54 protein-coding genes and 1 rRNA gene (1 of these 55 cut by a window edge) are annotated in these 57,031 nt (G+C 61.2%); 22 read left to right on the forward strand and 33 right to left on the reverse strand.

The annotated features are described in order from the left end of the window. Positions 1-718, reverse strand: a 16S ribosomal RNA gene (locus QZ571_RS00005); the annotation flags it as partial. 1,016 nt (positions 719-1,734) lie between these two features. Between QZ571_RS00005 and QZ571_RS00010 the strand changes: the two genes are divergently transcribed. The 3 genes from QZ571_RS00010 to QZ571_RS00020 are packed head-to-tail and all read left to right on the forward strand — an operon-like array spanning position 1,735 to position 3,923. Next, positions 1,735-2,028, forward strand: a complete 294-nt coding sequence (locus QZ571_RS00010) for a flagellar biosynthetic protein FliQ (protein WP_295529742.1) — start codon at positions 1,735-1,737, stop codon at positions 2,026-2,028. A gap of 28 nt (positions 2,029-2,056) precedes the next feature. Next, positions 2,057-2,806 (forward strand): flagellar biosynthetic protein FliR, encoded by a 750-nt coding sequence (locus QZ571_RS00015; protein ID WP_295529745.1) that lies wholly within the window; start codon positions 2,057-2,059, stop codon positions 2,804-2,806. 1 nt (position 2,807) lies between these two features. Then, the gene (locus QZ571_RS00020; RefSeq protein WP_295529748.1) at positions 2,808-3,923 is read left to right on the forward strand and encodes a flagellar biosynthesis protein FlhB; all 1,116 of its coding nucleotides are present in this window, start codon (positions 2,808-2,810) and stop codon (positions 3,921-3,923) included. A gap of 4 nt (positions 3,924-3,927) precedes the next feature. On the opposite strand, the gene QZ571_RS00025 is transcribed toward QZ571_RS00020, so the two are convergent. Genes QZ571_RS00025 through QZ571_RS00095 form a run of 15 tightly spaced genes read right to left on the reverse strand, consistent with a single transcriptional unit; the run spans position 3,928 to position 16,892 of the window. Continuing rightward, positions 3,928-4,329, reverse strand: a complete 402-nt coding sequence (locus tag QZ571_RS00025; RefSeq protein WP_295529751.1) for a hypothetical protein — start codon at positions 4,327-4,329, stop codon at positions 3,928-3,930. Continuing rightward, positions 4,326-5,660, reverse strand: a complete 1,335-nt coding sequence (locus QZ571_RS00030; RefSeq protein WP_295529754.1) for a FliI/YscN family ATPase — start codon at positions 5,658-5,660, stop codon at positions 4,326-4,328. The genes QZ571_RS00025 and QZ571_RS00030 overlap by 4 nt, the downstream gene beginning before the upstream one ends. Further along, complete coding sequence (locus QZ571_RS00035; RefSeq protein ID WP_295529757.1) at positions 5,653-6,291, reverse strand: hypothetical protein; 639 nt, start codon at positions 6,289-6,291, stop codon at positions 5,653-5,655. Before QZ571_RS00035 ends, QZ571_RS00030 begins: the two co-directional genes overlap by 8 nt. Then, a complete protein-coding gene (locus tag QZ571_RS00040) occupies positions 6,288-6,566 on the reverse strand; it encodes a hypothetical protein (RefSeq protein WP_295529760.1) in 279 nt (92 codons plus the stop codon). The genes QZ571_RS00035 and QZ571_RS00040 overlap by 4 nt, the downstream gene beginning before the upstream one ends. Next, positions 6,559-7,677, reverse strand: coding sequence for a flagellar motor protein MotB (locus QZ571_RS00045; RefSeq protein ID WP_295529763.1), 1,119 nt, complete (start codon positions 7,675-7,677; stop codon positions 6,559-6,561). The genes QZ571_RS00040 and QZ571_RS00045 overlap by 8 nt, the downstream gene beginning before the upstream one ends. Continuing rightward, positions 7,677-8,486 (reverse strand): flagellar motor protein, encoded by an 810-nt coding sequence (locus QZ571_RS00050; RefSeq protein ID WP_295529766.1) that lies wholly within the window; start codon positions 8,484-8,486, stop codon positions 7,677-7,679. The genes QZ571_RS00045 and QZ571_RS00050 overlap by 1 nt, the downstream gene beginning before the upstream one ends. Continuing rightward, positions 8,483-9,070 carry a sigma-70 family RNA polymerase sigma factor gene (locus QZ571_RS00055; RefSeq protein ID WP_295529771.1) on the reverse strand — a complete coding sequence of 196 codons (588 nt, stop codon included), beginning with the start codon at positions 9,068-9,070 and terminating at the stop codon, positions 8,483-8,485. Before QZ571_RS00055 ends, QZ571_RS00050 begins: the two co-directional genes overlap by 4 nt. Further along, on the reverse strand, positions 9,067-11,211 hold the full coding sequence (locus QZ571_RS00060; protein ID WP_366929928.1) for a flagellar biosynthesis protein FlhA: 2,145 nt from the start codon (positions 11,209-11,211) through the stop codon (positions 9,067-9,069). The genes QZ571_RS00055 and QZ571_RS00060 overlap by 4 nt, the downstream gene beginning before the upstream one ends. Next, positions 11,162-11,440, reverse strand: coding sequence for a flagellar biosynthetic protein FliQ (locus QZ571_RS00065; protein ID WP_295529779.1), 279 nt, complete (start codon positions 11,438-11,440; stop codon positions 11,162-11,164). Before QZ571_RS00065 ends, QZ571_RS00060 begins: the two co-directional genes overlap by 50 nt. After that, positions 11,437-11,787, reverse strand: coding sequence for a FliM/FliN family flagellar motor switch protein (locus QZ571_RS00070; protein WP_295529782.1), 351 nt, complete (start codon positions 11,785-11,787; stop codon positions 11,437-11,439). The genes QZ571_RS00065 and QZ571_RS00070 overlap by 4 nt, the downstream gene beginning before the upstream one ends. Then, positions 11,768-12,658, reverse strand: coding sequence for a FliM/FliN family flagellar motor switch protein (locus QZ571_RS00075; protein WP_295529785.1), 891 nt, complete (start codon positions 12,656-12,658; stop codon positions 11,768-11,770). The genes QZ571_RS00070 and QZ571_RS00075 overlap by 20 nt, the downstream gene beginning before the upstream one ends. After that, positions 12,651-14,030, reverse strand: a complete 1,380-nt coding sequence (locus QZ571_RS00080) for a flagellar hook-length control protein FliK (protein WP_295529788.1) — start codon at positions 14,028-14,030, stop codon at positions 12,651-12,653. Before QZ571_RS00080 ends, QZ571_RS00075 begins: the two co-directional genes overlap by 8 nt. Beyond that, entirely contained in the window at positions 14,027-15,028 is a 1,002-nt protein-coding gene (locus QZ571_RS00085) for a FliG C-terminal domain-containing protein (protein ID WP_295529791.1), read from the reverse strand. The genes QZ571_RS00080 and QZ571_RS00085 overlap by 4 nt, the downstream gene beginning before the upstream one ends. Beyond that, positions 15,025-16,581 carry a flagellar basal-body MS-ring/collar protein FliF gene (gene fliF, locus QZ571_RS00090; protein WP_295529794.1) on the reverse strand — a complete coding sequence of 519 codons (1,557 nt, stop codon included), beginning with the start codon at positions 16,579-16,581 and terminating at the stop codon, positions 15,025-15,027. Before fliF ends, QZ571_RS00085 begins: the two co-directional genes overlap by 4 nt. An 8-nt stretch (positions 16,582-16,589) precedes the next feature. After that, positions 16,590-16,892: a flagellar hook-basal body complex protein FliE gene (locus QZ571_RS00095; protein WP_295529797.1), complete on the reverse strand. Its 303-nt coding sequence runs from the start codon at positions 16,890-16,892 to the stop codon at positions 16,590-16,592. A gap of 275 nt (positions 16,893-17,167) precedes the next feature. Here QZ571_RS00095 and QZ571_RS00100 point away from each other — a divergent pair, with 275 nt between their 5' ends. The 15 genes from QZ571_RS00100 (at position 17,168) to fliP (ending at position 32,569) form a co-directional block, all read left to right on the forward strand. Further along, complete coding sequence (locus QZ571_RS00100; protein WP_295529799.1) at positions 17,168-17,527, forward strand: flagellar basal body protein; 360 nt, start codon at positions 17,168-17,170, stop codon at positions 17,525-17,527. Positions 17,528-17,531: 4 nt separating this feature from the next. Further along, positions 17,532-17,948, forward strand: a complete 417-nt coding sequence (gene flgC, locus QZ571_RS00105) for a flagellar basal body rod protein FlgC (protein WP_295529804.1) — start codon at positions 17,532-17,534, stop codon at positions 17,946-17,948. 19 nt (positions 17,949-17,967) lie between these two features. Next, positions 17,968-18,642, forward strand: coding sequence for a flagellar hook capping FlgD N-terminal domain-containing protein (locus QZ571_RS00110; RefSeq protein WP_295529807.1), 675 nt, complete (start codon positions 17,968-17,970; stop codon positions 18,640-18,642). Between the two features lie 5 nt (positions 18,643-18,647). After that, positions 18,648-19,874 (forward strand): flagellar hook protein FlgE, encoded by a 1,227-nt coding sequence (locus tag QZ571_RS00115; RefSeq protein ID WP_295529810.1) that lies wholly within the window; start codon positions 18,648-18,650, stop codon positions 19,872-19,874. A gap of 2 nt (positions 19,875-19,876) precedes the next feature. Then, positions 19,877-20,620 (forward strand): flagellar hook-basal body complex protein, encoded by a 744-nt coding sequence (locus QZ571_RS00120; protein WP_295529813.1) that lies wholly within the window; start codon positions 19,877-19,879, stop codon positions 20,618-20,620. Between the two features lie 10 nt (positions 20,621-20,630). Continuing rightward, positions 20,631-21,425, forward strand: coding sequence for a flagellar basal-body rod protein FlgG (gene flgG / locus QZ571_RS00125; protein ID WP_295529815.1), 795 nt, complete (start codon positions 20,631-20,633; stop codon positions 21,423-21,425). Then, positions 21,422-22,093, forward strand: coding sequence for a flagellar basal body L-ring protein FlgH (locus tag QZ571_RS00130; protein WP_295529817.1), 672 nt, complete (start codon positions 21,422-21,424; stop codon positions 22,091-22,093). The genes flgG and QZ571_RS00130 overlap by 4 nt, the downstream gene beginning before the upstream one ends. Next, positions 22,054-23,166: a flagellar basal body P-ring protein FlgI gene (locus QZ571_RS00135; RefSeq protein WP_295529819.1), complete on the forward strand. Its 1,113-nt coding sequence runs from the start codon at positions 22,054-22,056 to the stop codon at positions 23,164-23,166. The genes QZ571_RS00130 and QZ571_RS00135 overlap by 40 nt, the downstream gene beginning before the upstream one ends. Beyond that, entirely contained in the window at positions 23,166-23,975 is an 810-nt protein-coding gene (locus QZ571_RS00140) for a glucosaminidase domain-containing protein (protein WP_295529822.1), read from the forward strand. Before QZ571_RS00135 ends, QZ571_RS00140 begins: the two co-directional genes overlap by 1 nt. Further along, entirely contained in the window at positions 23,972-25,912 is a 1,941-nt protein-coding gene (locus QZ571_RS00145; protein WP_295529824.1) for a flagellar basal body rod C-terminal domain-containing protein, read from the forward strand. Before QZ571_RS00140 ends, QZ571_RS00145 begins: the two co-directional genes overlap by 4 nt. Before the next feature lie 13 nt (positions 25,913-25,925). Continuing rightward, positions 25,926-27,146 carry a flagellar hook-associated protein FlgL gene (gene flgL, locus QZ571_RS00150; RefSeq protein WP_295529826.1) on the forward strand — a complete coding sequence of 407 codons (1,221 nt, stop codon included), beginning with the start codon at positions 25,926-25,928 and terminating at the stop codon, positions 27,144-27,146. Between the two features lie 13 nt (positions 27,147-27,159). Then, positions 27,160-30,630 carry a hypothetical protein gene (locus tag QZ571_RS00155; RefSeq protein ID WP_295529828.1) on the forward strand — a complete coding sequence of 1,157 codons (3,471 nt, stop codon included), beginning with the start codon at positions 27,160-27,162 and terminating at the stop codon, positions 30,628-30,630. 166 nt (positions 30,631-30,796) lie between these two features. After that, positions 30,797-31,300 carry a flagellar basal body P-ring formation chaperone FlgA gene (gene flgA, locus QZ571_RS00160; RefSeq protein ID WP_295529830.1) on the forward strand — a complete coding sequence of 168 codons (504 nt, stop codon included), beginning with the start codon at positions 30,797-30,799 and terminating at the stop codon, positions 31,298-31,300. Between the two features lie 63 nt (positions 31,301-31,363). Continuing rightward, on the forward strand, positions 31,364-31,879 hold the full coding sequence (locus QZ571_RS00165) for a flagellar basal body-associated protein FliL (RefSeq protein ID WP_295529832.1): 516 nt from the start codon (positions 31,364-31,366) through the stop codon (positions 31,877-31,879). A 3-nt stretch (positions 31,880-31,882) separates the two neighbouring features. Continuing rightward, positions 31,883-32,569, forward strand: a complete 687-nt coding sequence (gene fliP, locus QZ571_RS00170) for a flagellar type III secretion system pore protein FliP (protein WP_295529834.1) — start codon at positions 31,883-31,885, stop codon at positions 32,567-32,569. A gap of 15 nt (positions 32,570-32,584) precedes the next feature. Here the strand turns inward: fliP and QZ571_RS00175 are convergent, their stop codons facing one another. From QZ571_RS00175 to QZ571_RS00195, 5 genes are all read right to left on the reverse strand, one after another. Next, a complete protein-coding gene (locus tag QZ571_RS00175; protein WP_295529837.1) occupies positions 32,585-33,019 on the reverse strand; it encodes a hypothetical protein in 435 nt (144 codons plus the stop codon). Beyond that, positions 33,012-33,344 carry a flagellar biosynthesis anti-sigma factor FlgM gene (locus QZ571_RS00180; RefSeq protein WP_295529840.1) on the reverse strand — a complete coding sequence of 111 codons (333 nt, stop codon included), beginning with the start codon at positions 33,342-33,344 and terminating at the stop codon, positions 33,012-33,014. The genes QZ571_RS00175 and QZ571_RS00180 overlap by 8 nt, the downstream gene beginning before the upstream one ends. Positions 33,345-33,346: 2 nt before the next feature. Beyond that, positions 33,347-33,718 carry a flagellar protein FliS gene (locus tag QZ571_RS00185; RefSeq protein WP_295529843.1) on the reverse strand — a complete coding sequence of 124 codons (372 nt, stop codon included), beginning with the start codon at positions 33,716-33,718 and terminating at the stop codon, positions 33,347-33,349. Positions 33,719-33,720: 2 nt separating this feature from the next. Beyond that, entirely contained in the window at positions 33,721-35,124 is a 1,404-nt protein-coding gene (gene fliD, locus QZ571_RS00190; RefSeq protein WP_295529848.1) for a flagellar filament capping protein FliD, read from the reverse strand. 111 nt (positions 35,125-35,235) lie between these two features. Beyond that, complete coding sequence (locus tag QZ571_RS00195) at positions 35,236-36,675, reverse strand: flagellin (protein WP_295529852.1); 1,440 nt, start codon at positions 36,673-36,675, stop codon at positions 35,236-35,238. Between the two features lie 1,105 nt (positions 36,676-37,780). Between QZ571_RS00195 and QZ571_RS00200 the strand changes: the two genes are divergently transcribed. The 3 genes from QZ571_RS00200 to QZ571_RS00210 are packed head-to-tail and all read left to right on the forward strand — an operon-like array spanning position 37,781 to position 41,997. After that, complete coding sequence (locus QZ571_RS00200) at positions 37,781-38,944, forward strand: Gfo/Idh/MocA family oxidoreductase (RefSeq protein WP_295529855.1); 1,164 nt, start codon at positions 37,781-37,783, stop codon at positions 38,942-38,944. Positions 38,945-38,983: 39 nt separating this feature from the next. Next, on the forward strand, positions 38,984-41,065 hold the full coding sequence (locus QZ571_RS00205) for an FAD-binding protein (RefSeq protein WP_295529858.1): 2,082 nt from the start codon (positions 38,984-38,986) through the stop codon (positions 41,063-41,065). After that, positions 41,062-41,997, forward strand: a complete 936-nt coding sequence (locus QZ571_RS00210) for a sugar kinase (RefSeq protein ID WP_295529861.1) — start codon at positions 41,062-41,064, stop codon at positions 41,995-41,997. Before QZ571_RS00205 ends, QZ571_RS00210 begins: the two co-directional genes overlap by 4 nt. A 152-nt stretch (positions 41,998-42,149) precedes the next feature. Here the strand turns inward: QZ571_RS00210 and QZ571_RS00215 are convergent, their stop codons facing one another. The 12 genes from QZ571_RS00215 to QZ571_RS00270 form a co-directional block, all read right to left on the reverse strand. Continuing rightward, on the reverse strand, positions 42,150-43,193 hold the full coding sequence (locus tag QZ571_RS00215; protein WP_295529864.1) for a LacI family DNA-binding transcriptional regulator: 1,044 nt from the start codon (positions 43,191-43,193) through the stop codon (positions 42,150-42,152). A gap of 55 nt (positions 43,194-43,248) precedes the next feature. Further along, entirely contained in the window at positions 43,249-43,572 is a 324-nt protein-coding gene (locus QZ571_RS00220; protein WP_295529867.1) for a Dabb family protein, read from the reverse strand. Positions 43,573-43,575: 3 nt separating this feature from the next. Beyond that, complete coding sequence (locus QZ571_RS00225; protein WP_295529871.1) at positions 43,576-45,165, reverse strand: GMC family oxidoreductase N-terminal domain-containing protein; 1,590 nt, start codon at positions 45,163-45,165, stop codon at positions 43,576-43,578. 44 nt (positions 45,166-45,209) lie between these two features. After that, the gene (locus QZ571_RS00230) at positions 45,210-46,700 is read right to left on the reverse strand and encodes a GMC family oxidoreductase (RefSeq protein WP_295529874.1); all 1,491 of its coding nucleotides are present in this window, start codon (positions 46,698-46,700) and stop codon (positions 45,210-45,212) included. Beyond that, entirely contained in the window at positions 46,697-47,809 is a 1,113-nt protein-coding gene (ugpC, locus tag QZ571_RS00235) for a sn-glycerol-3-phosphate ABC transporter ATP-binding protein UgpC (RefSeq protein ID WP_295529877.1), read from the reverse strand. Before ugpC ends, QZ571_RS00230 begins: the two co-directional genes overlap by 4 nt. 4 nt (positions 47,810-47,813) lie before the next feature. Then, on the reverse strand, positions 47,814-48,692 hold the full coding sequence (locus tag QZ571_RS00240; protein ID WP_038131548.1) for a carbohydrate ABC transporter permease: 879 nt from the start codon (positions 48,690-48,692) through the stop codon (positions 47,814-47,816). Next, positions 48,692-49,585 (reverse strand): carbohydrate ABC transporter permease, encoded by an 894-nt coding sequence (locus QZ571_RS00245; RefSeq protein WP_295529885.1) that lies wholly within the window; start codon positions 49,583-49,585, stop codon positions 48,692-48,694. Before QZ571_RS00245 ends, QZ571_RS00240 begins: the two co-directional genes overlap by 1 nt. Positions 49,586-49,664: 79 nt before the next feature. Then, positions 49,665-50,918 carry an ABC transporter substrate-binding protein gene (locus tag QZ571_RS00250; RefSeq protein ID WP_295529888.1) on the reverse strand — a complete coding sequence of 418 codons (1,254 nt, stop codon included), beginning with the start codon at positions 50,916-50,918 and terminating at the stop codon, positions 49,665-49,667. Positions 50,919-50,972: 54 nt separating this feature from the next. Continuing rightward, positions 50,973-52,499, reverse strand: coding sequence for an aldehyde dehydrogenase family protein (locus QZ571_RS00255; RefSeq protein WP_295529891.1), 1,527 nt, complete (start codon positions 52,497-52,499; stop codon positions 50,973-50,975). 3 nt (positions 52,500-52,502) lie between these two features. Then, a complete protein-coding gene (locus tag QZ571_RS00260) occupies positions 52,503-53,270 on the reverse strand; it encodes an enoyl-CoA hydratase/isomerase family protein (RefSeq protein ID WP_295529894.1) in 768 nt (255 codons plus the stop codon). Further along, a complete protein-coding gene (locus tag QZ571_RS00265) occupies positions 53,267-54,838 on the reverse strand; it encodes an acyl CoA:acetate/3-ketoacid CoA transferase (protein ID WP_295529897.1) in 1,572 nt (523 codons plus the stop codon). The genes QZ571_RS00260 and QZ571_RS00265 overlap by 4 nt, the downstream gene beginning before the upstream one ends. Beyond that, positions 54,835-55,839: a Gfo/Idh/MocA family oxidoreductase gene (locus QZ571_RS00270; RefSeq protein WP_295529900.1), complete on the reverse strand. Its 1,005-nt coding sequence runs from the start codon at positions 55,837-55,839 to the stop codon at positions 54,835-54,837. Before QZ571_RS00270 ends, QZ571_RS00265 begins: the two co-directional genes overlap by 4 nt. A gap of 1,017 nt (positions 55,840-56,856) precedes the next feature. On the opposite strand from QZ571_RS00270, the gene QZ571_RS00275 reads away from it, so the two are divergent. Further along, positions 56,857-57,031, forward strand: partial view of a response regulator gene (locus QZ571_RS00275; protein ID WP_295529903.1) — the 5' end (the start) only. 221 nt of this gene lie beyond the right edge of the window; the window shows 175 of its 396 coding nt (coding positions 1-175); it begins with the start codon at positions 56,857-56,859; its stop codon lies off the right edge, out of view.

Below are 57,031 nucleotides of genomic sequence, written 5' to 3' on the forward strand. Positions count from 1 at the left end.
CCCACGCTTTCGCACCTCAGCGTCAGTATCGAGCCAGTGAGCCGCCTTCGCCACTGGTGTTCCTCCGAATATCTACGAATTTCACCTCTACACTCGGAATTCCACTCACCTCTCTCGAACTCAAGACTACCAGTATGAGAGGCAGTTCCAGGGTTGAGCCCTGGGATTTCACCCCTCACTTAATAATCCGCCTACGTGCGCTTTACGCCCAGTAATTCCGAACAACGCTAGCCCCCTCCGTATTACCGCGGCTGCTGGCACGGAGTTAGCCGGGGCTTCTTCTGCTGGTACCGTCATTATCTTCCCAGCTGAAAGGACTTTACAACCCTAAGGCCTTCATCGTCCACGCGGCATGGCTAGATCAGGCTTGCGCCCATTGTCTAAGATTCCCCACTGCTGCCTCCCGTAGGAGTCTGGGCCGTGTCTCAGTCCCAGTGTTGCTGATCATCCTCTCAAACCAGCTATGGATCGTCGACTTGGTAGGCCATTACCCCACCAACTATCTAATCCAACGCGGGCTAATCCTTTGGCGATAAATCTTTCCCCCGAAGGGCACATACGGTATTACTCCCAGTTTCCCAGGGCTATTCCGTACCAAAGGGTATATTCCCACGCGTTACTAACCCGTCCGCCGCTAGATCCGAAGATCTCGCTCGACTTGCATGTGTTAGGCCTGCCGCCAGCGTTCGTTCTGAGCCAGGATCAAACTCTCAAGTTGAAATCTGCATTCGCAGATCCTTGACGTCGAACCTTCGCACATCTGTGTCTAACCTAAGTTAAACATCATCTTCTGCTTATCGTTCCACTCGCGTGAAGCCGACAAACAGTGAAGCTGACACTCATATCATCGGACCGAAATCCTAATGAGCCGATATGCTACGGTTAAACGTCGAAATCGACCAAACCGCCCACATATCTCTTCAGATAAATAGCAATGTCAAAGAGCACAGAGACAAAATAAACCGGCGACACCTCAATCTCTTGGGGCGCGACCTGCAAACCTTACTCCAAATTTTGTTTCGCTTTTCAGCACCTTGCAGCACTTCCGGCTACCGTCGCTGCGTCGTTTGCTGCTTCGGTGAGGGGGGTTCTACGGATACTCCCCGACCTCCGCAACCACTTTTTTAAAAAAACTTTCTGACGCCAGCGCCAATGGGTCCAAATAGGGTAATTTGAGAGGAGAAAGCTTCTGGCGCATCGTAACCACTGAAGGTGATGATGAGAAAGGCAGCCAAAAGATTCGGCGAGAAGATTGTCTAAGATATCAAGCGCGCCACCGCGGCCCGACAGTTGATACGCAGTATCGATGAGAGGGGCGCAAGCTGCATTCCTCCGAAGATAGAATCAAGCTCGTTTTGGACGGGCTGCGCGGTGAGGATACTCATCGATGCGCAGGACGGGGCCCATTCCCCGGGGTTTTGCGGACAAGGCCCCTCGTGCATTCGACTTGGGAGCAAAGGGGGGGGCAAGCGCTGGCGTTCCGATTCGCCCCGGATACGCGCAGGGGAGAGCCCAGCCCATATCCGGGACGAATCGGCGTAAGTTTTTCCCACTCGCCCCCCGACACGGCCTTGAGCCCTCTCACGCGCTGTTCTAGACCCGATCATCTGTGTGAGTGCCTGTCTTGTGAACCACTGTTGTCCCAGGCGTGCCGCCGGCGCGCCCGAAATCACTGGGGGAGGCCTTGAACCTGATCATTGCGTATAGCTGGCACATCCCAGAGAGTTTTCCAGAATGAGCGGCGCGTCCAAGAACGTGGTCCCGCTCGAGCTGCTCCATCACGCGCTCATCACGCTGGCCTACGCGCTGACTCCGCTGATCGCGGGGATCGTTCTGGTCGGCATTCTCATCGCAGTGGTCCAAGGCGCGCTCCAGATTGAGGACGGGGCACTTGCGATGGGGGCAAAGCTGACAATCGTGCTGGTCTTCGCGAGCTCATCGGGCATGCTGATCTACGAGACGCTGACCCATCTCGCCCATGCTTGGATCGCGGCGATCCCCTCACTCGTTGCGCAGGACTGGCACTGAGATGGTGGAGGTTCCCCAAGACCTGATCATGGCATGGCTCGCCGCCGCGTTCTGGCCGTTCTTGCGCATGACGGGTGTCTTCCTCACCGCGCCGGTGCTGGGCTCGCGCAACATCCCCGTGCTGCACCGGGTGCTGATGTCGGCCCTCTTCGCCGCCTGCCTCGGGGCCTGGGGCGGGCCATGGCCGCCACTGCCAGACAACGTGATCGCTATTATCTATGCCGGGCTCGTGCAGATCTCGTTCGGCGCCGGACTCGGGCTGGTGGGCCGAATCATCGTCTCGACCATCGGCGCGGCGGGCGAGATCGCGGGCGCGGCGATCGGGTCGAACTTCGCGCGCACCTCAGGGCTCGACCTCTCTTCAGAGCCGCCGGTTCTCTACAACATCCTGAACATGACCGGCCTGCTGGTCTATCTCGGCGCGGGTGGCATGTTCTGGACGATCCTCGCGGTCGCCCATTCCTTCCGTAGCTTCCCCTCGGGCCTGCCAAGCCAGATCGCGCTGCACGAACTGGCCTCCTATGCCGGGGTGATCCTCAGCTCGGGCACGATCCTCGCCCTGCCCGCACTGGCCGCGGCGCTCGCGCTCAACCTCTCAATCGGGTTGGCCAACGCGTTGTCGCCCAATCTCAATATCTTCTCGGTCGGCTTCCCGATTCTCTTTCTCGGCGGCATCTGGGTGATCGGCTCCACCATCTTCTTCATCGAGCCGATGGTGGGCCAGTTGATGGTCGCGGGGGCGCACGCGCTATCGCAGCTGATCGGCAAGGGGCTCTGAGATGGCCGAAGACAGCGACGCCGAGAAAAAACACGACCCGACACCGGAGCGATTACGAAAGGCGCGGGAAAAGGGCCAGATCAAGCGTTCGAATGACCTGCCCAAGGCCGCCATCACGCTCGGCACGATCCTGATCGTCTTCATCAGCGGCGGCGCGCTCTCCGGGCTCGCGTCACGCTGGCTGGCGGCCAGTCTGCGCGCGGTGGGCACCGCCGATCCCGGATCGGTCGCGGCGCTCGATCTCGAATTCGCCATGATGCTGGGCGTATTCTTGGCGGCAACCGGGGCGCTGGCCTTCCTCGCGGGCCTCGGCTCGGGCGGCTGGATGATGTCCTTCATGCTGCTGATGCCCAAGCTCGAGCGGGTCGATCCTGGGAAATCTTGGGGCCAGATCTTCTCGCTTTCGAACCTGATCGAGATCGGTAAGTCGGCGGTCAAGATCATCGTGATTGGCGGCGCAGGCTGGGCCGCCTACGTGAACCAGAAATTCCAGCTTCTCGCATTGGCTAACCTGCGCGAAATCTCGCTGGCGACCCTAGGCGGTCCGGCCTTCCATGTGATCCTAGGCGCGACCGGTGGCGCGCTGCTGCTCGCCATAGCCGATATCGGCATTCAGGCATGGCTGAACCGGCGCCAGCTCAAGATGACCGACAAGGAGATCAAGGACGAGGCGAAGAAGAACGATGGCGACCCGCATGTGCGCGCGCGCCGCCGCGCCCTGATGCGCAAGGCCGCGCAGGCAAGGCAGGTGCAATCGGTCAAGAGCGCGACGATGGTGGTGACGAATCCCACCCATTACGCGGTGGCCTTACGCTATCGACGCGAAAGTGACGGCGTGCCGATGGTCGTCGCGAAGGGGGTGGATATCAACGCCTTGCCGATCATCGAGCAGGCTCGCATCCATGGCGTGCCACTGGTCGAGGCACCGCCGCTCGCGCGCGCACTTCACCGGCAGGTCGAGGTCGATCGTCCGATCCCCGGCCATCTTTACCGCGCGGTGGCCGAAGTTCTGGCCTATGTCTGGCGGATGGATACGTGGCGGGCGGCGGGCGGCGACAAGCCCGAGCACCCGCGTTTCCCCGATGCGCTCGAGGCGACTGGGATGCCGCCCGAATAGGCCGTCACTCGCGACGCTCGGAGGTGCGCTCGGCGAGGATCTCGGCGGCGGCCTCCCCCCGCTCCACCACGCGTAGAAGCGACTTGTGCTTCTCGGTGGCGCTCGCCAGCGTGTCGAGCGCGGCCGTCTGCGCCGCCTGCCCGGCCCTGATCGCTTGCTCGTTTTGCGCCCGCGCCCGCAGCCCCATCTCGATAAACTGCGCATAGGCGCGCAGCTCGATCCCGCTGCGCGTGCCCGGCTCCGCCAGCCGCTCCGAGAGGCCGTTGACATAGCCCGAAAGCGTCGCCGATTGCCTGTCGAGCGCGGCGAGACGTTGCGCGGCCTCTGCCGTCGCCTGTTCGGCGCGAATCTTGTCGCGATTCGAGAGTACCGTGAGCAAGCGCAGGGTCTTGTGCGAGAGCGTCATGACAGAATCTCCCGCAGCCGCGCCTCGGCGTCGCCCAGCGGGATGTTCTCGTGTGAGCCCTGCCGCAGGAATGCCTCCATCTGCGGCGCACGCGCGAGCGCATCGTCAAGCACCGTGTCGCGGCCGGGCGCATAGGCCCCGATATCGACCAGCTCGCGCTTCTCCTGCAGGCGCGACCACAGGAAACGAAAGCGCATCGCGGCCGCGTTGTGATCGCGCTCGACAAGACTGGGCATCGGACGCGAGAGCGACATCGATATATCCACGGGCGGGTAGATTCCGGCCTCGCTCATGCGCCGCGAAAGCACGACATGCCCGTCAAGCACCGAGCGCGCGGTATCGGCCACTGGGTCGCCAACATGGTCATCGCCCTCCACGAGCACGGTGTAGAGCCCGGTGATCGAGCCCTGTCCCGGCCCGCCCATCCCGGCGCGCTCGACATAGCTCGCAAGCTTGGCGAAGACCGAAGGCGGGTAGCCGCGTGTCGCGGCCGGCTCGCCCACCGACAGCCCGATCTCGCGGCCCGCCATCGCGAGACGCGTAAGCGAATCCACCAGCAGCAACACGTTCCGCCCCTCGGCGCGGAATCCTTCCGCGATAGAGGCCGCGCGCTGCGCTCCGAGCATCCGCGCGAGCGGGGGCGTGTCGGCGGCGCTGACCACCACGACAGATCGGGCAAGCGCCTCACCCAAGTGGTCGTCGATGAACTCGCGCACCTCGCGTCCACGCTCGCCGATCATCGCCAGAACGCAGCAATCCACCTTGGCATGGCGCGCGATCATCCCCAAAAGCGTACTCTTGCCCACGCCACTGCCCGCAAAAAGCCCCGTGCGCATCCCGAGGCCCAACGTGGTCAACCCGTTGAGCGCGCGCACGCCCACGTCAAGCGGTTGTGTCAGGCGCTGACGATGCATCGGGTTTATCGGCACCCCCTCAAGCGGCCAGCTCTGCCCGGTCGCGGGCGGCGGTCGATCATCGAGAGGGTTGCCATAGGCGTCGAGCACCCGGCCCAGAAGCCCCGCGCCCACCGTCACAGAGACGCCACCCGGCACGGCGGTCACCCGGTTGCCGCGTTGCAACCCCTTGAGCGAACGATCCGCCATCAGAAGCGTGAGTCGCCCGTCAAAGCCCACCACCTCGGCCCCGATCGGGCCGACCCTTGTGGCGATCGTGCAGCGCGAGCCGATCGGCACTGCAAGATTGCTCGCCGTGATCAGCTCGCCCTCGGTGCGCAGCACCGCGCCGCTGCGCTCGGACGGCTCCAGCCTCGGCAGATGGCCTGCCAGCCACGCCTGCGCGGCCAATTCGATCTCGCGCGCAGTCTCAGACATCGGAGTTCAGCTCACGGATGACCCGCTCCATGCGCTCGATCGAGGCATCCCAGCGATTGATAGTGGCCCCGTCATCGTTCAGCTCGATCACAAAGCCACCTGGCCGCATCTCGCGGTCCTCGCGCATCGTGAGCGCATCGGGAAAGGCCTGCCCGATCTCGGCCAGCGTCTTCGGAGCGGCGCGGCAAACCAAGGTGGCTTCCTGCACGCCCTCCTCGCGGGCCTCTTCGAGCATCCCCGCGAGCAACGACTCGCGGTCGAAGGGCCGGGGGACCCCCACGAGTGTCTCGGCTAGGGTCTGGCCAAGGGTGATTGCGGCTCGCGCCATTGCTGCGCGCACCGCGTCGCATTCGCGATCATGGCGCTCGGTGGCTGCCTGCAGCCGTTCCACCGCCGGGCCAATCGCGCCCTTGATGGCCTCGAGCGCCTCGGCACGGCCTCGCCGCAACCCTTCCTCGTACCCTTCCTGCGCGGCGTTCTTGCGCAGCTGGGCGCGCTCCTCCGCCTCGGCTGCTTGAGCGGCCTCGGCCGCGTCCGCGCGCTGGCGTTGAAGGCTTTGCTCCAAGGCCTCGCCCTCGGGCGTCTCGGCGGGAGGTTCGGGCGCGGACAGGATGCGAAAGGGGTGTCTCATGGCAACCTCGACAGGGCCTCCCGCAGTTGCGGCAGCTGACGCCCCACCAAAACTGCGGCTTCCATCAGCGCCATCAGGACACCGCTCGCGACGATGGCGATGGCCAACAGCTTCGCCGCGAACCCACCAATCATCATTACCCTCAGGAACACCGGCACATGGAGCGCGCCCCAGAGCGACGCAATGCTGACACCTGCGAAGAAGGGGCGGATCGGCCGCTGGGCGGCGGGTGCGTCGGCGGTCTTTCCTGCGCCTTTTTGTTTCGTCTTAGCCATGCTTCGCGTCCGCCGTTGCTTGTGATTTCGGTGTCTGGTCCGGGCTCCCCTGCCCTGGCTTCGGCTTGATGATCGGTCTTGCTGCCGGGGCCGGCGCAAGCGCGCCCGTGGGACCAGAGATACCCGCAGGGGATGGTTTCGGCGGCCCCGCCTCCGGACCCGCCGTGTTCCCGACCGATGTCGAAAGCCCGCTACGTTCTGGCGCAGGTTTAGCGGCGGGGTCGCCGGACTGCGCGGACGGGGCTTCTTGCCCCGGCTTGGGCGCCGAGATCACGATCGAGACGCGGCGGTTCTGCTGGCGTCCCTGCGCGGTGTCATTGCTCGCGATCGGGTGGTATTTCGAGAACCCCTCGGCGCTAAGCGCCTCACCGGCCACGCCATTGTCCACGAACAACAGCACCACGCTGAGCGCGCGCGCCGTCGACAATTGCCAGTTCGACGGGAACTCCTTGGTGTGGATCGGCTGGTTATCGGTATAGCCGTGAATCGAGATACGGTAGCCTTTCGGGATCGCGCCGAGCGTCTGAGCCAGGGGCGTGAGTATCTTGACCGCCCCCTTTGTCAAATCGGCGGCCCCATTGCCGAACAAGATCTTCGCGTTAAGCTGGATATTGATCGAAAGCGGCGTGGAATCGATGGAAATCGACTTGGCCTTGATCTCAGGCTGCAACAGCGAATGAAGCTTATCGCGCAACGCTTTGATCGCCTTGATCGAAGGCTGGAGGTCGCGCTGCTCCTGCTGCGTCAATCGATCAACCGGCAGCGACGACACCTTGTCCAGGTGATGGACGTTCTGCGGGACTGCAGGCGTCTTGGGCATTGGCGGGGCTTCGGCCGGAAGGGTCTTGGCCTTCGGAAGCTGACTTTTGGGGCCGTGCGGCGAAGACGGTTTCTGGATCAGCGACGGTGGCGTGCCCGAGAATGCAACCATCATGCTCGACGCCATCGCATTCATTTTCGACGTATTTTGCGCCGAGGTCGCATAGAGCACGATGAACAGCGCCAGCATCAACGTCAGGAGATCCGCATACGAAATCATCCAGCGCTCGTGGTTCGGCTTGTGCCCCGTATCCCGCCGCGATCGGCGGAAGTCACCGCTTCTGTGTGCCATCAGCCTGCCTTCTGGTCCTGTACGTTCTCACCCTCGGCCTCGGTCTCTTGGTCAAGGCCAGAACGGCGACGCGATTCGAGCATGTTCTCAAGCCGCTCGCGCAGCCGCATCGGGTTGGTCGTCCCCTTCGAAAGCTGCAGCAGCCCCTCGGTCGCCATCTCGCGATAGGTCGTACGCCCGCCCGCGATCGCTTTCAGACGGTTGCCGAGCGGGAAAAAGACGAGGTTTGCCGCCCCCACCCCGTAGATCGTTGCGACGAAGGCGGTAGCGATCCCCGGACCGAGTTCGTCAGGATGGTTAAGCCGCAGCATGACGTGGATCAGCCCCAAAACGGCGCCCAGCACGCCGATCGTGGGCGCGTAGCCTCCGGCAGCCTCCCAGATCTCGCCGCCCTGGCCATTCTCGCGATCCTCGATATCGCCCAGCGTATAGAGAACGTCGCGCACCTCCTCGTAGCTCTGGCCAGCCACGATCAGACCCAGTCCGACCTTAAGGAACTGATCGTCGACCTCATCGGCGGCATCCTCAAGCGCGAGCGCACTGGAGCTGCGCATGATGCCCGCCCAATCATACATGTCCCCAATCAGCTTCACGGTATCGGTTGGCGGCGGCTTGACGAGCCAGCTTGCCTGCTTGACCGCGTTCACAATCGAGCGCCATTCAGCATGCACGAGCAATGCCGAGATCGACCCGCCGAACACGATGACGGCGGCATCGACCTTGAAGAGCGCCAGCAACGGGTCGCCTTCGAGCTGGCTGGTCAGGATGATCGCGGATATCCCGAGGAGAATTCCCAGAATGGCACTCATAAACTCTCTCCCGCGGTTTCTTCGAATTGTTGGTCGGTCATGAAGGTCCTTTGATGGATTGCCGCAGCGAGGCGCGTGAGGGCGCGTTCGCGGTAGCGCACGACGCGCACTTCCGTGACCCCCATGATCCCCGCGACATCCTTGTTACGAAGCTCCTCAAGGTAGAACAGCGAGATCGCTGTGCGTTCATCTTCAGGTAGCTTTTCGATTTCCTCTGCGAGAATATCGGCGCTCTCGCAACCGATGATCAGGTCAAGCGCATCATCGGGCGTGACACTCTCGCTCTCGGCGACATAGGCCTCCTCGCGGCGCTTTATCGAGCCCGCACGGCGCGAGATGTCGATCATCGCGCCCAGCACCCGTGGCTTGATGAAGACCGGGAAGGGCACGCCGCGCGCGGGATCAAAGCGGTCGCGCAGCTCAAGCGCGGTCAGCACGCCGGTCTGGACCATGTCGTCCACCTCGGCCCAGGGCATCCGGCCATGCAGTCGCCAGGCGGTGCGCGTGATCCATTTACCGCTCTGGACCAGCACCTCTTCGGGCTCGGGAACGCCCGGACTGGGGTCTTGCTGCGGGGCGCTCATTGTGCGGCCTCTTCAGGCGGGCGGATCACCCCGAGCACGGTCGTGGGCTGGTTATCAGGGATCTCCTCGAGCGCAATCACCGCGAAGCTGTCAGCAATCACGCGCGCGATCGCCCGGCGGCAAGACCCAGGCACGGCGAGCACCGGCTTGACACCCCGCGAGGCCGCCAGCTCTTTGCCCGAGGCGGCAGCCGCGCGCAGCATCCGCATGATGCCCGGCTCGGAGATCGCAGAGCTGTTCTGGGCGCGCGCTGTCTCGATCGACTTGATCACGATCCCCTCGAATTCGGGATCGAGCGCGAGCACCTGAAGTACCTGCCCCTCGCCCAGATAGGGCGCGATGAGAAGCCGCGAGATCCGCTGGCGAACGGCAGCAAGCAACATTTCCGGATCGCGCGTTGCAGCTTCCGGCGCATCAACCATGGCCTCGGCGATCCGTTCGAAATCGCGGATCGGGACCATCTCGGCGACCAGACCCGAGAGCACCTGACGCACCATCCCCATCTGGTAGCGCGCACGCAGGTCCTCGATTAGCTTCGGGTGGCTGCGCGCGTAATGGCCGACGATTTCCTCGACCTCGCCGCGGCCAAGCATCTCCCAGGCATGCCGCTTGAGCATTGCATCGAGATGCGTCGCGATGACGCTCGAGGGATCAACGACGGTGTAACCAGCGGTCTCGGCATCGGCCACCATCGCCTCGCCAATCCAGAGCGCGTCAGTGCCGAAGACGGGCTCCTTCGCGGGCCGCCCGCCGGAGATCCGGTCGATGATGTTATCGGTCTCGATCGCAAGCATCTGGCCGGGAAAGACCTCGCCGCGGCCAATCACGCCGCCGCGGATGACGAAGCGGTATTCCTGCGGCCGGACCTGCTCGGAATCGCGGATGTGGATATTGGGCAGCACGAAGCCGATCTGCTTGCTAAAGCGGGTGCGAATGGCAGTCAGCCGGGTCATCAGGGTCGGTTTGCCCGGAGCCTGCTCGCCGATTAGCGGCACCAGCGCAAAGCCGATATCTAGGCCAAATGGATCCACCGTCTGGACGCTCGAGACATCGACCGCAGCCGGCTTCTGGTCGGCCGCCGCGGGAGCAGGCTCGGCGGTTTCCGCCTCCTGCGCACGCCGCTTGCGTTGCACCCCGCGCAGTCCCGTCGCACCCAAGATCGCACCGAAGCCGAGGAAGGGTAGATGTGCCATGCCCGGCACCAGCCCAAGGATCAGCAAAAGCGCACCCGCGACCAGCATAGCCTCGGGATGATTGGAGATCTGGCCAACAATCTGGTTCGAGATGTTCTGGCCGTTGGACACCCGCGTCACGATCAGACCGGCAGCAATCGAGATCGTGAGCGAGGGGATCTGGGCCGCCACCCCGTCGCCGATCGTGAGCAGCGTGTAGCTTTGCGCCGCGACCGCAAGCGGCAGCCCGTGCTGGAGCATCCCCACCAACAGCCCGCCCACAAGATTGACGACAAGGATCACCATGGCCGCGACCACATCGCCGCGCACGAATTTCGACGCGCCGTCCATCGCGCCGAAGAAATCGGCTTCGGCGCGCAGCTGACCGCGCCGCCGTTCGGCCTCTTTCGCACTCAGCGTGCCGGCATTCACATCCGCGTCGATCGCCATCTGACGGCCGGGCAGAGAGTCGAGCATGAAACGCGCAGAGACCTCGGCGACCCGGCTCGACCCCTTGGTGATGACCACGAAGTTGATCACGATCAGGATGCAAAAGATAATGATCCCGATCACGTAATTGCCGCCCACGACGAGGCGACCGAAGCTCTCGACGACCGAGCCCGCCGCCCCCGGCCCCGTATAGCCGTTGAGCAGGATCGCACGAGCCGTCGCGACGTTCAGCCCCAGTCGCATCAGCGTGGTCGCCAACAGGATCGAGGGGAAGGAGAGCAGATCGGAGGCCTCGGTGACATAGATCGCCGCGGCCAGGATCACCAGCCCGGCGGCGATATTGACCGCAAACATCAACGAGATCGCCAGGGGCGAAAGAGGCACAATCAACATCGTCAGCACCGCGCCGACGATGGCGGGGCCGGCCAGCCACGAGGTTATCGACGGCCGCGGAAGTGATATGACTGGCTTAACGGCTGGCGTGGGCATGAACGATTTCGGGAATCGATTGGAAAACATGGGTGGTATAGTTCTCGGCAAAGCGCAGCATCATGCCGCCGCCGAGCGCCACGAGGACCAGCAGCCCGATCACTTTGGGCACGAAGCCCAGCGCAGCCTCGCGAACCTGGGTCGTGGTTTGCAAAATCGCACCACCAACGCCAAGCAGTAGGCAGGTCGCAAGCGCCGGCCCCGCGATGGCGAGGAAAGTGTTCACAGCGCCTAAGCTGAACCAGTCCGGCACCGTCATGCCGGATGATCCGAGTCGTCCGTTCCAACGATCTCCGTTACCCGGATGCCGTATTTGTGGCCCTCGGTCGAGACCACCTCGCCTCGCGCAATCAGGCTACCATTGGCGCGAATGTCTATCGGCTCGCCGATTGCTCGATCGAGCGGGATCACCGTGCCCTGCCGGGTGCCGCGCAGTTCCTTGATCGTCATGTTCACGCGACCGATCTCGACGACCATGGTCACGCGCACGGAATCGACCGTGGTTGCAGGGATTGCACGCGCAGCGCCTGCGGTGTCGACCGGCGGCTCAAGCGGATCGACCTGAACCGGCGTCTGATCGGAGGGCTCATTTTTTTTGTTGGTCATTTTCAAAGAAAACTCCGTAATTCGGGCCGACAGCCCCATAGGAAATGTCTGCGATCGTGGTCTTGCCGATCACCGCGCGGGCATTGCGATGGAAGGTCAATGGAAGCATGTCGCCCACGGCCAGCGCGGACAAACCACCCGCCGACATCGAGACCGTGCCGATTTCGAAGCCGATCTCGACGGGCACCTCTTCGATCGCCTCGGACAGGTGGTCGGTCCACCTACTGCGTGCCTCCAGCTCGGCCTGGCCACCAGCAGGCGAGCCGAGGATCTCACGGTAGGGTTCCAGCCCGCGATAGGGAATCGCGACGGAGATCGTTCCGCCGCCCGCAGGCAAGCTGACCTGGGCCGACATCTTGCAGAACGGCTCGACCGCATCGCCCACTGAGGCCAGAGCGGCGAAGCCTTCGGTGCGCACGACCTCGGGCTGGACCACGAAATACTGTTGGAAAGCGGCACTGATCGCAGGCCCTATCATTTCAATCAGCCGGCGACCGATCCGGGCTTCCATGTTCGAGATCTGCGGCTGCAGCTTGTCTTCAGGCGCGGGTGCATCGGCGCCAAACAGGTCATCGACCAACGCAGCCAGAAGCGCACCGTCCAACGTCACCAGCGACAGCCCCCGGATTGGCGAGAGGTTGAGGATGGCGAACAGGTGGTAACCGTCGCGCGGAGCGAGATAAGCGTCGTGGTTGACGATTTGGAACTTGCCCTCTTGGATCTCGACGCCGAACCTAAATTCCTGAAACAGCTGAGTCCGGAAATAGCGGAACAAGCGTTCAACCACGCCCGACATGTCGGGCAGACGATTGACGAAGACCGTGGTCGGGTTGATCAGGTCGATGGGCTCGAATTCGGGGGTGTCAGGCATAGGCTTTCACCGTCTTGTCGTCGCTCTCTCCTGCAGGCGGAAGAGGCGCTTCCCACGGGGTGTCTTGCGGGTGCGGCCGATGCTGGTCGCCCCCTGCATGCTGGTGCTGCGCATCGCCTGCGAAACCGCCCGCGCCCCCTGCATCGGCGAATCCGGACTGGGGCGCCTGAGCCCCCCCCGCCACTCCGGGCTGCGGCGTCAGTACATTGGTGCCGCCCGGCATGCCCGCCATCGCGGCCTGCACCGAGCCCACGTTCAGGCCTCCCTGCGCAAGCTTCTGAGCCAGATGCCCCGTCTCCGCCGCGAGCGCGCGGTAGCCGGCATCGGTCTCGGCGCTCAGGTGAATGTGCGTCACCCCTTGCGCAGTCACGTCCACCCGCACCACCACGGTGCCCAGAGATTGCGGATGCAAGGTTATCTTGGCCGAGCCACCCCCGTCCGAGGCCAGAGAGAGCGCGGAATGCAGCAATTGCGGTTGGGTTTCGGGTTCTGTCGGAAGGGATTGGACAGGGGCCAGTCCGGTCACTGGGCCGAGCGCGCCGGGCTGGGGCGCGGAGGGTGCGGCCAGCGCAGCGACGACCCCTGCGTCGCGTTCCGTCTCGCGGTTGCTGTGCGGCGTCACAGGCTGCGGCAGGGTTTGCGGGATGCTGTGCGGAATCGACAACTGGGTCGGCATCACATCCACGGCAGGGTCATGACGCTTATCATCATGCATGCGCCGCCCCCCCGGCGCGCGTAGCTGTTCCGCACCGGGCGCAGACCGATCCATACCGTCGGCGCCGATCTCTGCGGCCTGCCTGCGAGGGGCGATCGAGACCGCCCGCATTGCGAGATCCTCAGCCTGTGCCGGCTTCACCGGCGTCGTGTCCACATCGCGGGGGAGGGGCGGCAACGTGGCGTTCCGGTTTGAAGGGATCGCATGCGCCTGCTGCGCGCCCGGCTCAGCCACCGAGCTCGCCTTGTCGCTCTTTGCAGTCTTCGCCGCAGCCGCGGGCCCCGAACCAGGGGCGGCCCGTGCGAGCATCGTGTCCAGCGACGAGAGATCCTTGCGATCTGCCACACGACTCTCGTCACGAGGCGCGATCGGTCGGGCGTCATCCCGCGCTGTTTCCTCAACCCCTGTCACCAGCGCCGTGTCGCTCTGTGTCTGCGCATCCGGCGACGCTTCTTTCGACGTCGCGCCCGCGCGCTCCACATCGGCTCCCTGATCCGTTCGGGTGTGATCGTCCCGCGCGCCAGTCTTGGGCACGGCACAGGCCTCAGAGCAGGCCGTGTCAAAGGCACGCGCCTGATGCGCATCTGCGCGGGCGGCCCGGTCAACCGGCACGGCCGCGCTGGACGGAAGGAGAGCGTGCGTCAGGGTCCGGGTCATACCATATCTTCCTCGTTGCTGAGCGAGATCCGACCCTCTCGCGACAGTCGCATCGCCGCCTCGACGAACTCGTGCTGGGCAGCCTGCGAATCCGCGCGCTTCACCATCGGGCCGTTCTCGATGTCGTCCTTGAGGATCGCCGCATCCTTGCGCGAGATATTCGCGAAGAAACGCTCGCGGGTCTGCTCCGTGGCACTACGCAGCGCGGGGGAACGCCGCTCGGGCCCGACCTCAAAGATGACCTGTTGCAGGAAGTGGTCCGGCAGCCCCAGCAGGTCGTCGAAGGTGAACATGTTCGCGCGGATCCGGTCCGCAAGATCTGCATCCTCTTCGCGAATCCGCGACAGCGCCCGTTCCGCGGCACCGGCACTCATCCCGTTGAGCAGGTCAGCGGCCTGACGCACGCCCCCCGTCGAGCTGGCCTGTGTCGCGATCTGCGTGCCGAGATGGTCCGAGAGCATGCTTTTCAACTCGGCGAGCGCGACACTGGGGATCGTTTCGAGCCGCGCATAGCGATGGATCAGGTCTGTCGCCAGCTCTTCATCGAAGGCGTTGAGGCACTCCACTGCGGCCGAGCGTGTCATCTGCCCCAGCAGCACCGCCAGCAATTGCGGTCGTTCGTCCTTGACCTGATCGGCAAGGGTTCGTCCGTCAATCTTCGAGAGGATGTCGAGATCGGAAGTTCTGGTGCGAATGATCCGCTCAAGCATGTCATGGGCGCGCTTGTCCCCGAATGCGCGCGACAGCAGCGACTCGAAGGCATCGAAACCGCCCGATGCTATCGCACCGCCAGCCTCAAGCTCCGCCATCAGCCGGGCATAGATCTGCACGCCCTCGTCGCGGGAAGGTTCGTGCATCTCCGACATTGCGGCGGTTAGAATGCCGATAGAGGCCTCGTCCATGTGGCGCAGTACCTGTGTCGCGGCCTCTTCATCCATCGACATCACAACATAGGCAGCCATCGCTGCCCCGCTCATCCCGCTATCCGGCTCGATCATGCGCCGTCCTCCTCCGGTTGGAGGCTCGGGACATCGCCCGACAGCCATTTCTGCAACACGCCGGCCATCGCCTTAGGTCGCTCCTTGCCGGCCTCGCCCACCTGTTCGGCGATCCGCTTTAGATGCACGACGTCCAGGCTGTCCTCGAGGGCCGGCTTGGGCATCGCGACCACGGGGGCTGGTGCCGGGGCCCAAGGCCGCACTGGCCGCTTGCGCAACCAGCCCACCAGCGGGCGCGCCACGCCGAACAGGAATCCTAGGGCCGCGACGAGTAGCAACCCAGCCTGCACGATCAGCGACATCTGCGCATCAGGTGCCTGCGCGACAGCCTCGGCTCCGGTTACGAAATTCGCGCTCGTTACCTGAATCTGGCCCACTGGTCCCGCGATGGTCGAGCCGATCATCGCCTTGAGTTGGTCGAGGCTCGTCGATCCAAGTGCGGCCTTGTTCACCACCACCGATGCGCTGACTTTACGGACCGACCACGCAGCAGGCCGCCGGGTTGTCGAGGTCTTGTCGACGACGAAGTCCTTCTGGGTATGTTGCGACGCGCTCTGCGGCTGGCCGTTGGCGGGCTGCGCGCCCTGCCCATTGGCATTCAGCGGCGCGGTGGTCTTGCCCGGCGGCTGGTTCGACAGCGCCCCAGGAATTCCCATCGCGACAGGATCCTTGCCGTTGCGCGTCTGCGACTGCTCGTCGCTTGAGCGTAAGACGGAATTGGGCCCGTAACGAACCGACTGTTCCTCGGTCGCGGCGAAATCAATATCTGCCGAGACAGTGACGCGCGCGTTCCCCGCCCCGAGGATCGGCGCCAACAGGCTGCGTATCTTGGCCTCCTGAGCCGCCTCGATCCGCTTCAACACGGCGAGCTGCTGCGCGATATCGCCGACATCGCCCTGAGGGTAAAGAATCATGCCGCCGCTGGTGGCCACGACGACATCCGCCTCGTCCAGCCCCGGCACTGCGCCGGCCACGACCTTGGCAATCGCCATGCCGATAGCCTGATCCGCCTGGGGAGGGGCAGTCAAAATCACCGAAGCCTTCGGTCGCGGTTGATCGGCGAGGAACGGCGTATCCTTGGGTTCGGCCAGCAGCACCTGCACTTGGCTCGCTCCCGACAGCGCCGTGATCGATTCCTGCAAGCTGTGTTCGGTGGCCTGCAACTGCAACGCTTGGGTGGCGGCCTGGCTGGTGGTGACCGATGACTTCTCGAGCGCCTGCCAGCTTGACTCGCTGCCCGTCTCAGGCAGCCCCGCCACGCCCAACCGCAACCGCGCACGCCCGAAATCGGATTCGGGGACCGAGATCACGTTTCCATCCTGGCTCAGGCGATATGGGATACCCTCTTTCTGGAGCGCGGAGATCACCTTGCCGCCGCGCGCAGGCGACAGCCCGTCGAACAGAACGGTGTAGCGCTCGCCTGAAAACTCGAACGCCGCCAGAACGGCGATGCCGAGCACGACTGTTGCCACGACGAGCGTTATGGAAAGCGGTAGGTTTTTAAGCCGGGCTAACAGGTTCGAACCAAACGCCCGCGCATCCTTTAAAGTCATATTGTCCGTCAGATCTGCATATTAGAGAGCGTTTGATAGGCCGAAACGACCTCGTTTCTCACAGCCACCACGCCATTCCACCCAATCTCAGCCCGATCGGAGAGAACCAGAGCAGTTGCCTGCGACGCACCGGGCTTGCCCGCAGCAACCGCATTTTCTGCGGACGTTGCAGAACTCTGAGCATCACTCACAGCATTGAGAGCCGATTCTACAGTTTTTAAAAAGGATGCTCCGCTCGCACCGTCCGACGCCTTTTCGGTAAGGGAATGTCCGTTCGAAAATCCAATTAAAGATAGAGGCAATACAGACATCGGAATCCTCGCGCGTTTACGTTTGGGATGCCCTCTAATGGCATTGAGCCATACTGGTCAACTCACGGTATCGTTTAAACGTTAAACGTGTGTGAAATTTTGAAACGTTACCGAAAAGCCACACCCCAGAAAATGAGTATATATTCATATATACAATTGTTTTTACTGAATTTTCTAAAGATCACGACGACCGCACGCATTTGTTACATCTTTGCACATTGCGGCTAGGCGCAGGCTGAAATAACGTCCACCACAACCTAAGAATGTGAGTTAAAATGGCCGCTGGTAGCCCTGTATTTCTTTCTTTTGCCCAGGCAGACCTGACGTTGCGTGAACAGCGTCAAAGCCTCATCGCATCGAATGTGGCAAACGCGAATACTCCAGGATATCACGCAATTGATATCGATTTTGAAAACAGCCTGTCTTCGGCGCTGAAATCGGGAATTAATACCCTTGGAGAAGTTCAATACAAAGCGGGCAATCCATCTAATCTCGACGGGAATGATGTTTCTTTGACTGCAGAGAAACTCGAGTCCCTGAAAAACGTAAATGCGATGAAATCCGAGGTGACCTATCTGCATCAATCCACAAAGGATTTGATCACCGCGCTACGCCCGAATCCGAACGGTATCTGACCTTATGACTGGCCCCATTCCCGACGTCTCAACTATTATCGGCTCCGGCCTGTTGGCAAATCGCGAACGCCTGAGCCTGATCGCGTCGAATGTCGCCAACGCAGACTCGATCACGACGCCCGGCGGTGAGCCTTACCGAGCCCGCGAACCCGTCTTTAAAGCCGAGCCGGTGCTGCAAGGCTCGCCCGCTGCAGGCGTGAGCGTGGCCGAAGTGGTCGAAAGCGACGCGCCGCCCAAGCTGGTCTACGACCCGGGCAACCCCTACGCGGATGACAAGGGATACGTTCAGCAATCCAATGTCGATCAGGTGCAGCAGATGACCGACCTGATCAGCACCACACAAAGCTACAAGGCCCAGATCGCGGTCCTCCAGCAATCGACGCGGCTGGACCAAGCGATGCTGCAAAGCTTCATCGACTGATCGGGAACGAGGAACCGCCATGACCAACACCTCCGCCGCTGCAAGTGTCGCTGCAGGAACCAGCAGCGCTCCGGCCACGTCCGGAGCCGACGGCGCCGGACTGAGCGGCCTGACACAGGCCGATTTCATCAAGCTTCTCACTGCCCAAATGCAGAATCAGGATCCGACCTCGCCGACCAAGCCGCAGGATCTCGCAAACGAGTTCGCCCAACTCTCCACTGTCAGCGGGATCAATGCGCTCAACGCCAAGGTCGACTCGCTCGGCGCCATTGCCGGCGCGGCCGAACTGGGGCAGGCGTCCAACCTGATCGGCAAGACGGTGGCTGTGGCAGGCGGCTCAAGCGCGGTGGCCAATGCCGACGGCACGGTGACGGGCGGCTTCAGCCTCTCGGGACCGGCCAGCACGGTGAAGGTGCAGATCACCGACCCCGCGAGCGGCAAGGTGATGCACACGCTGACGCTGCACGACCTGCCTGCGGGCCTCAGCAATTTTAGCTGGACCGGCGGCAGCGCGGGCTACGCCTACGCCTACGATGTCGCGGCCACGTCCGGCTCTTCGGAGGTCGCCGCAACCACCTATCACAACGCGACTGTCCGGACCGTCAACCTGTCCGGTGGCGCCCCCACCCTTTCGCTCGCCGGTGCCACCCAGCCGGTCGATCTATCGCAAATCGTAAGTGTTCTCGGAGGCTGAACCCAGTGTCACTCAATACCGCCCTTTCCGGTCTTCTTGGTGCCCAAACCGGCCTCAATGTTGTCTCGAATAACCTCGCCAATGCCAGCACTGTCGGCTTCAAGTCAGGCACTGCGCATTTCTCCGACACCTATCCCGCGGGGGGCAGCGACGGCGTCGGCCAAGGCGTGACCGCGAGCTTCACGTCTCAGGATTTTTCGCAAGGCGACCTGACGAGCACCGGTAACGCGCTTGATCTCGCTATTCAGGGCAACGGTTTCTTCATTACCGAGAAGAACGGCACGACCAGCTACAGCCGCGACGGGGGGTTCCAGCTCAGCCCGACCGGCGAGCTTCAGAACGGCAACGGCTCTGCGGTGCAGGGCTTCGGCATCAAGGCTAACGGACAAGCGGACGGGTTGCTTGGCCCGGTCTCTATCTCGACCTCGCCCGAACCGGCCCAAGCTAGCGCGCAGATCAGCCTGAACGCGGCGCTCAACTCGGCCGACCCGGTGAATGCCACCCCCTTCGATCCGACGGATTCGAACACGTTCGACGAGGCAACCTCGGTCACCGCCTTTGACTCACTGGGCAATGCCAACCGTATCCAGCTCTATTTTGCACGTCAGGCGGCTTCGGCCTCGGCCACCACTCCGAGCCCTTGGTCGATCTATGCCCAGCCCGAGGCGGCCTCGGGCACGACCGTGGGCTCGGCGCAGGCACTCACCACCCTGTCCTTCGGCAACGACGGCACGCTCACCTCTGGTGCTCAGGCGACGCTGAACGTGAACTGGGGCAATGGCGCGGCCCCCTCGAACATCGCTTTCGATTTCGGAGGGACTGCCCTGAGCAATCAGGACTTCGCGATCAACTCGCTGACCAATGACGGCTTCGCGCCGGGCGCCTATACCGGGACCAAGGTCAGCGCGAATGGGGATGTCAACGTCTCCTATTCCAACGGCCGCACCAAGACCGTGGCGACGCTGGCGATGGCGAGCTTCATCAACAATCAGGGTTTGATCCCAACCAGCCACAACCTGTTCCAAGCCTCGACGAATTCCGGCGCCGCGGTGGTCAACCAGTCCGGTGCCGGAGTGAACGGCTCGCTGGTCGCAGGCGCGCTCGAGAAATCGAATGTGGAGACCTCGAACTCACTGGTTGAGCTGATCAACTATCAAGAGGCCTACCAAGCCAATACCAGTGTGATCCAAGGCGCCCAGCAGGACGTCCAAAAACTACTGCAGATCAGCTGAGCATGGCACTTAGTGGTCTTTACACCTCGATGGCCGGTCTCGAGACGTCTTCGGAACGTCTCGAGACGGTTGCTCAGAACCTCGCGAACGCGAACACGCAGGGCTATGCCGCCCAGCAGACCGAGGCGATGGCGCTTCCCTATGCGGGCGACGCCCCGCTGCCCGGCGCGGACGTGATCGCGCTGGGGGAAAACGCCGATACCAGCGACGGCCCGCTCGAAGAGACCGGTGCGCCGCTCGACGTGGCGGTTCAGGGCGGCTGGCTCGTGGTGCAGACCCCAGATGGCGGGCAGGCGCTCACGCGCAACGGACACCTTTTGCAGAACGCCGCAAACCTGCTGACGACCGCCTCGGGCGAACCGGTACTGAGCCCTTCGGGGCGCCCAATCAGCCTGCCGCAGCTTCGCGACCTCACAATCGCGCATGACGGCACGATCTCGGGCATCCCAGCCGGAGCGCCGGGCGCCCAGGCGCAGAATTTCGGCAAGCTGATGCTTGCGGAGACCCCGACCGGAGGTCGTCTGACGCCGTTGGGCAACTCGCTCTATGGCCTGCCCGAAGGCACAGCGGCCCAACCCTCGGCCAGCGCGTCGGTCCAGCAGGGTGCCCTTGAGGGCAGCAACGTGGATTCAGTTAAAACGATGATGCAGCTGATCTCGGTCTCACGGACCTACCAGCTCGAGACGCAGGTGATGGGCAAGTCGGCCCAGACCCAGACCGAGCTCGACCAAATTCTGATGACCTGACGGAGATACCATGCTTCCTGCACTTTCCACTACAGCAACCGGGCTTTCTGCCGAGCAGGTGAAGATCGATTCCATTTCGAACAACTTGGCCAACGTAAACACGGTCGGGTTCAAGAAATCGGACCCCGTATTCGAGACGCTGACCTATCAGCAACATATCCAGCCCGGCGCCGCCTCGAGCGGGACAACGCTCTACCCTTCGGGCTACAACATGGGCACGGGCGTGCGGGTCGCGGCTACGGTGCCGGTGCTCACTCAGGGCAACCTGAAAGAGACCAACAACCCGCTCGATATGGCGATCGAGGGGGGGGGCTATTTCCAGGTCCTGCAACCCAACGGCCAGATCGCCTATACCCGCGACGGGGCCTTCCAGCTTGACCAGAGCGGTCACATGGTCACCGCCGACGGCTTTCAGGTGCTGCCCAGCACGACCCTTCCCTCAAATGCGACGAGCGTGACCATCGCACAGGATGGAACGATCTCGGTCACGGTGCCCGGGTCGTCCAACGCGACCCAGGTTGGCCAAGTGCAGCTCGCCAATTTCGTCAACCCGCAGGGGCTGCAGCCGATCGGCAACAACCTTTATGTCCAAACCAATTCGAGCGGCGCCGCAGTCACCGGCACGCCCAGTTCGAACGGGCTTGGCGCAGTCTCGCAGAAGCATCTCGAGGAATCCAACACGAGCGTGGTAGACGCGATGGTGAACCTTATCTCAGCTGAGCGCGCTTACCAGCTGGGTACCAATGCCGCCTCGGCAGCGGGCCGGACGCTGAGCGAGCTCTCGTCGATGGCCTCAAGCGCATGATCCCAAAACGTCCCATCCGGGAGCTCGCGGCCGCCGCTTCGGCGGTCGCTGTCTTGCTGTCGGGCTGCGCGACCAAGGCTCCACCCAAACGGTATTTCGTCCAGCCTGCCCCCTTCCCCGTGCAAGCCGAGAGCCCGCCCGACGCGCAGAACGGCTCCATCGTGCCTGCAAACGCGACCGGCTCGCTTTATGGCAACCAGAGCGTATGGGAGAAAGGCGATGTCGTGACCGTCAATGTCTCGTTCTCGACGACGGCGCAGAACAAGGGCGATGGCGCGCTCAAGAAAGACAGCACCTATGACAGCTCAGGGACGCATATCCTTGGCTACTCGCCCTCGCTGGGCCTCTCAAGCAAGCAATCCTTCACCGGCAGCGGCTCGGTCAGCGGCTCGAACGCGGTGACGACCGAACTGGCCGCCGTCGTCATCGACATCAAGCCCAACGGCGTACTGGCCCTGCGCGGGCGCACCAATGTCAACATCAACGGCAACGTCACAGGTATCGAGGTCACCGGGTTTGCCCGGCCCCGCGATATCGGCCCGAACAACACGCTCGATTCCTCGCAGCTTGCCGACGCCAACATCCAATATGTCGGTATCGGCGACATCAACTCCGCAGATCATGTCCCATGGCTCCAAAGCACACTTTCGAAATATTCACCCTTCTGATCGGACTCGCGCTGGCGGCTCCGACAGCCCGCGCCGAGCCAGTCGGGCAACTCGTCACCCTTGCCGGGGCGCCGAGCAACCAACTCGTGGGCTATGGGCTGGTGGTGGGGTTGCCGGGCACCGGGGACCAGACGACCCAGATCCCCTATACCCAGCAAGCCATCACCAACATGCTGTCGCATGAGGGGATCACCCTACCAAAAACAGCCTTCATGCAGCCTGACGACGTGGCCTCGGTGATGGTGACGGCGCAGATCCCCCCCTATTCTGAGCCGGGCTCGGATCTCAACGTGACAGTGGCCGCGCTCGGCAACGCGAAATCGCTCGCTGGCGGGGTGCTGCTCCCGACGCCGCTCAAGGGCAGCAACGATCACATCTACGCTCAGGCGCAGGGGGCGTTGCTCGTAAGTGGATTTGCGGCCGCCAAGTCCGGCTCCTCGGTGCGCTCGAACACGCCCACAGTGGGCCGGATCCCCAACGGCGCGGTGATGTCGCGCGCGATCGCGACATCCACTTGGTCGCCACACGGTTCGGCACGGCTGCTGCTTAAGACGCCGAGCTACGAGAATGCCGACCGGATCGCCACCGCGATCAACAAGCAACTCGGAGGCAACACCGCGCAGGCAACCTCGCCCGGCGTGGTAGAGGTGACGCTTCGCGGCAAAATCTCGCATGTCTCCTTCATCGCGCGGGTTCTTGGCGTCCAAGTGACCCCGCAAGCGCCGCCGCCAGTCGTCATCGTCGATGCCCAGTCGGGCACAATCGTCATGGGCGGCAACGTGAAACTGCTTCCCGCAATCGTCTCACACGGCAACCTGACCGTCTCGGTGCAGGCGACGAACGCGGTCAGCCAACCCAATCCGCTCTCGCAAGGCCAGACGGCTGGCGTGAACAACGCCTCGATCAGCGCCAACCAGTCGCAAGGCAAGGTTGTGGCGCTGCCCGCAGCGACCACCCTCGACCAGATCGCGGCCGCGCTCAACAAGATCGGGGCGACGCCCACCGACCTGATCGCGATCGTCCAAGCGCTCAAGGATGCGGGCGCGCTGCAAGCCGAAGTGAAGGTGGTTTGATGCTGGTAACACAAGGCCCCGCCGCCGCAGAGACCGGAACGCAGGGCGTCGAAATGGTCGCCCAGGCTGAGAAACTCGAGGCGCTGCTTTGGCAGCAGGTGTTGAGTTGCATGACAAAGACGGCGTTCTCGGGCGCCTCTCTGGGCACCGGCTCGCAGCTCTATAACGGGATGATCACGCGCGCGCTGTCAGACAAGATGTTCGCGACGACCAGTGCCACACTCACGAAACAGATCGTCGAGCAGCTCGGGGGCGAGGCCACGCAGGGTGCAGCCACGGCCACGCCGACTTTGCAGGCGCTCGCGGCACATCCCGCGATGCTATCTGCGCACCCGGCCCCTGCGGGCCATCTCGACCGCGCGATCGATTTCGCCAAGTCGGTCTGGCCCGCGATCAAGTCAAGCGCCGCAGAACTTGGAGTGCCGCCAGTCGCGCTGCTCGCACAATCTGCGCTCGAGACCGGCTGGGGCGCCTCGACGCCGGGCAACAACCTGTTCGGCATCAAGGCCGTTCACGGCCAGAGCGGCACCTTAGCGTCCACCAAGGAGGAGCGCGACGGCGTGATGACAGCCACGCAGGCGACCTTCGCAGACTACGATTCCGGGGCGCATTGCGCCTCCGCCTATACCGGGCTGATCCGGCGCGTCTACCCAGATGCGGTCGGGACGACCTCGGTTGCGCAATATGCCGATGCGCTCATGCACGGCGGCTACGCGACCGACAGCAGCTATGCCCGCAAAATCGTCGATACCGCGCAATCGCCGACCATGCAGTCGGTCCTAAACGTCCTCGAAGGAGATGACACATGACAGGCCTCAACAGCGCGATTTCCTCCGCCCTCTCCGGGCTCGACGCGTTTTCCGAAGGCATCGGAACGGTCGGCAGCAACATCGCGAACCAGTCCACCGACGGCTATGCCGAACGCAGCGTCGAAATCCAGACCACGGCAGGCGGCGCGGGCCAATCGGGCGGCGGCGTGGTGGACCCGGCCCTCGTGCGCCGCGCCTCGGACGCGATGGAGGCGTCGAACGTCTACGCAGCCACCGCTGCCAACAGCGCGGCCAGCACCCGCGCCTCGGTGCTGAAAGCGATCGATCAGGCCTTCACCGGCAACGGCGATATCGAAAGCGCGGCAAGCACCTTCTTCTCCGGCCTCGGCACGCTCGCCTCGAACCCAACCAACGCGGCCCAGGTCAGCACGGTTCTCGCGAACGCACAGGCGCTGGCCAGCGGTTTCAACTCGGCTGCAAGCGCGCTGACCAGTCAGACCGGGCAGATCGGCACGCGCATCTCGCAACAGGTCGGGCAGGCCAACACGCTGCTTGGTGAACTTGCCAAGATCAACAAGCAGCTCATGGCCTCACCCGAGGAACCGACGCTTCTAGATCAACAACAGGCGACACTGGGCAAGCTGTCCTCGTTTCTCAACATCAATACGCTGCCACTGGGGTCCTCCGGCGCGGTCGCGGTGATGACCGGCGGCTCGGTGCTGGTGGACCAGGCCGGGGCGCAAACGCTCGATATGCAAAGCATCAACGACATGCCAGAGCTGACCGCAGGCCCCGACAAACACCCCCTGCGCCTGTCGGATCGCGGCGGCTCGCTGGGCGGGTTACTCTCGGGGCTCAAGGCCACGGACGACGCCGGAAAACGGCTTGACCGGATCGCCGGCACCATCGCGGATCTCGTGAACCAGTCGCAGGCCGAGGGCCTGACCGCAAATGGCAGCGCGGGCAAGGCGCTTTTCTCCCGGCCGCAGCCCAACGCGACGCCAGCCCAAAGCAACACGGGCAGCGCGACCCTCAACGCCAGCGTGACCGATACCAGCGCTCTGCCCGCCAATGGCCAAGGTTACACGTTGAGCTATTCCACCTCGGGCTGGAGCGCGACAGTGCCCGGCAGCGGCCAGAGCCAGGCTTTGGGAACCAGCACCCCGCTGACGCTCAACGGCATGAACATCGCAATCTTGGGGACGCCTGCGCCGGGCGACAGCTTCCGCATCGCCCCCGATCCCGGCGCGGCCGCCGCATTGCGTCTGACGTCCAGCGATCCGAGCGAGCTGGCCGTGGCCGACCCCTACGTTCTAGTCGCGGGAACGATCTCGGGCTCGGGGGCCGTGAGCAACACCAATGCCGGAACGATCAACGAGGGTGAGGACACGGTCACAACGACGCCCGCCACCGGTGCGGCCGTCGTTCCGGGAAGCGCGTTCGGCGGAGATCTGGAGCTGAAATTCACCACCGCAAGTTCCTATGACGTGATCGACAAGGCCAGCGGCACCACCGTGTCGACCGGGAGCTTCGCTGGCGGTGCCACCACGCTCGCGGTGGCCTACCCGGCCTCAAGCTCGGCCGCAGGACACTACTGGCAGGTGAACCTGACCGGCGCGCCCCGCGCAGGCGACGTGGCGACCCTCACCCCGGGCGGGCTCAACAGCGGTTCGAACGCGCAGCGGATGTCGGACCTGTGGACCCGGACCGATAGCGCCCTGCCCGGCGGCTCGATGCAGGGCTCTGTGCTCTCGCTGATCGGCGAGACCGGGGCGGCCTCGGCGCAAGCGACGACGCTGGCCTCGAACACCGCCTCGAACCTCAATACCGCACAGGGTGATCTGACCCGCGCCGCGGGGGTGAATGTCGACCAGCAGGCGACGCTGCTCACGGAATACCAGCAGGCCTATCAGGCGGCGGCCAAGGTCATCTCGACCGCCCACTCGATGTTCAACTCCCTGCTTCAGGCGATCTAGGAGACCACGACAGATGGATACCACGTTCTATGCCATGTCCGGCCAGAGCTTCACCGCCCAGGAAACCCGGATCACCGAACTCGAACAACAGCTCTCCTCGGGCCGCAAGGTCGACACAGCCGCGGCAGATCCTGCGGCCTATACCGGCGCGCAAGAAGACAACTCGACCGTCCAGAAGCTCGACGCAATGAACGCGAGCCAGGTCAACATCAAGCAGACGCTGGGCAGCGCAACCACAGCGCTGGGTGATGTCTCGACCGCGCTCAACCACATCAACAGCATCGCGCTGCAAGCCATGAACGCAACGACCAGCGGTGCCGACTTCCATGCTTTGGGCGATCAGGTCGAAGCCGGGCTGCACCAAATCCTCAGCCTGGCCAACACCCAAAGCAGCAACGGCAATTACGTCTTTTCCGGCACTGCCAAGCAGACCCAACCCTTTGTCCAGACAACTTCGGGATCGGTCAACTATGTCGGCAATGACGGCACCTCCTCGGTCGAGATTTCTCCGGGTGTGACGGTGAATGCCGCGCTAAGCGGGTCGATCTTTACCAAGGTCTCGACCGGCAACGGCTATGCCTCGGTCTCCGCTACGAGCAGCAATTCAGGGGCATCCACACTCGTTTCGAGCGGGGTTGTGGATGCCAGCGCGGCAATGGCCTTCCATGATGGCACTAGCCCGATCACGGTCGGCTTTTCGACATTAGCGGACGGAAGCAAGAGCTACACCGCGACCTCAGGCGGCACGACGATCGCGACCGGCCCGGTGGACGACACCGAAGGCGCCGATACGACCCTCACGCTCGAGGGCGTGCAATTCACGTTCTCAGGGCAACCTGCAAACGGCGATAGCTTCACCATTGCCCCGGCCCGCCCGCAATCGATCTTCGACCTGGTCAAGCAGATCCGGACCGCGCTGGCTGAACCTGGTTCTACGCCGGCGGCACGCGCCCAGACCCACCAGATCCTCGGCAATGCACTGGGGAGCCTCACCGGCTACCAGCACCAGATTTCCGGCGCATCGGCCAAGGTCGGCGTCATCTTGCAGGCGACCAATACCGCCGCGAACGCGAATACTCAGGCCAGCACCAATGCCCAGACTGATGCCAGCAATCTGGTCTCTGCGAATATTCCGAAAGTGCTGACCGAGCTGCAGGACCGCACCTCTGCGCTGCAGGCTGCGATGAAGGCCTTCTCGGTCGCCTCACAACTGACGCTGTTCAAATACCTCTGAGACGGGAATACCGATGTCTGAACTACGGAATGCCGAAAAGCAGGCCATCTTCGTCGCGGGCTATTACCGCAGCGGAACCTCCGCTTTGTGCGGGGCGCTGGCCGATCTGGGGGTCCAGATCAAAAGCGACTCTCAGGTCAACGAGGCCAATCCCAAAGGGTTCTTCGAATCGACCGAACTGATCCGGTTCGACGTCCGCGTGCTCGATCTGATGAGCTCCTACTGGGCCGATCTCGCGCCGCTACCCGAAGGCTGGATCGAACGCGCCGATATCCAGCTTCAACGTGATGTTCTCTCGGAGATCCTCTCGCGCCAATTCGCCGAGGCGCCGCTCGTCGCAGTGAAGCACCCGCACCTGTGTCGGCTTCTGCCGCTCTACCTTCGGGCGGCCGAGGATATCGGCTACGCCCCAAAGGTGATTCACACGCATCGCGCGCCCTACGCCGTCGCCACGAGTCAGGCGACCAAGAACAAGATGACACGCGCCCATGCCCTCGCCCTGTGGTCGAGCTACATCACCTCGGCCGAGCATCTTGCGCGGGGGGTGCCGCGAGCATGGGTTCACTATCCAGACCTTCTCAACGACGCGGATGCCACGGTGCGCGCGGCGTTGGACACGCTGAACATCGAAACCCCACGCGGTCGCAGTGTCGATTTCATCACCAAAGCGCTCAACCGCTCAGACGAGGCGGATACAGCGGGGCTCTTTGCGCCGCTCGCAGTGTTGGTGCGCGACATAGAGGTGGCGATCCACGAAAAAGCAGACGCGCAGACCTGGGACGATTTGCGCGCGCGCAGTGCCGACCTGGCGGGTTTCGTTGAAGAACTGGGGCGCTCGGGAAATCGCGCGGCTCCTGGCGTCGGCCACGGCCTGATCGTCTCGACCCCGGCGGGCCGGTCGATCAACCTTGCCAGAGCGACCAAAGCCCATCCCGTGCGCCCCTCCGAGCGCGGCGATCCGGCCGAACGTACCCGGCTTCTGGCACAGCTTGATGCACTGCGTGCGCAAAATGGGACGCTACCCGAAGTGAGCGTGCTGATCGCCTGTCCAGAAGGCGCGAGCGCGCAGCAGGTCCGGGACACGCTCGACTCGATCGCGCAAAACTGGACCGCGCCCGCTATCAAACTCGCCTACGCAACGAAGCCGCAATTCGATCTCTCGCAGAACGGGTTGAGCATGGAGCATCATTTCGGGAGCGACGCGGAGATGACAGCGTCGCTCTTTGCCGCAATGGCCGAGGCACGCACCGACTACGCCGCGATCATCAACGCAGGCGACATGCTGGAGCCGGATGCGATCGCGCGGTTCACGCTGCGTGCGGCGACTTCGGGGGCGGATATACTCTATTGCGACGAAATCGCCCAAAGCCCCGGTGGCCCCTGGATCCGCGCCAAGCCGGCGATGTCCGCGTCCCGGCTGCTCGAATCCTGCTTTGTCGGGGACTGGGTCTGGTACAAGGCCACAACAATCGCTGAGCTCGGCGGGTTCCGGCCCGGCCTTTATCCGGGCGCCGAGGAGCAGGACATGCAGATCCGCCTTGTCGGCGCGGAAAAGCAAGTCGGGACCATTCCCGAGGCGCTCTTTGTGCGCGGCGAGAACACGCGACGCGACGGCGTGCCCCTGGAAGAGGCCACCGAGAGCGCGCGTGCCGCGATAGCGGCCCATCTTGCGCAGGCACAGATCGCCGCAACGGCGCGCCCCGGCACCCTGCCCGGTCTGTTCGTGATCGACCATGTCCTCGAAACCGACCCTGCGGTGACGCTTGGCATCCGTTGTCGCCCCGGTATCGCGCCCGATCTGGTGAAGAATACCGCCAATACTCTGCTGCCTCATCACACTGGCACCACGTCGCGGATCGTGTTTCTGCGCGATGAGGGTCTCGACGAGACGATGACCCAGTTTCTGGATCAGGTCACAGCCGAGATCACGCCGGGCCATCCCTCGGTCTCGGTCATGAAGACCGCGCCGCAGCTGGGCGGGACACTCGCGCAGCTGATGCAACTGCGCCCCGAGAACCATGTCGCGATCGTCGATCCGATCTCGGTCCCTTCGGCCCAAGATATCCTCGGTGCCCTCGCCGCGCTGCTCGATGCTCACGCCGAGGCGGGCGTGATCGCCCCGCTCACCTTCTTCCGCGATGGCGAGCGCACGGCGCGCCTGAAAGGCCCGCTGCTGTTCGGCGCCCAAGCCAGGATCGGGGCCGGCTACGAGGCGCTCTCGCCCGGGCCGGGCGGCTGGCTCGCGACCACACAACCGGTGGATGCTGTGGACGGCCCCGTTGTCATGGCCCGCGCAGGCATCGCCTTCGATCCGCAGGCTGTCACTTGGTCCGAACTCTGTGCCAGCCTTTCGGACCCCAATGGCCCCTCGCAGTCGGCCGCGTTCTGGACACCGCATCGGCAGGTCGAGATCCCGGATCCCGGCACCGAGGCGGATTGCGAAGTCGCCGCCGCGCTCGCGATCGCCTATCGCGGCCACCACCATCACCCGGCAATGACGATCAAGGGATCGCCGCTGATGCTCGAGGGGCGCAGCGGTCTGGTGGACAACGATGCCGCAACGCTCATCACGACCTCGGATCCCGCCGATGACGCTAAGTTCATCAACGCCGCACGGTTTGCCCGCCAGCATGATGGGCTGCAGGCGGGAATCGTCTCCGAGCCGATCGATGCGCTCTCAGTGCTGCGCGCGCGCCAGCAGGGGCGGCGCTGGGTGCGGATCAATCCGACCTCGCGTATCTGCCACCCCGGCACAGTGAGCGACATCCCCTCTGACCTGAGCGTCTGGTCCACCCTGCCGCCGACCGAGCGCCGGCCGCTGGTTCTTTCGGCCGATCGCAACGTGGTCACCTCGCGCGGGCTCGCAGCGCGGCTGCGCGGGATGGGCGCACGCAATGTCGAACTGCGGGTTCCCCGGTTGAACCGTGAGGCCTGGGCGGCATTCACACCGAAACCCGCCCGCGAGAAGCCCGTGGTCCTCTGGGTCGAGGAGGCCGGCATCGAGGTTCCCTGGATCGAGCAGGCGATCGCGCAGACCGCCGACCGGGTTGCCTGGACCCTCGTCACACGTACCAAGCGGGACCTGCCCGGGAACGTTGCGTGGCGGACGATACCGATCTTCGAGGAAGACTGGGTGCGACTGTTCTCCGAGACCGGCGCCTCGGTGCTGCTCCGGCCCACGCCCGGCGCCAACTGGTGCGACGATTACTTGATCCGGGTCGCACTGGCCGGTGGATGCCGGGTGATCGCCGGGCGCGAGGCCGAGATCCCCCCCGAGATCGCCGCACTGGTGACGAAGCGGCTCTCCTCCGACGGGGTGGCGCGTTGGGTTTCGGCGCTTCAGGCGATCACCGAAACCGGCCCCGACAGCACCGCGCGCGAGCAATTGCTCGAGATGCCCGAGACCTGGATGGAGGCAGGGGGCGACAGCCTTGCCACGCTTCTCTCGGGGGGCGCACGCGAGGACCATACCGATGCGGCATAAGCTTCTCGTCGCTTTCATGCTCCTTGCGGGCAGCGCGGCACAGGCAGCACCGCTCGAGCCAGCCTCGGCGATTACCGCCGCGATCGCGTCACAGCTCGACGGTGCGGAGGGCAAGGTCATGTCCAATGGCGGCGCCATGATGCCCGCCTGCCAGGCGCAGCTCTCCGTGAGTTGGCTGCCTTCGGAGGATGACACCTTCCGCACCGCCTCCGTCACCTGCCCCTCGCCATCCTGGACGATCTATGCGGGGGTCCGCATCGTGAAGCGCCACGTTGCGCTGGTGGCCTCACGCGCGATTGCGGTTGGCGAGGTGATCGACAGCTCCGACACAGCATCGCGCGAGGTGGTCCTCTCGGACGTGCACGGGGCGCTTCTTAGCCCACAGGTACTTACCGAAGGGGTGAAGGCGACACGCGCGATCCCCGAGGGCGAACCGGTGACTCGGTCGATGACCGACCTGACCCGCTCGGTCCACAGCGGACAACAGGTGGTGCTGCGCGTCAACCAGGGGGGGCTTGTCGTCTCTGCCCCGGGCCAAGCGCTGCAGGACGGGGCAATCGGCGACTCGGTCGCGGTCGAGAATGCCGAGTCCCATCGCCGTCTAAGCGCTATCATCGTGCGCTCAGCCCCGCAGCGGTCGGGCGTCTACCTCATCGCCCCCGCCGAGTAATGGCCGTGACACGCCTCCTTCCCCACTGGCCAAAGCAAGCCCCATGAACAAGGCTCATTCGCAATGAAGAAATATTTCCTGATCGGGCTCGGGGTGATCGTGTTTTGCACGATGGCCGTGGGCGATGGGCTGGGCGTCGTCGCCTTTCTCAAGGAACGCGCGCGCCCCGCAGCTGCGGCGACAACCGCGCCAGCCGAAGCGAAAAGCGCACCGAAACCCCCTAGCAAGCCGGCCGCCGGCAAGGCGCTGTTCGCCGAGATCCCAAAATTCGTCGTCACGATCCCGGGCTCGCAGGAGGCGGGCGGCGGCTCGGTCTATCTCCAGCTTTCGCTGTCCTTCCTGACCGAGAAAAAACAGGCGATAGACGATTTCAACAAGCTCATGCCGATCATCAAGTCGGCGATCATCAGCGATATCATGGCTTCGGGCCTGTCGCCCGACAGCCAGTCCGCCCAGTTCCGGCACAAGATCACAACGGACAGCCTTGATCTCGCCAATCGCACCGTCTCACAAGCCGACAGCGATCTCGGGCGCACGCCTTTCCTCGGTGCCTATATCACCACCTTCGTCATCCAATAGATCATGGCGGATCTTGTAACTCCTTTGGCGAGCGTCACGGGCCAGGGCGGCACTGGCGTCCTCTCGCTCGACATCCAGACGCTTATCATCATCACCCTGCTGGCCTTCCTGCCGGGGCTGATCTTGCTGATGACCAGTTTCACCCGCTTCGTCGTGGTGCTGGCCATCTTCCGCCAGGCGCTGGGGCTAAGCACGACACCGCCCAACATGGTGCTGATCGCGCTGGCCCTGATCCTGTCGGCCTTCGTGATGCGGCCCACGTTGGAGACAGTGAATGACAACGCGATCCAGCCTTACCTGACCAAGTCAATTTCGTTCGAGAACGCCGTCCAGGCCGCCGAAGCCCCGATGCGCGCCTTCATGATGCGGCAGGTGCGCAAGCGCGACCTGCATCTCTTCGTGGACCTCTCTGGCCACGCGGGGGATTACGCCACACCCGACGATGTCCCTCTGCTCACCCTGGTCCCTGCCTACGTGACCTCGGAGCTGCAAAGCGCGTTCGAGATTGGTTTTCTGATCTACATACCCTTCGCGCTGATCGACCTCGCGGTGGCGGCGGTGCTCATGGCGCTGGGGATGATCATGGTCTCGCCCACGTTGATCTCGCTGCCGATAAAGCTGCTGCTCTTCGTCTCGATCGGGGGGTGGTCGCTTCTGCTTAGCTCGGTCGCAAGAAGCGTGGCGCAGTGACACGTCCGAACCGGGTCACGCCTCGGCGTGCAGGCCCGAACTGTCATCCTCTGGGTCTTCACCCCGGCGCTGATCGATGATTTCGAGAAGCGCGTCGCTGATCTGGCGTTCGGATCTGGAGATGATCGCGCGGGTGCGCTTGTATTCATGGATCAACTCCTGCATCCGGGCCGCCTCTTCCTCGCGGCCGGGAGCCTCCACAAGCGCGTGGTAGGCGGATTCGAGCGTGTGGTGGTTTGCGTCACGTAACACCCCAAGCAAGCGCTCGAAGACCGAGCGGGCAGACTCTGCGCTGCTCTCGAAGGACCGGCTCGTGGTGCGGATCGTCGCCGGGCGCTCGCTCTCGAGGCTGGACGAAAGACGTTCGGCCTCGCCGCGCAGGCCGCGCACAGAATCGAGCGCCTCCCTGAGCGCCGCAGCGAAATCTCTCTTATCGCTCGGGTCAGTCACTACCAAGCTTCCGCGCGACCAGCCGCTCGAAGGAGAGCAGCGCCTTGGCAACCTTGGACGAGTCGGGGCGATAGCTCCCCTGCGCCACCGATTGCATGAGTTGCTGGATCTGGGGGTCGCCCTCGGGGCGATCGGCTGCGGCCACCCCTTTGTAAAGCGCCGCGGCATCGGTGGCGCGCTCGGAAAGCGAGACAGTTTCCCCAGACTGGACGGGGTTGGTTCCTTCACCGGCCTCGGGCGCGGCAGGTTCTGCGGCAGGCCCGACCGCGGAAGTCGATTGGTCAAGCGGAATGGATCCGCTGGTTGCGCCGGAAATCTTGATCATTCTCAGTCCGCCAGTTTCTTGAGTTCGTCCTCGAGCTGCGCGATCTGCGTTGCGATCGCGCGGAATTCGGCGACATCATTCGCCGCGTGGGCCCGCGTCATCCCTAGGTGAAAGCCGGTATAGAGTCCAGAAAGCGTCGCTCCCAGCGATCCCTCACCCTCCGGCTGCGTGATGCCCTGCATGAAGGTCAAAAGCTCGGTGGCGCGCGTGACGGCTGCGATCTTGGCGGCGTTGTTGTCCAGCTCAAGCGCACGCGCGGCCCGAGCGAGATAGGTGCGTAGACCGCGAAGCCCCGTCACGAGCGTCTGCATCGTGGGCTCCTCGGACATCATGGCGGCGTTTCTGTAGAGGGCGGCGGTTTCAGACATGATCATACTCAACTGCTGCTGCTCGATCCGTTCAGGAGCGAGAGATAGGAAAGGGTGGTGGAAGCGGTGTTGGACCGGCTAATCGCAGAGGTAAACTGCGCCTCGAGATTGGCGATCTGCTCATTCCCGATCTTGGTCTGCGTCTTGATCTGGTCCTGAAGCGAAGAGATGTTCGTATTGAGATCAGACGTCGCGGCCCCGATGAAGCCGCTCCCAATCCCAAGCCCCGCCGCGCTGGCCGACCCGGAATCGACCGAGGTGCCGATCGCGCCGGTGAGGATGGAGCCGACATGGGTCTCGATTGACTTGATGAGGGAGTCGGCCCCCGTAGGGTTCGAGCCATAGAGCGTGTCGAAAGTCGCAGTGTCGAAGGAGAGCGCGCCGCTCGAGGAGATCGAAAAGCCAAGCGCGTTGGACGATAGCCCGCCGCTCGCCGCCGAGGAGATCGCCGAAAGCAGATCCTGCTTGAGCTGCTGGACCTGCACGTTGCCAAGCAACGGGCCGGATTTCGCCTGCTTGCCGGTGCTGCCGGCGGAGGCCGAGGAGCCGGGCTGGTAGGCGGTCTGGGTGGCGATCACGTCCACAGCATCGTTGAGCTTGTTGGTAAAGCTCGAGAGCGCGGAGGAGAGCGAGCTGTGGGATTTGTCGACCGAGATCTTGGTCGAGCCGGAGGCCACGAGATCGACGCTCAACCCCTTCACCAGCGACACGCTGTCATTTGAAGTCTCGGAGACGGGCACGCCATTCAGCGTAAACGTGGCGTTGCGGGCGGACTGGCCAAGCGACATCGTGGCCGAGCCGCTGCCATAGGAGAGCCCCGCCACCGCGCCCGAACCACTGACCGAAAAGGACTTGCCAGAGCCGGGCTCGGCACCCTGCAGCGCCAGCCGGACCCCAGAGGCGGTGTTGACGACAGTGGCGGTGACGCCGGTATTCGCCGCGTTGATCGCGTCCGCAACACCGCTCACCGTGTCCGCCGATGAGGCGATGGAGACCGAGGCCGAACCGCCGCTGCCGAACTGGAAGGTCAGCGTGCCCGAGCCCGCACCGACGGCGGCGCTCGCAGACGCATAAGAGGCCGAGTAGATTTCCTGACTCTGGGCGAGTTGAATATTGGAGAGCGTGTAGGCGCCGCTCGCTGCGCTGTCTGCGGCCGTCGCGGTGGCGACAGAGCTTGCGCTGGTGCTCGCTTTCATCGCGCTGAGCGATGCCGGGTCGGTCAGATCGCCAAGCGCGCCGTTGAGCGAGGAAAGCGCGCCACGCACCTGTCCCAGCGCCGAAATCTGCGTTTTGTCGGTCGTGATTTCATATTGCTCCAGCTTCATCGGCGCCTGAATGCGCGACTGAAGCCGGCTCACGATCGAGTTCACTTGGGCCGACGAGAATAGGCTGTTCGATATCGAATTGCTCAACTTCGTTCTCCCGCATGCCGCCCGGTTTCGAACGGTGCCCGCTTGCATGTGTCAAAGGGTATCAGACCCGGCGAAATCTTCTCCGCCGGGCCCCGGTTTGGGTGGTTCTGCTTACGGCAGCAGCGAGAGATAGGACTGCTGCAGACGGCTGCTCGACTTGAGTGCCGAGACGCCCGCTTGAGCCTGAATCTGGCTTTGGGTCAGTTTCTGGGTGACCTCAGGGATGTTGGCGTCCTGCACCGCCGAGAGGCCGTTTTGCAGGTTGCTCTGGGTGGTGGTCAGGTTGTTGAGCGTCGCCTGCATCCGCTGCTGGGTGGCGCCGAGCTGACCGCCGAGGTTGTTGAGCCCCTGGATCGCATATTTCACGACGTTGATCGCCTTGTTGGCGCCTGCCGTGGTCGAGACGTCAATCGAGGACAGCTTCTCAAGATTCGACTGGGTCTTCAGGCCGACGGCGCTGGCGCTGCCCACGTGGAAGGCCGCGTCGGACTGGAACGAGATCTTGCCCTGAGCGACCAGGTGATCCGTACCGCCCGAGGATGCAGCGGTCGAGTTCCCGACGGAGGTCAGTGTTCCCGAGGTAATGCCAGTGATCGAGATGTTCTTGCCGTCACCCTGAGTCAGCACGACATTGCCCGCGGTGTCTTGCTTGGCCGTGATACCGGTTTTCGCCGTGTGGCCGTTGATCGCGTCGACAAGGCCCGACTTGCTGGTGGCCGAGATATTGACTGTGTTGGTCGCGCTGGCCGCGTTACCGTTGCCCAGCGTGAAGTTGAAGGAGCTGCCCGTAGCGGTCAAGTCCAGCTCGGTGCGCGCCTGCGCGGTCACGCCGGTCTGGTTGGTGTGCTGGTTAATGCTGGCCGCGATAGTAGCTGCGGAGTCAGTCGCAGCGACGGTTACATTGGCCTTGCCGTTCGCACCCTGAATCGCCAGCGTGCCGGCGCCAAAGCCCGCCCCGCTTGCCGTGACATCTGCGGAGCTGCCGGCGGAGAACTTCGCCGAGGCGCCCGTGGAGGCGTCGAGCGTGTTCATGCCGATAGTGTCAGCCGAGGTGCTCCCGATCGAGAGGCTCAGTGTCTGGCCTTCGTTCGCACCGACCTGAAACTGCACCCCCGAGAAGGTGCCGTCGAGCAGGCTGATGTTGTTGAACTGGGTCTGATTTGCGATCGTGCTCACCTGACCGGTCAGCTGCGAGACGACACCCTGAAGCGATTGCGCCTCTTCCGCCGTCTGCGTGCCGTTGGCGGCCTGCACCGCGATCGAGTTCAGCTTCTGTGCCACGTTGAGCTGCTGCTGAACCGCACCCTGCGCGGTCTGCAAGAGCGAGATTCCTTCGCTGGCGTTGCTGCTGGCCTGGCTCACGCCGTTGATCTGGCTGGTGAAGCCCTGCGCGGTGATAAAGCCCGCCGGGTTGTCGGAGGGGCTGTTAACCTTCTGACCGCTCGAGAGCTGTTGCTCGTAGCTGTCATTGGATTGCTGAGCGGCGGAAATGCCGTTCAGCGCGGTCAGCGCGCCGCTGTTAGAAAGAATTGAACCGATTGCACCGGACATTATGAATCTCCTGCCTTTTTGAGGGGTCCGCGACGACAGCTTTCCCGTCGATCGCTGAAACTATATTCGAGGCTGACCCCCGATAATTTCACCAGCCGCGATAACAAGACCGTGAACGCCCAGAAAAACGCATGCGTCGGGAGATCCTCGACGCATTTGGCTACAGAGTTCGGGAACGGGGCCGTCCCAGTCAACGCCTTTTTCGCAAGTGGATTGATCCCGCCTAAGCAGGTGGTTGCATTTATCGGTGTTCGGCCCTGAGGTCACACCGCCTTTTACTGAAAACCGTCGGGCACATGCTTCGGTCCGTGGTCAGCGCTTGTCTGCCACTACGATGCTGGTTCGATGCAATTCCGACATGTCTATCTCTTAAGCGTGTTTGACGGATGTCCGCGACGGTCTTGAGCGGGACCTCAAGGGCCAGCGATCAAGCAGGAAACGGGTTGCATCTCACGTCGTCGGCGCAGCCTCTGGCCGGAATGTCGTGCCATCGAGCCACATGCGATGCAGGATAGCTGAGGTCCGGCGCGCCAACGCGCACCCTCTCGGCGACGCCACCGGGGATGCTTGCCGCCCTAGAACACGTCCGCAATTCCGCCGATAGCCTGCCTCGCCCACACGTGCTGAGCGGGTTCGCGTGCAAATGATGTCTCGGCGGGGTCTCCAGCACTGCGTTGCGGCCACGCAGCCCTTCAAACACCAAGCTGACCTGAAACTGATTTGTAGATTTCCGGTGCTTCGCCATTTTCGCATCCCTTCAAAGGCTCGGGGCACAGCTGAATGGACTGTCCGATTTTCCGGAACCACGTCAGAAAGCCCTATAGTCGGGATGATGAAATCTGCAGATCATGGCGAACCGCAACGCGATCAGCCGGGTCCGCTCCAAAGCCATGGCATCGCCCCTAGCCGGCTCATCCGCTTCTCCAGTTGACAGCTTTGGAACGTTACAATAATAAAATGGAACGTTCCAATTTCCGCAAAATCTAGGTTTTGGTTGTTTTCGAGCGGAAGAAAATCAGGCCTACACCGCGAAATTTGGCTGCTGGAGAAGACAGACGTCGGCAACGCTTGACCCAAATGCGCCGACACATGAGGGGATCGATCTATGACCGAAATCAAAGTTGCAGTTCTAGGTGCATCGGGCTGGATGGGGAAGGTCCACACAATGGCCTACCAGACATTTCCGCACTTCTTTGGCTGCGAAGGTGGGACCGCGCGTGTCACGACTTTGGTCGAGGCAAATAAGGATGCGGCAAAGGATCTTACGTTTCGTGCGCCGGGAGCAAAGATCCTTCAGGATTGGAAAGCCGCCATTGCCGATCCTGAAACGGACCTTATCGATATCTGCCTGCCCGATAGCCTGCACTATGAGGTGGCCAAGGCCGCCCTACTCGCTGGCAAACACGTCTATTGCGAAAAGCCACTGGCCGACACCGCGGCTGAGGCGCAAGAATTGGCCAATATAGCGCGCGAAAAGGGCGTCATTACACGGGTGGGCCATGCTTTTCCGCGCAACCCCGTTCATGACCTCGCCAAGGAAATCATCACCTCGGGCGAGATTGGTGAAATTCAACTGTTTAAAGCGTGTCAGCATATCGACATGTATGGCGACCCGCTCGCACCGTTCATGTGGCGCGCCGATGGCCAACTGGCCCCAACCGGGATTGTCGGAGATACCGGTAGCCATGTGTTCAGCTTTATGGAATTTCTGGTTGGCAAAGTCAGTTCGCTGATCGCGGACAACTTTATCGTAACGCCCAAACGCCCTGTCGTTCACGGCCTTGCCTACGGGGAACAAACGGTCCTCACGGGCACCGAAGAGTGGCGGGATGTCACCAATCCGGACGGCACCAATATTTTGTGCCGCTTTGAAAATGGGGCGCGGGGAATCGTCGATTTCAGCCGCGTGGCGACAGGCCGAAAGTTCGTTCAGACCTATGAGGTTTACGGCACCAAAGGCAGCCTTCGCTACACCTACGACGAGGTGAACCGCCTGCGTTTCTACACCAACGATGATCGCACAGGGCGTCGCGGTTTCCGCGAAATTGACGTCGGACCCGAGAATGAAACATTCCGCAAATTCTTGCCGCTGCCGAATTTCGCGTTGGGCTATAACGAAAGCAAGATCATCGAAATTGCCGAGGTGATCCGGTCAATCGTAGCGAACCGCCCGATGTGGCCGACCTTTGAAACCGGCCATCACATTTGCCAGATCGTCGATGCGTGCATGGACTCATCGCGCCTGAGGCAATGGGTCGATATCAACTAATCGCCTTCCAATTGACCTGCCAGACACCGGACCACCGACATGCCTCAGCAAATTCCCCAGCCCATCCTCGACGCCTTGACCGACGTAGAAATGCCGCGCCTGCGCCCCGAGCCGCCATTTGCGGAATATGCCGATATTGGTGGCTATCGCCTACCAGTGTATCGTTGCGAGACAATCGTGGTTGGCAGCGGTGCCGCAGGACTGCGGGCTGCGGTCGAACTCAAGCGGCGTGACGTCGACGTCGTGATCGTTAGTCAAAGCGCGTGGGGCGGAACCTCTGCGTGTTCAGGGTCGGACAAGCAGACATTGCACACCGCGAACACCGCGGATCAGGGCGACAATTTCAGAGCGATGGCCCGCGCCATCCGTTCCGGCGGCGCAATGGATGAAGACACATCTTATGTCGAAGCGGTTGGCTCTGTGCGCGCGATGGCGTCCTTGCAATATCTTGGCCTGCCGCTGCCGCAAGACGCCTTGGGCGGCACGCTGCGTTATCAGACCGATCATGACGAGGTGGGGCGCGCCACCAGCTGCGGGCCGCGCACGTCGCGTTTGATGGTCAAGGTGCTGGCGCAAGAGGCGATGCAGCTGGAGGTGCCCTTTTACAATCAGATGACAGTTGTGCGGATTTTGACAGATGATACCCGCGTGTCGGGCGTTCTGGCCGTCAGGTCCAAAGATAAATCTGACAAGAACCCACATGGCTATGTGCTGTTCCAATGCACCACGCTCGTTCTGGCCGCGGGCGGACCTGGCGAATTGTATCGCGACAGCGTATTTCCCAACAGCTGTTTCGGATCGCTTGGCCTTGCGCTCGAAGCGGGTCTGGAACTCGTCAACATTACAGAAAGCCAGTTTGGGATCAGCACAAGACGCGAGGGATTCCCGTGGAATTTATCCGGCACATATGTGCAGGCAATCCCGCATATCTATTCCGTGGATGATGACGGCGAAGAACATCATTTCCTTGCCGACTATTACCGCACCACACAAGAACTGGCCTCGAACATCTTTCGCAAAGGGTATCAATGGCCCTTCCACGCTACCCGCATGCTGGATTTTCAATCAAGCCTGATCGACCTTGCGATCGTTCGAGAAAACCAGCAAGGCCGCCGCGTTTTCATGGATTTCAATCGCAATCCCTTGCCCGTGCAAGGGGGCGATCCGTTCTGCCTCGAACGACTGGATCCGGATGTTCGGACCTATCTGAGCCAAGCAGGTGCGGATCACGACCTGCCCATTGACCGACTGCGCCACATGAACCCGCTCGCGATAGAACTCTACCGTCGCTACAAGGTCGATATAGCGGCACAGCCATTGGAATTTGCCGTCAACAACCAGCACATGAACGGCGGAATTGCGGTCGACACTTGGGGCAGGACCAATATCGATGGCATCTACGCTATCGGCGAGGCGGCAGGTACCCATGGGGTGACGCGCCCGGGGGGATCGGCGCTAAATTCCGGGCAAGTCTTCGGCACCCGTGTCGCGGAACACATCGCAGCCAGTGGGCGGACGGGTGCTCTGCAAGGGGCTGCGGATTTCGGCCCCGCAAGCCGCCACCTAGATGCCATCGCCCAGATATTGAAGTCCGAAGGTGGCTTGATGGTTCGTGACATCCGGCAAGACGTTCAGGCGCGGATGAGCGACACGGCCGGAATTTTGTGCCGCTCGGATGCGGTCAGTGCGGCGCTAAAAGACGCGCAGGAGCTGAATCGCACCATCACCGCGCATGGAATAACCTTTGGTCGCACAGGCGAAGTTGCCCGCGTGCTGCAGTGGCACCAGATGGCGCTTGCCTCACAAGCGGTTCTGGCGGCGTTGGATTTCTACATCCGTCAGGGCGGCGGTAGCCGCGGTGCACGCGCCATTTGTGACCCCGACGGCACAGCCGAGCCGATGTCTGTCCATGGCCCTCTGTCCGAGTTCCGCTTTAGAACAGAGCGCGAAGAAGACAAGACCACGCAAATCCTTGTCCGTATGGTCGCAGATGAAATTGTTATTTCAACCCGCGCGAATCGTGCCTTCAACGAAAACGCCAAGGCCTTTTTCGAGCGCAATTGGCCGGCGTGGCTGACGGGCGGAATTTACGATCTAGATGCAACGCAGGTGCAGTCATGATCTCGTTTTTATCAGCCAAGGCCATAGCAATCGGCGAGGCCATGATCGAAATGGCCCCCGTTGGGGACGGGCTTTATCGGCGCGGATACGCGGGTGACACGTTCAATACTGCCTGGCATCTCGCGCGGGCTTTGGGTCGCCGGGGCCAGGTTGGTTTTGGCTCGCGGGTAGGACGGGACCAGATCTCGGATGCCTTTGTCCAGGAACTGGCGCAAGACGGGTTGGACGTCAGTTTGATCGCGCGTGATGATGCGTTGACGATGGGGCTGTATCTGATCGAACTTGATGGTGTCGAGCGGAGCTTTCACTATTGGCGCAACGCCTCCGCTGCGCGACGACTGGCAGATGATGAAGCTTGGCTGAAACGCGCCATGACCGGACAAGCGCTGATCCATATTTCCGGCATTACGATTGCTATTCTCTCTCCAGAGGCCCGCACGCGATTGGCCCAGGCGCTTGCAGATGCCCGCCTCCGCGGGGCGCGCGTGTCCTTTGATCCAAATATCCGGCCACGCCTTTGGTCCTCGGTTCAAGAGATCCGCACTACGATCTCGCAATTCCTTGCGCTGAGCGATATTGCCATGCCCAGTTTCGATGATGAGCAGGCCAATTTCGGCGATGCGACGCCAAGCGACACGCTTGCGCGCTATGCGGCATGCGGAGTAGCTGAAGTCGTTGTCAAGAATGGCGCCGCCCCGGTGTTCATCCAGTCCGACGGTCAGCAGACGCAGATTGCAACCGCTCCTGTGTCGGGTATCCGCGACACCACAGGAGCGGGCGATGCGTTCAATGCAGGCTATCTTGCCGCTCGCCTGATCGGCCGCGATCCTGTGACCGCCGTGTCGCATGGCCAAGAAATGTCCGCGCAGGTCCTTCAGCATTCCGGGGCGCGGATTCCCAAAGATCAGGTGCCGCTCATTGTGGCCGGATGATACCCGGCACGACCCCGGTTTTCGGAATTTCATCACAGACAGACGCCGAAACCTCATTCGGGTTTCGGATGAGAGCGAGCACAGATAAATGTTTGCCGCATCTCGCTTACACATCATGATCGGTCGAACCTGAACTGGCGCGATATCGCCTGTTAGTGTTCTTGCGCATCACTTTGACTGGATTGGCGGATCGAGAGCGAAACCGGCGTTCGTGATGTCGGCGGCGGGATCTGGCCATTTTCAAGCCAGTTCACAACGGTATTCGCCGCCTGCGCACCAATACTCGCGATGTCGCAGCGGACCGATGACAAGGCAGGAAACGTTTGGGCGACATCCTCGATGTCATCGAAACCGACGATAAGGAAATCCTGGCCTACTTTGCGCCCGGTCTCGTAACAGCCAGACAGCATGCCAAGGGCGACCAAATCGTTAAAACAAACGGCGGCATCGACGTCGGGGTGTTCTTTGATCAATCGTTTTGCCGCCTCACGGCCAAATGCGCGACTGGCTTTCCCTGTGATAGCGAGGGGCTCCATCCCGACCTCTTTCAGAACCGATAGATACCCGGCTTTGCGCTCTTCGGTGACAGCGCGGCCGTCGAGGCCACCGACAAAAGCCACGCGACGGGCCTTCATATCAATCAAGTGGCGCGTCGCCTCTTCGCTGCCCGAAACATAATCCGGCGCGGTGAAGGGAAACAGACCCAGCCGGTCATCCACCTGACGCAACATCTGCATGGCCGGAATGCCCGCGCGCGCAATCGCATCAAATGTCGCGCCCGTATCCCCGTAGGCCGGGCTGATGATAAATGCCGACACGCCATGTTCGATTATCGAATTGACAACCTGGTCTTGCAGAACGGCATTTTCATCCGTGTTGGCGATGACGGTAGAATAGCCTTTTTCCGCCAGCGCCATCTGCAGCGAAGTTGCAAATTCGGCAAAGAACGGGTTGCGCAGATCGTTGATGACAAGCCCGATCAGGCCCGCATTCGACATGCGCATATTTGCCGCAGCACGATTGTAGACATAACCGATCTCGGCCATCGCCTCGCGGACTTCCTTGCGTGTATCTTCCCGCACCGCAGGACTATTGCGCAAGACGAGGCTTACGGTCGACTTCGATACACCCGCTTTGCGTGCAACGTCTATAATGGTCGGTCTACGGTTCATGTTCACTATATCTCCGCCCGACATTGCACGGTGACAATGCAACACTCTGGGTCGCGAATGAAAGAACGTTCCACAGTAATCAGGATTTTGCAGCGTTCACAGCAAGATCGAAGCACAGGATCCCGTCCTTGCCACCAACCGCGCCTGCAACCAGCTTTGCTCCCAGTCTCTGGTGGTCTGCATGGTCCTGATAAGCCTGAAGCGCCTCCCAGTCGGAAAAGTCCACAACAAAACCATGCATATAGCCGCGCTCCATCTGTTCAGGACTCTCGCTTCGGCCTGCGGTGATGCTTAGCAGGCCGGGGATTTTGCCGTCGATTTGCTGCAGTTCCTGGAACAATGCGGCGATGTATGCTTCGCTCAGTTCGGGGCGAAACCGTATCAGGACGATATGACGAACCATATGTTAACCCATTCCATGTTGGGCCTTGATCATGTCTGCGGCCTTTTCACCGATCATGATCGCAGCTGCGTTTGTATTTGAAGAGATGACTGTCGGCATGATCGAATTGTCGATCACGCGCAGGCCCTCGATCCCATTGAATCGCAGAGAGGTATCCACGACCGCACCATCATCGGGTCCCATGCGGCAGGTGCCCGCGCAGTGGTGCGAGGTCTTTGAGTGTTGGCAGATAAAATCGAAATAGTCCTGATCTGTCGTCACACTCGGCCCCGGCAAACGCTCGGCGAGAATATATTTCGCGAGCGGTGACTGCGAAAGAATATCTTGCGTAAGCTTCAGCCCCCGGATCGACATTTCGCGATCCAGCGGGTCCTGAAGATAATTTGGATCGATCAGCGGTGCTTTTGAAGGGTCCGCACTTTGCAAGCGGACCGTCCCGCGCGACCGTGGCCGCAAGTAGCAGGAGTTGAGCGTTATTCCCCCCTGCGGCATGGCCGCGACCCCATGTTCGATGCCCGTACCCAGCCCGAGATGGAACTGTATGTCGGGCGAACGTGCATCCTGATCCGCATACCAGAAACCGCCGGTTTCAAACAGCGACGAGGCAACCGGCCCCTTGCGGCCAAAGATGTATTGCAGCCCGGCAATTACCGCCCAATGGGGCTTTGCGTAGCGGTCATAGCTATAGGGACCGGCAAGTTCGCTGATGCAATACAGGTCGAGGTGATCTTGAAGATTGGCACCGACTTGCGGCTGGTCATAAATGACGTCGATCCCCAGTGATCCGAGGTGTTCGGCGGGGCCGATGCCAGACAGCTGAAGCAGACGCGGAGACCCGATCGCGCCAGAGGACAAAAGCACCTCGGACGTGGCGTACAGCCGCGTGCCGTCGATCAGTTCCACTCCGGTGGCGCGGCCCTTTTCGACGATCAAACGACGCACCTGCGCCCCTAGCTTGACCGTCAGATTCTGGCGATGCCGGTTCGGCGCGACATAGGCCATAGCGGCCGATGAACGGCGCACGTTGCGCTGCGTCAGTTGATAATAGCCAACGCCGTCCTGCGTCTCGCCGTTGACGTCCATGTTGCGCGGAATGCCAAGTGCGGCAGCGGCCGCGAAATATGCCTCGCACACCGGCAAGGGCGCGCGCGGTTCGCTTACGCCAAGCGGGCCTCCCTTCCCATGAAACCGATTTTCATAGGTTTCATTGTCTTCGGCCTTGCGAAAATAGGGCAATACATCATCGAAACCCCAGCCCTCGCACCCCATCTGCCGCCAATCGTCATAGTCCTGGGCATTGCCCCGCGTATAGATCTGCGCATTGATGGCCGATCCACCGCCAATGACTTTGGCTTGGGTATAGCGGAAGATCTTGTTCTGCATTTGCCTTTGCGGAACCGTTTCCCAACCCCAAGAACCGATGCCCTTGGTCATTTTCGCAAAACCTGCGGGTAGATGATAGAACGGATGGCGATCGCTTCCGCCTGCCTCAAGCAGCAAAACCTGCGCCGAGGGGTCTTCGGACAGACGCCCGGCAAGAACCGATCCGGCAGAACCTCCGCCGATGATAATGAAATCGTAACCTTTGGGCATTGTGTTGTTTTCCTCAGATCAGCCAACCCATCTCAAAATGGCGATTAAGCGGCCTCGTTATTTGCTTGGATGTGTTCAGCGGCCCGGATGGACAGGGCTGCGATGGTCAACGCAGGGTTCACTGCTGCCGATGTCGGCAAAACCGATGCATCTGTGATATACAGGTTGGAATGGTCGTGGCTGCGACAGTTTGCATCCACGACACTTGTCACCGGGCCTAGCCCCATTTTGGCCGTCCCGCATTGATGCGATGGCGTACGCCGATCGAAAGGACGGGCAAGAACGAACGGATATCCGGCTTTGCGCAACACCCGCTTGAGCTTTGCGACCAGCGCCAGATGTGCATCCCAGTTGGACCGTTTCCAGTCCAATTTGATCTGGCCATTTTCAAGCGTAACGCGACTTTGCGGGTCCGGCAGATCTTCGGACATCGCGTAAATGTCGAGCGAGTGTCTGGCGACCCAATTTGCCACTGGCCCCGGCAGTGGTGACGAGGCTTGCAGGATCGTGCCAGAAATCTTGCCCAGCATCTGCACATTCCCAAGCGGTTCACCGTTCCGCCCACCGGTCAGGTAGAAATCATTCAGCATCAGTGTTTTTTGATAGATCGAGTCATTGCGCTTGAACGGGCGCAGCGCGAGAACAGCCGAGCAATTGTGGTTCATGAAGTTGCGCCCCACCTGATCCGAGCGATTGGCAAGACCCGAAGGGTTCGCGTCATTCGCCGAGGCAAGCAACAATGCAGCGCTCTGCACGGCGCCTGCAGCCAAGACCACAGTCGGAGCCAATAGAACCTCACCGCAGGACAGCTCGACGCCGGTGATGCGATTGCCCTCGCCAGTCAGCAGACGCTGCACGCGTGCATTGGTTCGTAAGGTGACATTTTCATGTTTCAGCGCGGCGTTCAGTGCGCCCGTCTCGGCATCCAATTTCCCGCCATTCGTGTCGGGAAAGGCGTCCCAAGGCGTTTTCGCCCGCGACAGCCATCGATCGAGATCCACACCAAGAGGGAGGAAACTCGGGTGGAACCCGACCGATGACAACCGCTTACGCAGTTCTGCGATAGCGGGTTCATCCGGGAGCGGCCCAAATGGATAATCGGCCGATCGCGGTGGCTCTGTTGGATCGTCGCCTGCCTTGCCGCGCACCGAATACATCTGCTCGGCCATGCAATAGTAGGGTTCCATCTCTTCGTAGGTGATTGGCCAGCCGGGCGTGGTGCCCCCGATATGCTTTAGCGGTGAGAAATCTTCACGCCGAAAGCGTATAAGGACCGCACCGTAAAACTTGGAATTTCCACCGACGAAATAGTAATTTCCCGGATTGAAAGGGGCCCCGTTGCCGTCCAGCCACTCTTCTTCAGGCCGGTAATGCCCATCGCGAAAAATCGATCCATCATCCCGGTCATGAGCACTGGCGCGCAGATAATCACCACGTTCGAGGATCAACACCCGCCGTCCGGAGGCCGCAAGAGACGCTGCCATCGTGGCGCCTCCCATGCCTGAGCCAATGATGATGACCTGCGCGTCGCTCATGGTGCGATGCGCTCTTCGGTTTTCGGGTCGAAAGCAACAGCCTTATCCATGTTGATTGCAAAATCGAACTCTTGTCCGGCACCAACATTTGCATCTGCACGCATCCGCGCGATGATGTCCTTGCCGCACAGTTCCATGGTGACGAAAGTATCCGCGCCTGCAGGTTCGGTAACGCCAATCCGGTTACGCAAAGACACAATATTCCCCGAATTCCGATCCGCCCCATCGGGATCGGTGATGGATTCCGGCCGGATGCCCAGCAGGATCTCTTTGCCAGCCCATTGTGCCATATTGGCCTGACTGAATTTCAATAACTGATCTGCTCCGTTTGCATCCTTGATCTGCGCGTACGAAACGCCATCGTGCATCACTACGCGCGATGGCAGGACATTCATCGCAGGGCTGCCCATAAACGTTGCGACATAGACATTTGCCGGCGTGTCGTAGATCTCTTTGGGCGTGCCCAATTGCTGGACATAGCCTTGATACATAACCGCGATCCGGGTCGAGAGCGTCATCGCTTCGATCTGATCGTGGGTAACGTATACAATAGTGGTTTTCAGTTTCTCATGCAGTTTCTTGATCTCGGTGCGCATGTCGACACGCAGTTTGGCGTCGAGGTTGGACAGAGGTTCATCGAACAAAAACACATCAGGATTGCGAACAAGTGCGCGGCCCATGGCAACACGCTGGCGCTGACCGCCCGACAGTTGCCCCGGCTTTCGATCCAGCAGGTTTTCGATCTGCAACAGCTTGGCTACGTCTTTCAATGCCGCGTTGCGTTCCGGTTTGGGCACGCCGTGCATTTCAAGACCGAAGGTCATATTCTGGCCGACGGTCATATTGGGGTAAAGCGCGTAGCTCTGGAACACCATCGCGATGTTGCGCTTTGACGGATGCACACCGTTTATCACACGCCCCTTGATCGAGATGTCTCCCGACGTGATGCCTTCCAATCCGGCGATCATGTTGAGAAGTGTGGATTTACCACAACCAGACGGGCCCACCAGAACCAGAAACTCACCTTCTTGAACGTCGATATCTACACGGTGGAGAACTTCGACCGCGCCGTACGACTTGGTGACATTTTGGATATCGAGAAATCCCATGATCTTATCCTTTCACAGAGCCAGCCATCAAGCCGCGCACGAAGTAGCGACCAGCGACGATGTAGACGAGGAGGGTTGGCAGCGCGGCGAGGATCGCCCCTGCAAAATGAACGTTATATTCTTTGACGCCAGTTGATGATTGGACAAGGTTGTTGAGAGCAACAGTCATCGGCTGGATCTGACCACCAAACGAGGCCCCGAACAGGAAATCGTTCCAGATGTTCGTGAATTGCCAAATGATGCATACCACCGTGATCGGACCTGAAATGGGCAGCATGATCCGCCAGAAGATACGGAAAAAGCCTGCGCCGTCGATCATCGCGGCTCGCACCAACTCGGTCGGAAACGAAGCGTAATAGTTGCGATAATAGAGCGTCGAGAACCCGATTCCGTACACGACATGCACAAGGATTAGACCCGGAATCGACCCCGCGAGACCCAATTTACCCAGAACCGTCGCCATTGGGATCAGCACAATTTGGAATGGAATGAAGCAGGAAAGCAGCAGCAGTCCAAAGATGATCTTGTCGCCGCGAAAGCTCCATTTTGTCAAAACATAGCCATTCAGTGCGCCGAGGACCGTTGAGATCGCCACGGCAGGAACCACCATCAAGATGGAGTTGATGAAGTAGGGTTTGAGGCCGGTTGGCTCCACCCCAATCTGTGCTGACGACCACGCTTGCCGCCACGGTTCGATTGTCCAGGTTTTCGGCAAGGACATCATGTTGCCGCCGGTGATCTCGCTAAGGGGCTTAAGTGAGTTCACGACCATGACGAACAGGGGCAGCAGGTAGAACAGCGTGAAAACCAAAAGCGTGACATAGATCAGCATGCGGGTCACACGCCCGGTCCGGATCGCAGTGTCCTGTGTGATAGCAGACATCACTTCACCTCTTTCAGCTCGGCGTAAAGATAAGGGATCATGATTGCCGCGATCGTCATCAGCATGATGACCGCTGAGGCGGCGCCAACACCCATCTCGTTTCGGGTGAAGGTGTAGGAATACATGAAGGTGGCGGGCAATTCGGTAGAGCGTCCCGGCCCGCCCCCAGTGAGGGCGATGATCAGGTCATAGGACTTGATTGCAAGGTGGCTGAGGATCACAAAGGAAGACAGAAACGCCGGGCGCAATTGCGGAATGATAATGCGCCAATACAGGTTCCAGTTCGACGCACCATCGATTTGCGCGGCCTTGAGAATTTCGTTGTCGATGCCGCGCAGCCCGGCCAGAAACATCGCCATCACGAAGCCAGAAGTCTGCCAAACTGCGGCCAGAACCACGGTATAGATCGCGTATTTGCTATTCTTGATCCAGTCGAAGTGAAAGCTGGCCCAGCCCCAAAGATGCATCGTGTGTTCAATGCCGATACCTGGATCGAGCAACCATTTCCACGCGGTCCCCGTGACAATGAAGGACAGCGCCATCGGATACAGAAAGATTGGCCGCAGAACGCCCTCGCCTCTGATTTTCTGATCGAGGAAAATGGCAAGCGTTAGCCCGATCGCGGTCGAGATGACGATGTACAGCGAGGCGAAGATTGCCAGGTTAGTGATTGCCAGCGTCCAAGCGGGCAGTTGGAAAAGTTTGGTGTAATTCGCCATTCCGACAAGATCGTAGCTGGGCAAGATCTTGCTGTTGGTGAAGGACAGATAAACGGTGTAGACGATGAATCCGTAGACGAAAACCATGATCACGCCCAGCGACGGTGCAAGCACCAGCTTGGGTATCCAGTTCTGCAAACGCGTCCGGAAATCCACTTGGACGGTGGTCGTCATGGCATATCCTCTCTTTACTCAGTTGGGGGCCCAGGTAGAGGCCGACGACGACCGTCGGCCTCGTTGTACTCGGGCAAACTTATTGGGCGAGAGCGACGGCTTTGACCAACTCAGCAGCCGCCTGCTTGGCGTCGTACTCGCCATTGAAATTTGCTGTCACCACGTCGTAAATCGCATTTTTTACGGACGCCACATCAGCATGGCCATGCGCCATCGAGCCCAGCAAAGTGCCGTTGGCCGCTGCATCCTTCAGCTGCTGCATCGCCATCTTGCCGCACGCATCAAATGCTGCATCCGATACGTCGGTGCGGGCAGGAACCGAGCCTTTGACCACGTTGAACGACGATTGGAATCCGGGCGACATGATCGCCTTGGCCATCTCGTCTTGCGCAGCTTGTGCAGCGGGATTCTTCACCTTGAACATCGCGAACTGGTCCGAGTTAAAGGTGACGTCGCCCGCAGTTCCCGGCGTGCGGAAGCACATGAAGTCAGTGCCGGGAACCATCTTGGCTCTCAGAAACTCCCCCTTGGCCCAATCGCCCATCATCTGGAATGCCGCGTCACCCTTGATCACCATGGCCGATGCAAGGTTCCAGTCGCGCCCCGAAAAGTTCGGGTCCACAAAACTGTGCAGGGTTTCCATCCGCTTGAATGCTTCGACCATCGTATCCGATCCAAGCGCTTCTGGATCCAGGTCAATGAACGCCTTTTTATAGAAATCCGGGCCGCCGGTGGACAGAACGACACCGTCAAACATCGTGGACTCTTGCCAAGGCTGGCCACCCATCGCCAGTGCAACCTTGCCCGCGTCTTTCACCTTTTGCAGAGCGGCAACAAATTCGTCCCAGGTCTTGGGTTGTGCTATCCCCAAACCGTCAAGCACTTTCTTGTTTGCCCAGACCCAGTTGGTCGAATGCACGTCAACCGGCGCCGCGACCCAGTGGCCATCGTATTTGGAAAACTTCTGAAGCGCTGTCGGCACCACCGCGTCCCAGTTCCCCTCCTTGGCAACACTATCAAGGTTGGCCAGAACGCCCTGCTTGGCCCAGTCGGTGATATCAAAACCTAGCATCTGCACGGCAGTGGGCGGATTGCCACTTGTCACACGAGCGCGCAATACGGTCATTGCGGCCTCCCCGCCGCCACCTGCAACAGGCATGTCTTTCCAACCGATATCTTTCGCCGCAAGATCCTGCTTGAGGACGTTCAGCGCAGCGGCCTCCCCGCCCGATGTCCACCAGTGCAGGACTTCCACATCCTCAGCATGGGCCATACTGGCCGTTGCTGTGAGCGCCATGACGAGAGCCGTCGTCTTTCCAAAGTTACCACGCATTAAGGTCTCCTCCCAATTTAGCGTTGGTCTTGTCGGCATCCCAAGTGTTGGGAATTATGCCATTTTCACCCAAGGTGCTCGGGTGCGCCCGATGCGCATCACGAGTGATTTCACCTCAAGGAATTCCTCATAGCCGTATTTTCCTATCTCGCGGCCCTGTCCGGATTGCTTCATCCCGCCAAAGCTCAATTCGGGGAAGCCATCCATCCATGTATTGGTCCAGACCGTTCCGGCCTCGGCGCGGCGGCAAAATTCCAGACAGGTATGAACGTTCTCGCTCCAGACGCCCGCCGAAAGGCCGTATGTCGAGTCATTGGCAAGCGCGATCGCCTCATCCAGACTGCGGAAGGTCAAGACCGTCAGCACTGGACCGAACACCTCTTCACGCACAATCGCCATGTCGGGCGTGACGCCACGAATAACCGTCGGTTCGTAAAACTGGCTTCCCAGACCCGCGACAGACATGTGGTGTCCGCCAAGACAGACCTCGGCACCGGCTGCGACAGCCTCTTTGACGTAGCCGTCGATTTTGGCTTGATGATCGGGTGTGACAATCGCACCGACCTGCGTGTCGGCGTGGAGCGGATTGCCGAACACAACCTTGCGCGAAAGGGCAACGACACGTTCGACAAAGGCATCGGCAATATCTTCATGCACGATGATGCGGCTGGATGAATTGCAGCATTGGCCGACGTTGAAATAGACGCCAAATGTCACCGCATCCGCAGCATTCTCCAGATCGGCGTCTGGGAAGATGACCTGCGGGTTCTTGCCGCCCAGCTCAAGCGCCACTTTTTTAAGGCTATCCCCTGCGGATTTGGTGATCATCTTGCCAACAGCAGTCGAGCCCGTGAAGGTCACCATATCCACGTCCGCATGAGTGGTCATCAGGCTGCCCACGGGATCGCCATATCCCAGAACGATGTTGCACACGCCGGCGGGTAGTCCAGCCTCTTGCAGCAGATCGCCAAGCATCGCGGTCGTCGAGGGCGTGACTTCGGAGGGTTTGACGACGCAGGTGCAACCAGCCGCCAAGGCAAAGGGCAATTTCTGACTGAGGATCCAGAAGGGGAAGTTCCACGGCGTGATCACCGAAACTACGCCAATCGGTTCCTTGACCACTACGCCCAGAATATCAGCACCGAGTGTATTATGACTGTCCCCATGCGCGGTCCTCGCAAGAGACGCCGCATAGCGCCACAGATCGGCGGCCCCACCGCATTCGCCGCGCGCCTGGCTAATCGGTTTGCCACTTTCGAGCGTCTCGATCACCGCAAGGCGCTCGACATTCTGCTCGATGAGGTCGGCGACCTTGTTCAGCACAGCGGCTCGGTCTTTGGCGGGGAGGCGGCTCCACCGGCCATCATCGAATGCCGCGCGCGCGGATTTGATCGCGGCTTCCGTTTCCACCGCAGACCCGAGGGCTGCCTGACTGACAACGACGCCATGTGACGGAGATACCCGCTCAGAGGTCCGCCCATCAGCGCTATCGACATACGTCCCATCAATAAAATGGCGCGCCTGATAAGGGGCCTTCAGCATTTCTGTGGTTTGATCGGCGAGGATTGTGAGGTCTGACATGGTTTACTGTCCTGAAAAGTCTGGCTTGCGTTTTTCGCGAAAGGCGGCGACGCCCTCGGCCCGGTCGGAGGTGGATGCGATAGCGGCACTGCCAAGCGCCTCCACCATCGCCCCGCGATCCTCGCCCTGGGCGGCATGGATCATGGATTTGGAGATCTCGACTGCGCGCGGCGAAAGAGTGATCGCGCGGGCCAGCAGAGCCTCTGCCACAGCGCGCGGATCATCGTCAACGGCGGCAGCGAATCCGCATCGAAATGCGCGGTCCGCTTTGATCCTGTTCCCGAACAGGGCCATTTCCTTGACCATCGGTTCGGGCAAAAGGCGCATAAGACGTTGGGTTCCTGACCAACCGGGCACGATCCCTACGCCGGCCTCAGGTAATGCCAAAGCAGCGTTGGGGGCCATGACGCGAATGTCACAGGCCGCGGCCAGTTCCAGCCCGCCGCCAAAGGCATGCCCGTTGAGGATCGCAACCGTAGGTTTGGACAAGCGCGCCAGCCGATCGAAAATCCGATGCCCAACGCGCACCCAATGTCGGGCGAATTCGGCAGGGCTTAGATCGCCCCACCCATTGATATCGGCCCCCGTGCAGAACGCTTTGTCGCCCTCCGCAGTGACGATCACAGCCGCAACGGTTGTGTCGCGCTCAATGGCGTCAAGGTGGGTTGCCAATACGTCGAGCATCTCGACCGTAAAGGCGTTCATCTTTGCGGTGTTGTCCAGCCGAAGTTCGGCCAACGCGCCGTGTCGAAGGAAATGAACGTTACTCATTGTCCCCAACCCATCGGTTCTTGAGACAGCAGGCTTATCGGTAGCGTGATCGCATCGGGCGCGACTGAGACACGTCCGCCCGAGGCATTGACGATGTCGCGCTCGGGATCGATGCCCGGCATGATCTCGGTTGCAACAAGACCGGTCTCGCCCATGCGCATGACGCAGCGCTCGGTGATATAGATCACGTCTTGGCCCAACTCGCGCGCACGTTTGCCCGAAAACGTCACATGCTCGACCGTCTCGACCATCTTGGTAAACTTTCCGGGAGCCGCCACGTTGATCCCTTCGGAGGTCAATTCAATCTGCGCACCTGCTTCGAACCATCCCGAGAAAACGATCTTCTTCGCGCCTGATGTAATGTCGACAAATCCGCCACAACCTGCTGTCAGATAGGGTTTTTTGCCCAGCTTCGAGACGTTCACATTGCCTTCGACATCGACCTCGAGGAAGGACAGGAACGACACATCGAAACCGCCGCCCTGAAAGTAGATGAATTGTTGTGGCGAAGGCACGAACGCATCGGCATTCGAGGCGCAACCAAAGGCAAATCCCGTCAGCGGAATGCCACCCACCGCGCCCTGTTCGACGGCCCATGTCACTGCCTCGGAATGTCCAGCCTCAAGCAAGATGCGCGGGACCATCGCACTGATCCCGAAACCGAGGTTCGCCGTCATGCCGGGGCGAAGTTCCATCGCCGCCCGGCGAGCGATAATCTTTTCGATGCCATATTCAGCCAGCGCAAAACTATCCAATGGCCGCAAGACCTGTCCCGAAATTGCCGGATCATATGGAGTTTCGCAGGTCTGTTTCTGGTCCGGATCGATCACGATCAGATCGACCAGATGACCGGGCACACGCACGTCATGTGGCCTGAGCGACCCGCGTTTCGTCACCCGGCTGACCTGCGCGATGACAAGACCGCCATGGTTGCGGACGCAAATCGCCTGTTCAAGGCCACCAAGATACGCGCCCTCGTGTTCGTATGTCAGATTGCCGTGTTCGTCAGCGGTTGTCGCGCGCAAGATCGCAACATTTGGCACTATGTTCGGGAAGTGCAGCCACGTATCATTTTCAAAATCCAGGCGCTTGACGATCGGGGCAGCGGCGGCCCTATCGTTCATCGCACAGCCTTCGCGCTGAGGGTCGACAAAAGTGTGCAGCCCTACCTTGGTCAGAACACCCGGACGATTTGCAGCGGCTTCACGCGTCATATCGAACAAAATCCCTGAGGGCACGTTATAGGCGGCAACACGGTTCTCAACGACCATCTTCCAGATTTCTGGCATCGGTTTGGACGAAGGACCAGAGGGATAAGAACCGCCCAGAATACGGGCCAGCAAACCGTCCTTGGCGATGTGATCTACACCTTTGACACCATACATGTCGCCCGCCGCAATAGGATGAATGGTTGTCAGGCTGCGTGGATGCCCCTCGGCATCGAAACGATCCCCAATCGCCTTGAGCACGAGATCGGGGCACCCCAGCGCCGAAGACGACGAGACCGTCACCACCGCACCATCCTGTATGCGCGAGGCCGCCATTTGCGGGCTGACGATTTTGCTCATTCTACTACTCCATAACTTATCGTTTGGCAGACGCCTGTTAATGCTGCCTCGCGCACGGCAGTCGCAATCAACAGCGATTTTGCGCCGTCGGCGCCCGTGGCGGCCGGTGCCCCCCGGCCCCGCGTGGCAGCCGTAAACTCGCGAATGACGGCTTCGTAAATTTCTGTCTTGTCGAACGGCACTTCGATCCGACCGGTGCGGTTCACCAAGGTGATCTCGCCCAACGGATCTTGTGCAAAGACACCAACTGCGACAATCGACCCATCGGTGCCGTGCACCTCAATCCCCGATTCAGTGAAAGGTTGGGTAAAGCTCTCGTGGCTGAAAACCATCACACCCGAGGGCATGGTCCACACCGACATGGCGGAATCCTCGACCCCGTTTCCCATACCGCTTTGGCTCATTTCCGCGACCACTGTGCAGGGGTCTTCTTGCAATAGGAATCGCGCGGTGTCGGCGTTGTGCACCGTCAGGTCCGCGATCGCGCCACCGCCTGCCCGGGGGGCATTCAAACGCCAGCCGCGCAGATGTTCAGGCAGATGAACAGCATGGAATAGCCGCAGCGACAGGACACGACCGACAGCACCAGACGCGATCAATTCCCGGATCTTGCGATGACTACCCGCACAGCGCAGATGGTGGTTCACGGAAAGTGTAACGCCTGCAACTTTTGCGGCGGCAATCATCTCGGCCGCCTGCGCGGCGGTCATCGCCAACGGCTTTTCACACAGAACATGTTTGCCAGCCGAAATTGCGGCCATGACCTGCGCAAAGTGCTTTTCATTGGTTGAAGAGATGTAGACTGCTTGAACGGTCTCATCGGCGAGCGCATCAGCGATCGATGTTGTCCATTGGCTAATTTCATGGGTTTTTGAAAATTCCTGGGCGCGATCCGCATTGCCGCTCACAACCCAGCCAACCGTGCCCTGCTGCGCGGCGCGTATCGCCGCGATCATGTACTGACTCGCAATTGTGCTAGCGCCAAGTAGTGCCCAATTCACCCACGCATCCTCCCAATGGAACGTTCCAATAAGCTACTGGAACGTTCCATATCTTGTCAACGGCAAGGTGGAAAGATTCGTCAAACATGGATGATCATGAGGCAAGCATATGATTTATTAAGAAATAATCAGGGGTCACTCGGGGAAGCAGACCTGATTGCGCCGAATAACGGTAAGCGTCACGTCCGAAGTCTATTGGATTCACAGACGACCGGGCCCCCCTTGCGACTCTGCACGACACTCAGAAAACGGTCTCAAAAAGTCAGTCGATTGCGCCACTCACAAATTCCTTGAGCAGGCTCAGGCGATCTTCCACCACGGCCGATTTGCGGGCGGTGGTGGTTGCAGGCCTCCATTCATTTCCATACGCTGGCGCGGACCAGCGGCCCGCCCCCCAAGCGTGCAGATAGACGCACCCACATTTCAGCGTTCGTCATAGCTGCTCAATGAAGATTGAGGGCCCCTAGTTTCCGAGACACCCGCCGCGTTCATTTTTCTTTGTTTGATTTCATAATCAACCGGCGACCGCATGCCATCGATATCGCATAGCCCTTAGATGCTGGAGCCTACAGAAGAACTGAATGCCTTCAATGCTCGCAGGCGGCTTGCAAGCCCGTGTACCGGTGCTCAACTCTCCTACCCGCCCCAAGGTCGCACAATATATTGACAAACCTATGGTGCTCAACACAATATACGGGAAATCGCACTTCGTGCACAATCCGCATACAGTTTTCGCTGCATTCTCACCTCGTTTTCATGTATAGTATGCAGCATCAAACATTTAGCGAAAACGACGCACAATGAATTATGTCATGAGCACTTTAAATGTGCACAAAAGACTTAGGCTGGATAAGCGCCACCGCAGCGACAATTGGTTTGCGCGGCTACCGACCGGCAGATTTAGGCCACAGTTGAACAGGTCTTGCTTAGAAAACGTCCATTTTTAGCCTTTTCTTAACGATAAGCAGAGCACTCAGGCCTGACGTGGCGTAAACGTGGCCTGCTTGAGAGGCAGCAATGATTAAACCAAATACAAGTCAGACCACCCGGGTTCTTCTGGCCGAAGATGACGAGACGAACATACAGGTTATTCTTGCCTATCTGTCGGCTCTCCCCACACTTGAGCTGACGGTTGTCAAAGACGGGCGCGCCGCGTTGGAAACGGCAACGGTCAACCTGTATGAACTGATGA

The organism is uncultured Thioclava sp., assembly GCF_913064665.1.
Taxonomy (GTDB): Bacteria; Pseudomonadota; Alphaproteobacteria; order Rhodobacterales; family Rhodobacteraceae; genus Thioclava; species Thioclava arctica.

Coding starts and splice junctions, on each gene's coding strand:
- QZ571_RS00195 (WP_295529852.1), bottom strand. CDS start 36,675: ATGTCCGGTGCAATCGGTTCAATTCTTTCTAACAGCGGCGCGCTGACC.
- QZ571_RS00085 (WP_295529791.1), bottom strand. CDS start 15,028: ATGATCGAGCCGGATAGCGGGATGAGCGGGGCAGCGATGGCTGCCTAT.
- QZ571_RS00095 (WP_295529797.1), bottom strand. CDS start 16,892: ATGTCTGTATTGCCTCTATCTTTAATTGGATTTTCGAACGGACATTCC.
- QZ571_RS00220 (WP_295529867.1), bottom strand. CDS start 43,572: ATGGTTCGTCATATCGTCCTGATACGGTTTCGCCCCGAACTGAGCGAA.
- QZ571_RS00135 (WP_295529819.1), top strand. CDS start 22,054: ATGGCTCCAAAGCACACTTTCGAAATATTCACCCTTCTGATCGGACTC.
- QZ571_RS00065 (WP_295529779.1), bottom strand. CDS start 11,440: ATGACGGTGCCGGACTGGTTCAGCTTAGGCGCTGTGAACACTTTCCTC.
- QZ571_RS00165 (WP_295529832.1), top strand. CDS start 31,364: ATGAAGAAATATTTCCTGATCGGGCTCGGGGTGATCGTGTTTTGCACG.
- flgL (WP_295529826.1), top strand. CDS start 25,926: ATGGATACCACGTTCTATGCCATGTCCGGCCAGAGCTTCACCGCCCAG.
- QZ571_RS00180 (WP_295529840.1), bottom strand. CDS start 33,344: ATGATCAAGATTTCCGGCGCAACCAGCGGATCCATTCCGCTTGACCAA.
- QZ571_RS00145 (WP_295529824.1), top strand. CDS start 23,972: ATGACAGGCCTCAACAGCGCGATTTCCTCCGCCCTCTCCGGGCTCGAC.
- QZ571_RS00070 (WP_295529782.1), bottom strand. CDS start 11,787: ATGACCAACAAAAAAAATGAGCCCTCCGATCAGACGCCGGTTCAGGTC.
- QZ571_RS00225 (WP_295529871.1), bottom strand. CDS start 45,165: ATGCCCAAAGGTTACGATTTCATTATCATCGGCGGAGGTTCTGCCGGA.
- QZ571_RS00155 (WP_295529828.1), top strand. CDS start 27,160: ATGTCTGAACTACGGAATGCCGAAAAGCAGGCCATCTTCGTCGCGGGC.
- QZ571_RS00025 (WP_295529751.1), bottom strand. CDS start 4,329: ATGACGCTCTCGCACAAGACCCTGCGCTTGCTCACGGTACTCTCGAAT.
- QZ571_RS00140 (WP_295529822.1), top strand. CDS start 23,166: ATGCTGGTAACACAAGGCCCCGCCGCCGCAGAGACCGGAACGCAGGGC.
- QZ571_RS00080 (WP_295529788.1), bottom strand. CDS start 14,030: ATGACCCGGACCCTGACGCACGCTCTCCTTCCGTCCAGCGCGGCCGTG.
- fliP (WP_295529834.1), top strand. CDS start 31,883: ATGGCGGATCTTGTAACTCCTTTGGCGAGCGTCACGGGCCAGGGCGGC.
- QZ571_RS00215 (WP_295529864.1), bottom strand. CDS start 43,193: ATGTCGGGCGGAGATATAGTGAACATGAACCGTAGACCGACCATTATA.
- QZ571_RS00040 (WP_295529760.1), bottom strand. CDS start 6,566: ATGGCTAAGACGAAACAAAAAGGCGCAGGAAAGACCGCCGACGCACCC.
- fliF (WP_295529794.1), bottom strand. CDS start 16,581: ATGACTTTAAAGGATGCGCGGGCGTTTGGTTCGAACCTGTTAGCCCGG.
- QZ571_RS00075 (WP_295529785.1), bottom strand. CDS start 12,658: ATGCCTGACACCCCCGAATTCGAGCCCATCGACCTGATCAACCCGACC.
- QZ571_RS00035 (WP_295529757.1), bottom strand. CDS start 6,291: ATGAGACACCCCTTTCGCATCCTGTCCGCGCCCGAACCTCCCGCCGAG.
- QZ571_RS00230 (WP_295529874.1), bottom strand. CDS start 46,700: ATGAGCGACGCGCAGGTCATCATCATTGGCTCAGGCATGGGAGGCGCC.
- ugpC (WP_295529877.1), bottom strand. CDS start 47,809: ATGGGATTTCTCGATATCCAAAATGTCACCAAGTCGTACGGCGCGGTC.
- QZ571_RS00245 (WP_295529885.1), bottom strand. CDS start 49,585: ATGACGACCACCGTCCAAGTGGATTTCCGGACGCGTTTGCAGAACTGG.
- QZ571_RS00255 (WP_295529891.1), bottom strand. CDS start 52,499: ATGTCAGACCTCACAATCCTCGCCGATCAAACCACAGAAATGCTGAAG.
- QZ571_RS00205 (WP_295529858.1), top strand. CDS start 38,984: ATGCCTCAGCAAATTCCCCAGCCCATCCTCGACGCCTTGACCGACGTA.
- QZ571_RS00110 (WP_295529807.1), top strand. CDS start 17,968: ATGACCAACACCTCCGCCGCTGCAAGTGTCGCTGCAGGAACCAGCAGC.
- QZ571_RS00055 (WP_295529771.1), bottom strand. CDS start 9,070: ATGAGCGCCCCGCAGCAAGACCCCAGTCCGGGCGTTCCCGAGCCCGAA.
- QZ571_RS00060 (WP_366929928.1), bottom strand. CDS start 11,211: ATGTTTTCCAATCGATTCCCGAAATCGTTCATGCCCACGCCAGCCGTT.
- QZ571_RS00030 (WP_295529754.1), bottom strand. CDS start 5,660: ATGTCTGAGACTGCGCGCGAGATCGAATTGGCCGCGCAGGCGTGGCTG.
- flgG (WP_295529815.1), top strand. CDS start 20,631: ATGCTTCCTGCACTTTCCACTACAGCAACCGGGCTTTCTGCCGAGCAG.
- QZ571_RS00120 (WP_295529813.1), top strand. CDS start 19,877: ATGGCACTTAGTGGTCTTTACACCTCGATGGCCGGTCTCGAGACGTCT.
- QZ571_RS00240 (WP_038131548.1), bottom strand. CDS start 48,692: ATGTCTGCTATCACACAGGACACTGCGATCCGGACCGGGCGTGTGACC.
- QZ571_RS00265 (WP_295529897.1), bottom strand. CDS start 54,838: ATGAGCAAAATCGTCAGCCCGCAAATGGCGGCCTCGCGCATACAGGAT.
- QZ571_RS00050 (WP_295529766.1), bottom strand. CDS start 8,486: ATGAGTGCCATTCTGGGAATTCTCCTCGGGATATCCGCGATCATCCTG.
- QZ571_RS00100 (WP_295529799.1), top strand. CDS start 17,168: ATGGCCGCTGGTAGCCCTGTATTTCTTTCTTTTGCCCAGGCAGACCTG.
- QZ571_RS00015 (WP_295529745.1), top strand. CDS start 2,057: ATGGCATGGCTCGCCGCCGCGTTCTGGCCGTTCTTGCGCATGACGGGT.
- QZ571_RS00045 (WP_295529763.1), bottom strand. CDS start 7,677: ATGGCACACAGAAGCGGTGACTTCCGCCGATCGCGGCGGGATACGGGG.
- QZ571_RS00210 (WP_295529861.1), top strand. CDS start 41,062: ATGATCTCGTTTTTATCAGCCAAGGCCATAGCAATCGGCGAGGCCATG.
- flgC (WP_295529804.1), top strand. CDS start 17,532: ATGACTGGCCCCATTCCCGACGTCTCAACTATTATCGGCTCCGGCCTG.
- QZ571_RS00185 (WP_295529843.1), bottom strand. CDS start 33,718: ATGATCATGTCTGAAACCGCCGCCCTCTACAGAAACGCCGCCATGATG.
- QZ571_RS00250 (WP_295529888.1), bottom strand. CDS start 50,918: ATGCGTGGTAACTTTGGAAAGACGACGGCTCTCGTCATGGCGCTCACA.
- QZ571_RS00260 (WP_295529894.1), bottom strand. CDS start 53,270: ATGAGTAACGTTCATTTCCTTCGACACGGCGCGTTGGCCGAACTTCGG.
- QZ571_RS00200 (WP_295529855.1), top strand. CDS start 37,781: ATGACCGAAATCAAAGTTGCAGTTCTAGGTGCATCGGGCTGGATGGGG.
- QZ571_RS00130 (WP_295529817.1), top strand. CDS start 21,422: ATGATCCCAAAACGTCCCATCCGGGAGCTCGCGGCCGCCGCTTCGGCG.
- QZ571_RS00020 (WP_295529748.1), top strand. CDS start 2,808: ATGGCCGAAGACAGCGACGCCGAGAAAAAACACGACCCGACACCGGAG.
- QZ571_RS00010 (WP_295529742.1), top strand. CDS start 1,735: ATGAGCGGCGCGTCCAAGAACGTGGTCCCGCTCGAGCTGCTCCATCAC.